The sequence below is a fragment of the Kutzneria chonburiensis genome (genome assembly GCF_028622115.1).
Lineage (GTDB): Bacteria > Actinomycetota > Actinomycetes > Mycobacteriales > Pseudonocardiaceae > Kutzneria > Kutzneria chonburiensis.
In genome coordinates, this window is the sequence record NZ_CP097263.1 from 7,685,403 (window position 1) to 7,741,531 (window position 56,129).

At 69.7% G+C, this 56,129-nt stretch carries 52 protein-coding genes, 1 tRNA gene and 2 pseudogenes (2 of these 55 cut by a window edge); 33 read left to right on the forward strand and 22 right to left on the reverse strand.

Going from position 1 to position 56,129, the window contains the following annotated elements:
• From M3Q35_RS35540 to M3Q35_RS35550, 3 genes are all read right to left on the reverse strand, one after another.
• Positions 1-1,112, reverse strand: partial view of an MFS transporter gene (locus tag M3Q35_RS35540; RefSeq protein WP_273936910.1) — the 5' portion only. Its footprint begins 139 nt before the window's first position; the window shows 1,112 of its 1,251 coding nt (coding positions 1-1,112); its start codon is at positions 1,110-1,112; the stop codon falls past the left edge of the window.
• Positions 1,113-1,545: 433 nt separating this feature from the next.
• A complete protein-coding gene (locus tag M3Q35_RS35545) occupies positions 1,546-2,220 on the reverse strand; it encodes a Crp/Fnr family transcriptional regulator (RefSeq protein ID WP_273936911.1) in 675 nt (224 codons plus the stop codon).
• Between the two features lie 55 nt (positions 2,221-2,275).
• Positions 2,276-2,536 carry a hypothetical protein gene (locus tag M3Q35_RS35550; RefSeq protein ID WP_043730536.1) on the reverse strand — a complete coding sequence of 87 codons (261 nt, stop codon included), beginning with the start codon at positions 2,534-2,536 and terminating at the stop codon, positions 2,276-2,278.
• Positions 2,537-2,685: 149 nt separating this feature from the next.
• On the opposite strand from M3Q35_RS35550, the gene nth reads away from it, so the two are divergent.
• Genes nth through M3Q35_RS35570 form a run of 4 tightly spaced genes read left to right on the forward strand, consistent with a single transcriptional unit; the run spans position 2,686 to position 5,868 of the window.
• On the forward strand, positions 2,686-3,402 hold the full coding sequence (gene nth, locus M3Q35_RS35555) for an endonuclease III (RefSeq protein ID WP_273944592.1): 717 nt from the start codon (positions 2,686-2,688) through the stop codon (positions 3,400-3,402).
• A complete protein-coding gene (locus M3Q35_RS35560) occupies positions 3,399-4,010 on the forward strand; it encodes a TlpA family protein disulfide reductase (protein WP_273936912.1) in 612 nt (203 codons plus the stop codon). The genes nth and M3Q35_RS35560 overlap by 4 nt, the downstream gene beginning before the upstream one ends.
• Positions 4,007-4,693, forward strand: coding sequence for an NUDIX hydrolase (locus M3Q35_RS35565; RefSeq protein ID WP_273936913.1), 687 nt, complete (start codon positions 4,007-4,009; stop codon positions 4,691-4,693). The genes M3Q35_RS35560 and M3Q35_RS35565 overlap by 4 nt, the downstream gene beginning before the upstream one ends.
• Positions 4,690-5,868: a MarP family serine protease gene (locus tag M3Q35_RS35570; RefSeq protein ID WP_273936915.1), complete on the forward strand. Its 1,179-nt coding sequence runs from the start codon at positions 4,690-4,692 to the stop codon at positions 5,866-5,868. Before M3Q35_RS35565 ends, M3Q35_RS35570 begins: the two co-directional genes overlap by 4 nt.
• On the opposite strand, the gene M3Q35_RS35575 is transcribed toward M3Q35_RS35570, so the two are convergent.
• Complete coding sequence (locus M3Q35_RS35575; protein ID WP_337960507.1) at positions 5,845-6,573, reverse strand: alpha/beta fold hydrolase; 729 nt, start codon at positions 6,571-6,573, stop codon at positions 5,845-5,847. The two genes, M3Q35_RS35570 and M3Q35_RS35575, sit on opposite strands and share 24 nt — an antisense overlap.
• A gap of 80 nt (positions 6,574-6,653) precedes the next feature.
• Entirely contained in the window at positions 6,654-7,142 is a 489-nt protein-coding gene (locus tag M3Q35_RS35580) for a phage holin family protein (protein WP_273936917.1), read from the reverse strand.
• Between the two features lie 120 nt (positions 7,143-7,262).
• Between M3Q35_RS35580 and M3Q35_RS35585 the strand changes: the two genes are divergently transcribed.
• Both M3Q35_RS35585 and M3Q35_RS35590 read left to right on the forward strand, forming a co-directional pair.
• Positions 7,263-7,802: an RNA polymerase sigma factor gene (locus tag M3Q35_RS35585; RefSeq protein WP_273936918.1), complete on the forward strand. Its 540-nt coding sequence runs from the start codon at positions 7,263-7,265 to the stop codon at positions 7,800-7,802.
• Positions 7,795-8,841, forward strand: coding sequence for a CU044_5270 family protein (locus M3Q35_RS35590; RefSeq protein WP_273936919.1), 1,047 nt, complete (start codon positions 7,795-7,797; stop codon positions 8,839-8,841). The genes M3Q35_RS35585 and M3Q35_RS35590 overlap by 8 nt, the downstream gene beginning before the upstream one ends.
• A 39-nt stretch (positions 8,842-8,880) precedes the next feature.
• Here the strand turns inward: M3Q35_RS35590 and acs are convergent, their stop codons facing one another.
• A complete protein-coding gene (acs, locus tag M3Q35_RS35595) occupies positions 8,881-10,851 on the reverse strand; it encodes an acetate--CoA ligase (RefSeq protein WP_273936921.1) in 1,971 nt (656 codons plus the stop codon).
• A 115-nt stretch (positions 10,852-10,966) separates the two neighbouring features.
• On the opposite strand from acs, the gene M3Q35_RS35600 reads away from it, so the two are divergent.
• The 3 genes from M3Q35_RS35600 to M3Q35_RS35610 all read left to right on the forward strand — a co-directional run bounded on the left by M3Q35_RS35600 (position 10,967) and on the right by M3Q35_RS35610 (position 13,619).
• On the forward strand, positions 10,967-11,689 hold the full coding sequence (locus M3Q35_RS35600) for a Fic family protein (RefSeq protein WP_273936922.1): 723 nt from the start codon (positions 10,967-10,969) through the stop codon (positions 11,687-11,689).
• A 148-nt stretch (positions 11,690-11,837) separates the two neighbouring features.
• Positions 11,838-12,191, forward strand: a complete 354-nt coding sequence (locus M3Q35_RS35605; protein WP_273936923.1) for an effector-associated constant component EACC1 — start codon at positions 11,838-11,840, stop codon at positions 12,189-12,191.
• A 36-nt stretch (positions 12,192-12,227) separates the two neighbouring features.
• Positions 12,228-13,619 carry a caspase family protein gene (locus tag M3Q35_RS35610; RefSeq protein ID WP_273936924.1) on the forward strand — a complete coding sequence of 464 codons (1,392 nt, stop codon included), beginning with the start codon at positions 12,228-12,230 and terminating at the stop codon, positions 13,617-13,619.
• Here M3Q35_RS35610 and murQ read toward each other — a convergent pair.
• The 6 genes from murQ to M3Q35_RS35640 form a co-directional block, all read right to left on the reverse strand.
• Complete coding sequence (gene murQ, locus M3Q35_RS35615; protein WP_273936925.1) at positions 13,579-14,514, reverse strand: N-acetylmuramic acid 6-phosphate etherase; 936 nt, start codon at positions 14,512-14,514, stop codon at positions 13,579-13,581. The two genes, M3Q35_RS35610 and murQ, sit on opposite strands and share 41 nt — an antisense overlap.
• Positions 14,511-15,443, reverse strand: coding sequence for a MurR/RpiR family transcriptional regulator (locus tag M3Q35_RS35620; protein WP_273936926.1), 933 nt, complete (start codon positions 15,441-15,443; stop codon positions 14,511-14,513). The genes murQ and M3Q35_RS35620 overlap by 4 nt, the downstream gene beginning before the upstream one ends.
• Positions 15,444-15,500: 57 nt before the next feature.
• Entirely contained in the window at positions 15,501-17,180 is a 1,680-nt protein-coding gene (locus M3Q35_RS35625) for a serine hydrolase domain-containing protein (RefSeq protein ID WP_273936927.1), read from the reverse strand.
• A 7-nt stretch (positions 17,181-17,187) separates the two neighbouring features.
• The gene (locus M3Q35_RS35630; RefSeq protein ID WP_273936928.1) at positions 17,188-18,405 is read right to left on the reverse strand and encodes an exo-beta-N-acetylmuramidase NamZ family protein; all 1,218 of its coding nucleotides are present in this window, start codon (positions 18,403-18,405) and stop codon (positions 17,188-17,190) included.
• Positions 18,402-20,018 (reverse strand): glycoside hydrolase family 3 protein, encoded by a 1,617-nt coding sequence (locus tag M3Q35_RS35635; RefSeq protein ID WP_273936929.1) that lies wholly within the window; start codon positions 20,016-20,018, stop codon positions 18,402-18,404. Before M3Q35_RS35635 ends, M3Q35_RS35630 begins: the two co-directional genes overlap by 4 nt.
• A gap of 532 nt (positions 20,019-20,550) precedes the next feature.
• Positions 20,551-21,357, reverse strand: coding sequence for an HAD family hydrolase (locus M3Q35_RS35640; RefSeq protein WP_273936930.1), 807 nt, complete (start codon positions 21,355-21,357; stop codon positions 20,551-20,553).
• 390 nt (positions 21,358-21,747) lie between these two features.
• Here M3Q35_RS35640 and ssd point away from each other — a divergent pair, with 390 nt between their 5' ends.
• From ssd to M3Q35_RS35680, 8 genes are all read left to right on the forward strand, one after another.
• The gene (gene ssd / locus M3Q35_RS35645; RefSeq protein ID WP_273936931.1) at positions 21,748-22,824 is read left to right on the forward strand and encodes a septum site-determining protein Ssd; all 1,077 of its coding nucleotides are present in this window, start codon (positions 21,748-21,750) and stop codon (positions 22,822-22,824) included.
• The gene (locus tag M3Q35_RS35650; protein WP_273936932.1) at positions 22,814-23,959 is read left to right on the forward strand and encodes a TadA family conjugal transfer-associated ATPase; all 1,146 of its coding nucleotides are present in this window, start codon (positions 22,814-22,816) and stop codon (positions 23,957-23,959) included. Before ssd ends, M3Q35_RS35650 begins: the two co-directional genes overlap by 11 nt.
• Before the next feature lie 229 nt (positions 23,960-24,188).
• Positions 24,189-24,884 (forward strand): type II secretion system F family protein, encoded by a 696-nt coding sequence (locus tag M3Q35_RS35655; RefSeq protein WP_273936934.1) that lies wholly within the window; start codon positions 24,189-24,191, stop codon positions 24,882-24,884.
• On the forward strand, positions 24,881-25,612 hold the full coding sequence (locus M3Q35_RS48600) for a type II secretion system F family protein (RefSeq protein ID WP_337960508.1): 732 nt from the start codon (positions 24,881-24,883) through the stop codon (positions 25,610-25,612). Before M3Q35_RS35655 ends, M3Q35_RS48600 begins: the two co-directional genes overlap by 4 nt.
• Positions 25,613-25,631: 19 nt before the next feature.
• Positions 25,632-25,820: a DUF4244 domain-containing protein gene (locus tag M3Q35_RS35665; protein WP_273936935.1), complete on the forward strand. Its 189-nt coding sequence runs from the start codon at positions 25,632-25,634 to the stop codon at positions 25,818-25,820.
• Positions 25,798-26,148 (forward strand): TadE family type IV pilus minor pilin, encoded by a 351-nt coding sequence (locus tag M3Q35_RS35670; protein ID WP_273936936.1) that lies wholly within the window; start codon positions 25,798-25,800, stop codon positions 26,146-26,148. The genes M3Q35_RS35665 and M3Q35_RS35670 overlap by 23 nt, the downstream gene beginning before the upstream one ends.
• Entirely contained in the window at positions 26,145-26,573 is a 429-nt protein-coding gene (locus tag M3Q35_RS35675) for an Rv3654c family TadE-like protein (protein WP_273936937.1), read from the forward strand. Before M3Q35_RS35670 ends, M3Q35_RS35675 begins: the two co-directional genes overlap by 4 nt.
• A gap of 259 nt (positions 26,574-26,832) precedes the next feature.
• Positions 26,833-27,471, forward strand: coding sequence for a bifunctional DNA primase/polymerase (locus tag M3Q35_RS35680; protein ID WP_273936938.1), 639 nt, complete (start codon positions 26,833-26,835; stop codon positions 27,469-27,471).
• A gap of 651 nt (positions 27,472-28,122) precedes the next feature.
• Here M3Q35_RS35680 and M3Q35_RS35685 read toward each other — a convergent pair.
• Positions 28,123-30,434: pseudogene (locus M3Q35_RS35685) on the reverse strand (DEAD/DEAH box helicase).
• Between the two features lie 352 nt (positions 30,435-30,786).
• Here M3Q35_RS35685 and M3Q35_RS35690 point away from each other — a divergent pair.
• From M3Q35_RS35690 to M3Q35_RS35710, 5 genes are all read left to right on the forward strand, one after another.
• Positions 30,787-33,009, forward strand: a complete 2,223-nt coding sequence (locus M3Q35_RS35690; RefSeq protein ID WP_420704782.1) for a sodium-translocating pyrophosphatase — start codon at positions 30,787-30,789, stop codon at positions 33,007-33,009.
• A 213-nt stretch (positions 33,010-33,222) separates the two neighbouring features.
• On the forward strand, positions 33,223-36,033 hold the full coding sequence (topA, locus tag M3Q35_RS35695) for a type I DNA topoisomerase (RefSeq protein ID WP_273936942.1): 2,811 nt from the start codon (positions 33,223-33,225) through the stop codon (positions 36,031-36,033).
• A gap of 117 nt (positions 36,034-36,150) precedes the next feature.
• Positions 36,151-36,579, forward strand: coding sequence for a hypothetical protein (locus M3Q35_RS35700; RefSeq protein ID WP_273936944.1), 429 nt, complete (start codon positions 36,151-36,153; stop codon positions 36,577-36,579).
• Positions 36,576-37,790: an MFS transporter gene (locus M3Q35_RS35705; protein ID WP_273936945.1), complete on the forward strand. Its 1,215-nt coding sequence runs from the start codon at positions 36,576-36,578 to the stop codon at positions 37,788-37,790. The genes M3Q35_RS35700 and M3Q35_RS35705 overlap by 4 nt, the downstream gene beginning before the upstream one ends.
• Entirely contained in the window at positions 37,787-38,983 is a 1,197-nt protein-coding gene (locus M3Q35_RS35710) for a DNA polymerase III subunit delta' (RefSeq protein ID WP_273936946.1), read from the forward strand. The genes M3Q35_RS35705 and M3Q35_RS35710 overlap by 4 nt, the downstream gene beginning before the upstream one ends.
• On the opposite strand, the gene M3Q35_RS35715 is transcribed toward M3Q35_RS35710, so the two are convergent.
• Positions 38,961-39,746: a class I SAM-dependent methyltransferase gene (locus M3Q35_RS35715; protein ID WP_273936947.1), complete on the reverse strand. Its 786-nt coding sequence runs from the start codon at positions 39,744-39,746 to the stop codon at positions 38,961-38,963. The two genes, M3Q35_RS35710 and M3Q35_RS35715, sit on opposite strands and share 23 nt — an antisense overlap.
• A gap of 54 nt (positions 39,747-39,800) precedes the next feature.
• Between M3Q35_RS35715 and M3Q35_RS35720 the strand changes: the two genes are divergently transcribed.
• Positions 39,801-40,211, forward strand: coding sequence for a MarR family winged helix-turn-helix transcriptional regulator (locus M3Q35_RS35720; RefSeq protein ID WP_273936948.1), 411 nt, complete (start codon positions 39,801-39,803; stop codon positions 40,209-40,211).
• A 54-nt stretch (positions 40,212-40,265) separates the two neighbouring features.
• Here M3Q35_RS35720 and M3Q35_RS35725 read toward each other — a convergent pair whose 3' ends face one another.
• The 4 genes from M3Q35_RS35725 to kduI are packed head-to-tail and all read right to left on the reverse strand — an operon-like array spanning position 40,266 to position 43,653.
• Entirely contained in the window at positions 40,266-41,351 is a 1,086-nt protein-coding gene (locus M3Q35_RS35725; RefSeq protein WP_273936950.1) for a DNA glycosylase AlkZ-like family protein, read from the reverse strand.
• A 9-nt stretch (positions 41,352-41,360) separates the two neighbouring features.
• Positions 41,361-42,083 (reverse strand): IclR family transcriptional regulator, encoded by a 723-nt coding sequence (locus tag M3Q35_RS35730; RefSeq protein WP_273936952.1) that lies wholly within the window; start codon positions 42,081-42,083, stop codon positions 41,361-41,363.
• Positions 42,080-42,826, reverse strand: coding sequence for an SDR family oxidoreductase (locus M3Q35_RS35735; RefSeq protein ID WP_273936953.1), 747 nt, complete (start codon positions 42,824-42,826; stop codon positions 42,080-42,082). The genes M3Q35_RS35730 and M3Q35_RS35735 overlap by 4 nt, the downstream gene beginning before the upstream one ends.
• Positions 42,826-43,653: a 5-dehydro-4-deoxy-D-glucuronate isomerase gene (gene kduI, locus M3Q35_RS35740; RefSeq protein ID WP_273936954.1), complete on the reverse strand. Its 828-nt coding sequence runs from the start codon at positions 43,651-43,653 to the stop codon at positions 42,826-42,828. Before kduI ends, M3Q35_RS35735 begins: the two co-directional genes overlap by 1 nt.
• Positions 43,654-43,842: 189 nt before the next feature.
• On the opposite strand from kduI, the gene M3Q35_RS35745 reads away from it, so the two are divergent.
• The 3 genes from M3Q35_RS35745 to M3Q35_RS35755 are packed head-to-tail and all read left to right on the forward strand — an operon-like array spanning position 43,843 to position 46,674.
• On the forward strand, positions 43,843-45,471 hold the full coding sequence (locus tag M3Q35_RS35745) for an L-lactate permease (protein ID WP_273936955.1): 1,629 nt from the start codon (positions 43,843-43,845) through the stop codon (positions 45,469-45,471).
• Positions 45,471-45,890: a hypothetical protein gene (locus tag M3Q35_RS35750; RefSeq protein ID WP_273936957.1), complete on the forward strand. Its 420-nt coding sequence runs from the start codon at positions 45,471-45,473 to the stop codon at positions 45,888-45,890. Before M3Q35_RS35745 ends, M3Q35_RS35750 begins: the two co-directional genes overlap by 1 nt.
• Positions 45,838-46,674 carry a glycoside hydrolase family 88 protein gene (locus M3Q35_RS35755; protein WP_273936959.1) on the forward strand — a complete coding sequence of 279 codons (837 nt, stop codon included), beginning with the start codon at positions 45,838-45,840 and terminating at the stop codon, positions 46,672-46,674. Before M3Q35_RS35750 ends, M3Q35_RS35755 begins: the two co-directional genes overlap by 53 nt.
• Before the next feature lies 1 nt (position 46,675).
• On the opposite strand, the gene M3Q35_RS35760 is transcribed toward M3Q35_RS35755, so the two are convergent.
• Positions 46,676-48,271 (reverse strand): hypothetical protein, encoded by a 1,596-nt coding sequence (locus M3Q35_RS35760; RefSeq protein ID WP_273936960.1) that lies wholly within the window; start codon positions 48,269-48,271, stop codon positions 46,676-46,678.
• A gap of 197 nt (positions 48,272-48,468) precedes the next feature.
• Here M3Q35_RS35760 and M3Q35_RS35765 point away from each other — a divergent pair.
• Positions 48,469-48,542, forward strand: a tRNA-Thr gene (locus tag M3Q35_RS35765).
• 893 nt (positions 48,543-49,435) lie between these two features.
• On the opposite strand, the gene M3Q35_RS35770 is transcribed toward M3Q35_RS35765, so the two are convergent.
• Positions 49,436-50,374, reverse strand: coding sequence for a hypothetical protein (locus M3Q35_RS35770; RefSeq protein WP_273936961.1), 939 nt, complete (start codon positions 50,372-50,374; stop codon positions 49,436-49,438).
• 530 nt (positions 50,375-50,904) lie between these two features.
• On the opposite strand from M3Q35_RS35770, the gene M3Q35_RS35775 reads away from it, so the two are divergent.
• From M3Q35_RS35775 to M3Q35_RS35790, 4 genes are all read left to right on the forward strand, one after another.
• A complete protein-coding gene (locus tag M3Q35_RS35775; RefSeq protein WP_273936962.1) occupies positions 50,905-51,684 on the forward strand; it encodes an SAM-dependent methyltransferase in 780 nt (259 codons plus the stop codon).
• Between the two features lie 104 nt (positions 51,685-51,788).
• The gene (locus M3Q35_RS35780; protein WP_273936964.1) at positions 51,789-52,073 is read left to right on the forward strand and encodes a hypothetical protein; all 285 of its coding nucleotides are present in this window, start codon (positions 51,789-51,791) and stop codon (positions 52,071-52,073) included.
• 16 nt (positions 52,074-52,089) lie between these two features.
• On the forward strand, positions 52,090-52,269 hold the full coding sequence (locus M3Q35_RS35785) for a hypothetical protein (protein ID WP_273936965.1): 180 nt from the start codon (positions 52,090-52,092) through the stop codon (positions 52,267-52,269).
• 191 nt (positions 52,270-52,460) lie between these two features.
• Complete coding sequence (locus M3Q35_RS35790; protein ID WP_273936966.1) at positions 52,461-53,270, forward strand: C1 family peptidase; 810 nt, start codon at positions 52,461-52,463, stop codon at positions 53,268-53,270.
• A 60-nt stretch (positions 53,271-53,330) separates the two neighbouring features.
• Here M3Q35_RS35790 and M3Q35_RS35795 read toward each other — a convergent pair whose 3' ends face one another.
• Together M3Q35_RS35795 and M3Q35_RS35800 are read right to left on the reverse strand one after the other, a co-directional pair.
• A complete protein-coding gene (locus M3Q35_RS35795) occupies positions 53,331-54,014 on the reverse strand; it encodes a VC0807 family protein (protein ID WP_273936967.1) in 684 nt (227 codons plus the stop codon).
• A gap of 69 nt (positions 54,015-54,083) precedes the next feature.
• Positions 54,084-54,539, reverse strand: a complete 456-nt coding sequence (locus M3Q35_RS35800) for a DUF4442 domain-containing protein (protein ID WP_273936968.1) — start codon at positions 54,537-54,539, stop codon at positions 54,084-54,086.
• 263 nt (positions 54,540-54,802) lie between these two features.
• On the opposite strand from M3Q35_RS35800, the pseudogene M3Q35_RS35805 reads away from it, so the two are divergent.
• Together M3Q35_RS35805 and M3Q35_RS35810 are read left to right on the forward strand one after the other, a co-directional pair.
• A pseudogene (locus M3Q35_RS35805) lies at positions 54,803-54,991 on the forward strand (MarR family winged helix-turn-helix transcriptional regulator); the annotation flags it as partial.
• 198 nt (positions 54,992-55,189) lie between these two features.
• A protein-coding gene (locus M3Q35_RS35810) for an MDR family MFS transporter (RefSeq protein WP_273944598.1) crosses the window boundary here: on the forward strand, positions 55,190-56,129 show its 5' portion. Its footprint extends 752 nt past the window's final position; only the first 940 of its 1,692 coding nucleotides appear in the window; its start codon is at positions 55,190-55,192; its stop codon lies beyond the right edge, outside the window.

Sequence of the window (56,129 nt, forward strand, 5' to 3'; positions counted from 1 at the left end):
TAGTTCTGCACCAGCTGGCCGCTGGTCGACTGGCCGATGGCCAGGCCGAGCGTCACCGAGGTGATCACCCAGCCGAACGCCTCCGTGGTCGTGCCGGCCGGGGCGACCAGCTCGATCGCCGCCGAGTGCGCGGTCGACTGCGGCGTGATCAGGATGCCCACCGCCAGCAGCGCCAGGGCCAGGCCGAACATCGTGGACGGCAGCACCAGCAGCAGCAACAGCAGGGCGAAGCCGGCCAGCAGCACCGGCAGCCGCAGGTGCATGGCCCGCGGCCAGGGCCGCACGCCGTAGAGCACGCCGAAGACCACCGAGCTCACCGACCACAGGCTCAGCAGCAGACCGCCGGCCGACGGCGCGCCCGCCTCGGTGGCGAACGCCGGCACCGCGACCTCGACGAAGCCGATGGTCACGCCGAAGCCCAGCGCCGCCAGGGCCACCGTGCGCATGCCGGGGCTGGCCAGCGCGCCGAGCAGGCTTTGCGGGCGCAGTTCGTCGCGGTTGGGCCGCCACGAGCGGACCGTCGGCGTCAATGCGAAGGCCAGACCGCCGACGACCATGGCCAGCGTGCCGGCGACCAGGCCGGTGCCGGCCCACGGCAGCGTGGTCATCACGCCGGCCAGGCCCGGGCCCAGGATGAAGAAGACCTCCATGCTGATGGCCTCGTAGGCGTACGCCGCCTGACGCACCGGGCCGGGCGGCACCAGGCGCACCCACAGCGAACGGGAGGCCGAGCCGACGGACATCTCGGTCAGGCCGATGCCGAAGGCCAGCAGGACCATCAGCCACTCGGCCTGGTGGGTCTCCACCGCCCAGACCTCGCCGCCGACGAAGGCCAGCGTGAGGCCGGCGATGACGCACATCGGCCGGGTCGGGCCGACCCGGTCCATGATCCGGCCCTGCACCACCGAGCCCACCGAGACACCGATCAGCGCCGCCGCCGAGGTCAGGCCGGCGATGGCGAACGAGTCGGTGGCGCGCTGCACGTACAGCAGCAGGGCCAGGCCGATCATCGCGACCGGCAGCCGGGCCAGTGCGGAGGCGAGCACCGGCAGCTTGGCGCCGGGCGTGGTCAGTGCGGTGCGGTAGTCGGAAAGGGACGCGGACTGGGACATGCGTACCAGTATGCCAGAGTCTGGTACCGCCGTACCAGAGTGGAGTCCTAAGTCACGATGTAGTCACGGCGTTGCGATGAGTGGGTGAACGCACGCAACGTAAAGACCCAATTTGGAGTCCTTGAGGGTGAATCCGGTTGTCCGTGGCAGGCAGTTCCATGTCACAGTGACCAGGCACAACCTCCTCAGGTGTCGGGTTCGGGGCCTGACATCAGAGGGGACGGGGTGCGCGGCCCGTCGGGGGATGGCCCGCGCAACACGAAAGGCCGGCTAGTGGCGTCGGGGGCCACCGCCGGCCTTTCGTCGTTCTCGGGGTTCGTCGCCGATCGGCGATCCTGAAATGTGGCCGTTGGGTACGGAAAGACTGCCTGGTCGGACGGCCGAAAGGCCCCCGTCCGAAGATCGGACAGGGGCCTTTCGGGCGTTTGAATCCCTAGCGGGCGCGTCGAGCCAGGCGCTCCGGGTCGAGGATCAAGACGCTCTTGCCTTCGAGCCGCAGCCAGCCGCGGTGCGCGAAGTCGGCCAGGGCCTTGTTCACGGTCTCGCGGGAGGCGCCGACGTACTGGGCGATCTCCTCCTGCGTCAGGTCGTGAGTGACCCTCAGCAGGCCGGCCTCCTGGCTGCCGAACTGGCGCGCGAACTGGAGTAGCGCCTTGGCCACCCGGCCGGGCACGTCGGTGAAGATCAGGTCGGCCAGCATGTTGTTCGTCCGGCGCAGCCTACGGGCCAGCACCCGCAGCAGCTGCTCGGCGATCTCGGGCCGCTTGCTGATCCATTCCCGCAGCTCAGGCCGACCCATCGAGAGCGCGCGAACCTCGGTCACGGTGGTCGCGGTCGACGTGCGCGGGCCCGGGTCGAAGATCGACAACTCGCCGAACATGTCGGACGGGCCCATGATGTTGAGCAGGTTCTCGCGGCCGTCCGGCGACTTGCGGCCGATCTTCACCTTGCCGCTGTGGATGATGTAGAGCCGGTCGCCGGGCTCGCCCTCCGCGAAGATCACGTGTCCCCGCGGGAAGTCGATCGGTTCCAGCGTGACGAGCAGAGCCTCTGCCGCCGACGGTTCCACACCCTGGAAGATGCCCGCGCGGGCCAGGGTCTCGTCCACCTCGTCCCTCCTTCGAGACGCGGCGGCCGGTGCCGCCGATCACTAGCGTGTCAGTCTAGGACCCGTTGCCCCTGGTCCGCCGGGGACGCAGCCTCGCGGCGCGTCCGCCCAGCCTACGCAGACGGAACAGCTCCAGCGCCCGGCCGATGCCGTGCCCGTACAGCGCCCTGACCTCGTCCGGCCGGGCCTGCTCCAGGAATTCCTCGACCTCGTTCTCCTGCACGGCAACATGGCGCAGGCGAGCTTCCACGCGCTCCATGAAGAGCGCGAAGAACATGATCAGAAGTGGTACGACGAGCACCAACCAGGCAGTCATGATGCCTTCATCCTCTCTCATGGCCGTTCGGTCGCGCGCATCGGGGGTCACCCCGGCGTGTCGGACCTGTCGGTCGGGGTCCGTACGCTGGGTAGGTGCCAGCGACCGCCGCCGCGAACAACCTCAGCCTCGTCCGCCGGGTGCGGCGGATGACCCGCGCGTTGGCGCAGGGGTACCCCGACGCGCACTGCGAACTCGACTTCGGCACGGCATTGGACCTCACGGTCGCCGTGATCCTGTCGGCCCAGTGCACCGACAAGCGGGTCAACGAGGTCACGCCTGCCCTGTTCCACAAATACCCGACCGCGGCCGACTACGCCGGGGCGAACCGGGTCGAGCTGGAGGAGATGATCAGGCCGACCGGTTTCTTCCGGAACAAGGCCACCTCGATCATGGGCCTCGGCGCCGCGCTGGTGGACAAGCACGGCGGCGAGGTGCCCGGCACCCTTGAGGAGCTGGTCCGGCTGCCGGGCATCGGCCGCAAGACGGCCAACGTGGTGCTCGGCGAGGCCTTCGACGTGCCCGGCATCACCGTCGACACCCACTTCGGCCGGCTGGTCCGGCGCTGGGGCTGGACCGAGGAGACCGACCCGGTCAAGGTCGAGCACGCCATCGGGGAGCTCGTCCCGCGCAAGGACTGGACGATGCTCTCGCACTGGACGATCTTCCACGGCCGCCGCGTCTGCCACGCCCGCAAGCCGGCCTGCGGGGCCTGCTTCCTGGCCCCGGACTGCCCGTCCTTCGGCGACGGCCCGACCGACCCGGCGGTGGCCGGGAAGCTGGTCAAGGGGGACGAGGCGCCGCACCTGGTGGCCTTCGCCGAGCAGGTCAGGGCCGGCAAGAAGAAGGCCGGCGCCGCGAAATGAGCGTTCGGTGGCGCTGGGTGCTGGTGGCGGTGGTGCTCGCGGTGGCCACCGCGGTCGCCGTGTGGCCGCGTGGCCAGGCGCCCACCCACGCCGTCGTCCCCACGCCCGACCTGGGCGCATTGCGGAAGACCGCCGCCCTGCCCGGCTGTCCGCAGTCACATGAACCGCGGCAATCCGGTAAGGGCCCCTTGGCCGGTTTGAAGGTCACCTGTATGTCCGACGGCTCGGAGATCACCCTCGGCGGCGGGCCGATGCTGGTCAACTTCTGGGAGCCGTGGTGCGAGCCGTGCAAGACCGAGCTGCCCGTGCTCCAGGAATATGCGGCTCGACCTGGGGCGATCCCGGTCCTGCTCGTCGAGATCCCGGCCAACAGCGACCAGGCCGGCGGCCTGGATCTGCTCGGCTCGCTCAAGGTCAAGCTGCCCTCGGTGTGGGATCCGAACGCGGTGGTGGCCAACGCACTGGGTCGGCCGAACGTCTTCCCTGTCAACCACGTAGTTGCAGCGGACGGCACCGCGAAGAGGATCACCGCGGTGCCCTTCTTCGAGTCGGCGGACCAGGTGGAACAGGTGGTACGGCAGTATGCGGACGGGAGAGTCACCGGATGAGTCCTGGCCCCCTGGTGGACCCGGCGGACGTGCCCGACTGGCTGGCCGGCCTGGTCGCCGCCACCGCCGACCTGGACGCGTCCGCGCTGACCAGGGTGCGCCCGCCGAACGGCCTGCCGACCCGGCCGGCCTCGGTGCTGATGCTGCTCGGTGACGGTGACGACGGTCCCGACGTGCTGCTGACCCGCCGCGCCGACACGCTCAACTCCCATCCCGGCCAGGTCGCCTTCCCCGGCGGCAGCGCCGACGACACCGACCGCGGCCCGGTCGACACCGCGCTGCGCGAGGCCGAGGAAGAGGCCGGTGTGCTGGCCGACGGCGTCCGTCCGGTCGCGCTGCTGCCCGACCTGTTCGTGCCGGTCTCCGGCTTCATGGTCACGCCCGTGCTGGCCCTCTGGGAGCGGCCGTCACCGGTCCGTGTGATCGACCCGGCCGAGACGGCCGCGGTGGCGCGGGTGCCGATCGCGCACCTGACCGACCCGGCCAACCGGTTCCGGGTGCGGCATCCCTCCGGATTCAGCGGACCGGCCTTCGCCGCACCGGGCATGCTGGTGTGGGGCTTCACCGCCGGCCTGCTCGACGGGCTGCTCCGGCTGGCCGGCTGGGAGCGCCCGTGGAACTCGGCCGACGTGCGTGATCTGGACGAGTCGCTGCGGGCGGCGAACGCGGAGGTGCAGGCGTGAACTGGGTCGACCTGGTTGTGGTCCTGCTGGCCGTGATCGCCGCGATCTCCGGGGCCCGGCACGGCCTGATCACCACTCTGCCGGCGACCGTCGGCGTGCTCGGCGGCACCGTGCTCGGCCTGATCGTGACGCCGATGATCATGGCCAACTTCAACAGCAACGTCACCCGGATCGCGGTCTGGATGGGCGCGCTGGTGCTGCTGGTCGCGCTGGGCGAGACCTTAGGCGTGTGGCTCGGCCGGTCCATCCGCCAGCACATCCGGCTCGGCCCGTTCACCGGCGTGGACCACACCCTGGGCGCGGTCGTGCAGTGCGCGGTGGTCTTCGTGGTGGCCTGGGTGTTCGCGCTGCCGCTGACCTCGGTGCCGGTGCCCGGCCTGGCCTCGGCCATCCGCGGCTCGGTGGTGCTGGGCACCGTCAACAACCTGATGCCGGCCGAGGCCGAGCAGCTGCCCAACGACGTGAGCAAGCTGCTCAGCTCGGGCCTGCTCACCGCGACCGGTCCGTTCACCCGGACCCCGATCACCGATGTCGACCCGCCCGACACGGCCCTGCAGAACAGCCAGGTCGTGAAGTCGGTGGAGTCCAGCGTGCTCAAGGTGCGCGGGCGGGCGCCGTCCTGCTCACGGGCCCTGGAGGGCAGCGGTTTCGTGATCGCGCCCGAGCGTGTGATGACCAACGCCCATGTGGTCGCCGGCACCGACGACGAGGTGGTGGAGGTCGGCCGCGGCCAGCTCACCGCGCACGTCGTCTACTACGACCCGGAGGCCGACGTCGCGGTGCTGTCCGTGCCCGGCCTGGACGCCCAGCCGCTTCAGTTCAGCCAGCAGGACTACACCTCGGGCCAGGACGCGATCGTGCTCGGCTACCCGCTGGACGGCCCGTACACCGCGCGGGCGGCCCGGGTCCGGCAGCGCATCCAGCTCAACGGGCCGGACATCTACGGCACCCAGAAGGTCACCCGTGACGTCTACACGATCCGGTCGATCGTGAAGAGCGGCAACTCCGGCGGCCCGCTGATCAACCCGAACGGCCAGGTCATCGGGGTCGTGTTCGGCGCGGCGGTGGACGACCCGGAGACCGGTTTCGCGTTGACCACGGCCGAGGTCAGCAAGGTGGTGCAGCAGGCGCGGTCGCTGTTCCGGCCGGTGTCAACCGGCTCCTGCGCCGAGTAGCAGCGCGGTGACGGCGTCGGGGCGCTCCCACTGCGGGAAGTGCCCGGCGCCGTCGATCACCTCGTACGGCGTGAAGCGGGTGGCCGGAGAGGTGCGGGCGTCGTGCTCGCCGCGCAGGCGCAGCACCGGCGCCTCCAGCGGGCGGCTGACGGCTTTCTTGAACTCGCGGCCGTCGCCTCGTAGCCGGGAGCGGAAGGCCCAGCGGAAGTACTCCATGCTGCTGTGCGGGACGCCCCGGATCAGCATCGCCTCACGGGCGCGGCGCAGCACCTCGGGATCGGCCGTCCACTGCGGACCGGTCCACGCGCGCAGCAGGCGCTCGACCACGGCGGCGTCGTCGGCTGCCAGCTTTCGCTCCGGCCAGAACGGCGGTTGGGCCTTGAGGAGGGTGCGCAGCGGGATCTCCAACGGGTGTGGCGCGGAGATCGTCGTGACGGATTCGACCAGCCGGGGATGCAGGGCCGCGGTCGTCCACGCCAGCACGCCGCCCCAGCCGTGCCCGACGAGATGGGCCCTGCGCGCGCCGAGGGCCTTGATCAGCCCGGCGACGTCGCCGGCCAGCGTCCAGCCGTCGTAGCCGCGCGGCGTCTTGTCCGACTTGCCGTAGCCCCTCAGGTCCACGGCTACGGCGTGGCGGCCGTGCGCGGCGAGCACCGGCAGCTGGTGCCGCCAGGTCCACCAGAACTCCGGGAACCCATGCAGCATCAGCGTGAGCGGACCGCTACCGGCCTCGGCGACGTGCAGCCGGATGCCGTTGGCCGAGATGGTCCGATGGCGCGGCGGTGTTACGAGTGCTCGCCGGGGTGGCTCAGCGCGGCGGCCGTGTCCTTGATCGTCTCGATGGTCCGCTGCGGCGCGCGCAGCTTGCGCACCTTGCGGTAGCCGAGGAAACCGAGCACACCGGCGCCGATGAGCATCACGCCCCACACGATGCCGAACGCGGCCGAGCGGTAGAGGCCCAAGTCGGCCAGCAGCTCGGCGATCGCGAAGAACAGGAAGAACAGGCTGAACATCAGGATCGTCAGCGCGGCGATGAAGAACACGCTGCCGCTGACGACCTTTTTGGCCTCGGCCTTGAGCTCCAGCTTGGCCAGCTCGATCTCGGCCCGCAGCAGCACCGAGACCTGGGTCATCACGGCCTTGATCAGACCGCCGACCGACTGCTCGCCGGCCACGTCGCGGGCCGTCTCCTCGGTCAGCGGGATCGAGGGCACCGGGGGCAGACCGGCGCCGTGGCCGTTCGGGGTGTGTCCTGGGCCTGTCACGGTGGTCATCGTGCCATGCACCCCCTGAGGTGCGCTGTGCGGTGCGCCCGGAACGCCGTCCGGCGCTGCGGGCAATCAGGTGGCATGTTGACTCAGACCGTGCCACCGGCGCTGACAGGAGGGCCGGGCGTGGACCGACTGGGGAGCGAATCGGACCTGGTCGCGCTGTACGACACCCACGCCCGGCTGCTGTTCCACTACCTGTCCCGCCGCGTTGGCCCCGAGGCCGCCGACGACCTGGTCGCCGAGACGTTCCTCGCCGCGTGGCAGCAGCGCGCCACCTTCGACCCGGCGCGCGCCGGGGCCAAGGCGTGGCTGTACGGCATCGCCACCAACCTGATGCGGCGTCACCTGCGCGGCGAGGAGCGGCGGCTGCGCGCGTGGGGCCGGGCGTGGTCCAACTGGATCGGGCACCGGCGTAGCGACGACGACCTCGGTGAGCGCGTCGCGACCGCGGCCGACGCCGAGGTGCTCGCCGGCCGCGCCGCCGAGGCCGTCGCCCAGCTGCGCAGCGAGGAGCGGGAGGTGCTGCTGCTGGTCGCGTGGGCCTCGTTGACGCCGACCGAGGTGGCCGAGGCGCTAGGCGTCGCTGTTGCCACCGTGCGCACCCGCCTGCACCGCGCCCGTACGAACGTTCGCAAGCACCTGGAGGACAGCCGTGATGTCTGAACTCGACGACGACCGCGTCGACGCAGCCGTCGGCGCTGTGCGTTCCGACGCCCCGCAGATGAGCGAGGCGTCCTTCCAGGCCACCCGCGCGCGGGTGCTTGCCGCGACCGCGGACAACGTGGTGCCGCTACGGCGACGCCGCGCCCTGCTCATCGGCGCGGCTGCGGCCGTGGCCACGGTGATCGGCATCGCCGTCATGCCCGGCTCGCCCGATTCCCCGGCGCCGTACGTATCGGCGGCCCCCGTGCTGAACAAGGCCGCCGACGTGACCATCGGCTCCGCGCCGGACCCGGTCGTCGGCGCCGGCCAGTACCTGCTCGTGCAGAGGGACCAGTGGACCGGCGGCCCGTACGAGTCGACCTGGCCGGCCGACTACGCGTACCTGGCTGAGGTGCGGACCGACATCTGGATCCCGGCCGACCGCAGCAAGTCGTGGAAGCGGGTGGTGACCGTCAGCCCCGATCCGAAGATGCTCTACGGGGACGAGGCGAAGGCCCGCGCCAACCTGGCCGAGTGGCGAAAGGCCTGGGACGGCACCACGGTGGCCGACGGCGGCGACTTCTACCACTACCCCGGTGGTCCGGAAGCCGCGGCGAACCTGGGCAGCCCGACGCCCAAGTACCTGGCCGGCCTGCCGGCCGATCCCAAGCAGCTCTACGACGCCCTCGAGCGTGAGCAGCGCCCCGACTTCGCCGGCACCGACGAGCGCCTGCTCGAAGCGGCCGGGGCCGGGCTGGCCAGCGGCCTGATGCCGACCGAGTTCCGGGCGCGGCTGTACCGGGCGCTGACGTACATCAAGGGGCTCGAGGTCGTCGACCAGGTGGCGAACCTGGACGGCAAGAAGGGCGTCGCGCTGGGGCTGCGGGCCGGATATCCCGGTGGCGACACCAAGAACGTCGAGACCCAGCTGATCATCGACCCGGCGACCGGGCAGTTCATCGGCGAGCGCGAAGTGGCGATGCAGGACTTCGACGGCGTGCACACCGGGACGGTGTTGTCGTACAGCTCCGTCACGTCGAAGGTGGTCGACCACAACTGACCCGAAGGCGGCCCGCACGGGCCGCCTTCGGGCCGGTGGTCAGTCCTCGCCCTTGCCCGAGTTCAGGCCCGACGAGATCAGGTCCATCACCGTCGAGTCGGCCAGCGTCGTCACGTCGCCGATCTGGCGGTTCTCCGCCACGTCGCGCAGCAGCCGGCGCATGATCTTGCCCGAGCGGGTCTTGGGCAGCTCGGCCACCACCATCACCTGGCGCGGCTTGGCGATCGGGCCGATCTCCTTGGCCACGTGCTCGCGCAGCTCCTTGACCAGCGCGGTGCCGTCCTCGTCCTCCTTGATGCCACGGAGGATCACGAACGCCACGATGCCCTGGCCGGTGGTCGGATCGGTCGCGCCGACCACCGCCGCCTCGGCCACCCGGTTGTGCGAGACGAGCGCCGACTCCACCTCGGTGGTGGAGATGTTGTGGCCCGACACCAGCATCACGTCGTCGACCCGGCCCAGCAGCCAGATCGCGCCGTCCTCGTCGTACTTCGCGCCGTCGCCGGCGAAGTAGTAGCCCTGGTCGGCGAAGCGGGCCCAGTAGGTCTCGCGGTAGCGCTGCTCGTCGCCCCAGACCCCGCGCAGCATCGACGGCCACGGCTTGTCCAGCACGAGGTAGCCGCCGCCACCCTTGCCGACCTCCTTGCCGGTGTCGTCGACGACCTTCGCGCCGATGCCCGGCAGCGGGCCCATCGCCGAGCCCGGCTTGGCCACCGTGACGCCGGGCAGCGGGGCGACCATGATCGCGCCGGTCTCGGTCTGCCACCACGTGTCCACCACCGGCGTCTTGCCGGCGCCGATGTGCTCCCGGTACCAGATCCAGGCCTCGGGGTTGATCGGCTCGCCGACGCTGCCGAGCACCCGCAGCGAGGACAGGTCGTAGCGGGCCGGGATGTCCTCGCCCCACTTCATGAAGGTGCGGATCAGCGTGGGCGCGGTGTAGTAGATCGACACCTTGTACTGCTGGATGACTTCCCAGTGCCGGCCCTCGTGCGGAGTGTTCGGCGTGCCCTCGTAGACGATCTGCGTGGCCCGGTTGGACAGTGGGCCGTACACGATGTAGCTGTGGCCGGTGACCCAGCCGATGTCGGCCGTGCACCAGTAGACGTCGGTGTCCGGCTTGAGGTCGAAGACGTTGTAGTGCGTGTAGGACGCCTGGGTGAGGTAGCCGCCCGAGGTGTGCAGGATGCCCTTCGGCCGGCCCGTCGTGCCCGAGGTGTACAGGATGAACAGCGGGTGCTCGGCGTCGAACGCCTCCGGCGTGTGGTTCTCGGACTGGGCGTCCACCACGTCGTGCCACCACAGGTCGCGGCCGTCGACCCAGTCGACCTGGCCGCCGGTGCGACGGACCACCAGCACGTTGCCGATGGTCGGCGTCTTCTCGACGGCCTCGTCCACCGCCGCCTTGAGCGACACCGGGTTGCCGCGGCGGTACTGGCCGTCGGTGGTGATCACCAGCTTGGCCGCGGCGTCCTCGATACGGGAGCGCAGCGCCTCGGCCGAGAAGCCGCCGAACACCACGCTGTGCACCAGGCCGAGGCGGGCGCAGGCCAGCATCGAGAAGATCGCCTCGGGCACCATCGGCATGTAGATGGCCACCCGGTCACCGGCCTCAAGGCCCAGCGACAGCAAGGCGTTGGCCGTCTTGGAGACCTCGCGCTTGAGGTCCGCGTAGGTGATCGTGCGGGTGTCGCCCGGCTCGCCGACCCAGTGGATCGCCACCTGGTCGCCGTGACCCGACTCGACGTGGCGGTCGACGCAGTTGTAGGCCACGTTCAGCTTGCCGCCGACGAACCACTTCGCGAACGGCGCGCCGGACCAGTCCAGGACCTGGTCCCACTTGGTCGCCCAGCTCAGGCGCTCGGCCTGCTTGGCCCAGAAGGCCTCGCGGTCGGCGTCCGCCTCCTGCTGCAGCGCGGCGGTCGCGTTGGCCTGGGCTGCGAACTCCTCGCTGGGCGGGAACGACCTGCTCTCGGTGAGCAGGTTGTCCAACGCGGACGGCTCTGTCATGGTGCGTGGCCTCCTGGAAATCGCCTGCGGTAGTGGTGCTGAACCTAGTGCTACGGGGACTCCCGTACCAGTGCCGTAAGGTCTAGACCATATCGGCCGGGTAGGGTCGCCGGCTGTGAACGACCCGCTGGCGCCACTGTTGGATCTGCCCGGTGTCGCCGCGGCCGTCGAGGCCGCTCGCGACGCCGTTGCCGAGGTCCACCGCCATCCCGCCAACCGTCGGGGCTGGCCCACCACCGCCGCCGAGGCTTCCGTCCGGGCGGCCCGGGCCTCCGCCGTTCTCGACGGCGGCGCCGCCGAGATTCCGTCGGACGGGTCCGTGTCCGACCCGTTGTTGGCCGGATCCCTCCGGGTCGCCGAGGCCATCGGCCCTCTGCTGTCGACGTGGCAGAAGGCCCCTCTCCAGGCGTTGGCCCGTCTGCACGTCCTGGCCGCCGCCGACCTCGTCGACTCTTCCGCTTTGGGACGGCCTTCTGCCGCCGGTCCCCGGCTGGAGATGCTCGCCTCGTTGATCGCCGGCGGCAGTTCCGTTCCCGCCCCCGTGCTGGTCGCCGTCGTCCACGGCGAGCTCTTGTCCCTTGCCCCCTTCGGCCCCGTCAGCGGCCTCATCGCCCGCGCCGCCGCGCGTCTGACGATGATCGGTACCGGCCTCGACACCAAGGGCCTCGCCGTGCCCGAGGTCGCCTACCTCCGCCGCTCGGCTGAGTACCGGTCGACGTTGGAGGGCTTTTCCGCCGGCACCCCCGACGGCGTCACCGCGTGGCTCCTGTTCAGCTGCTCCGCCTTGGAGGCCGGCGCCAGCGAAGCCCGCAGCATCGCCGACTCTGTGGGGCAGTGAATTCGTTACACCCTAATGTGTAGCTCGTTCGGGTGATTGTGCGTATTTTCTTGTCCATTTCGTTTTCCGGTGCGGTGTTCGGTCGGATGGGCGGCTGGCTAGACTTGTGACTTCCTCGGTCGTGCGAATTGATCACGGGAGTCGTGGCATGCCCACCGGAAGTGTCGCCATCACCGGCGATGAACAGGAATTGCGAAGCCTGGCCAGGTGGCTGCGTGACGAGGACGACCTGCGCGGCCGGGTGTCGCTGGCCGACCGCCCGATCGCCGCGGGGGAGATGGGCGGTGTGCTCGACTCCGTGGTCGTGGTGCTGACCAGCGCCACCGCCGGGCAGCTGGTCAAGTCGGTGTTCGGCTGGCTCGGCCAGCGCCGCCACGCGTCCGCCGTGGTCCTCAAGGCCCGTAACGCCCGCGGCGCCGAAATCGAATTGAAGTGTGGTTCTGCGGCGGACGCCTCCGTCGTACTCGGTGACCTGCGGGCCTTTCTCTCGGATGGTGAGTGATCGACCTTGCTTCCGCGGCGTGAACTGTCGCGTGCGGTGCTGATCGGCACGAGCGACTTCCAACAATTGCCACTGTTGCCGGCGGTCGGCAACAATCTTGTCGACCTTCGCTCCGCGCTGACCGATGACGAGGTCGGCATTCTGGGCTGGGGGCAGTGCGTCATGGTGGACAGCCCTGACTCGCCATCCAGCCTGATCAGTCGTCTGCGTACCGCCGCCGCGCAGGCGCAGGACCTGTTGCTCGTCTACTACGCCGGTCACGGCATCCGCGTCGGTGACGAGGAAGAGCTGTACCTGACCGTGCGGCAGAGCAACAACGACTCGCCGCTCGACACCTGCGTGCCGTTCGAGTGGGTGCGTCGGGCTGTTGTCGACAGTCCCGCACGGACCAAGCTGCTGATCCTCGACTGCTGCTTCTCCGGGATGGCGTTGGGCACCATGTCCGCTCCGGTCGTGGACACCAGGCAGATCGAGGTCACGGGCACGACGGTGATCACTTCGTCGCCGCGGAACTCCGTGTCGCACTCCCTGCCCGGCGAGCGGCACACCGCCTTCACCGGCGAGCTGATCACCTTGCTGCGCACCGGTTCCCCGCTGCCCGAGGAACCGCTCACGGTCGCCGAGCTGTTCCGATCGCTGCTCGCCGCAATGGCCCGCCGGAAGCTGCCGCACCCGAAGATGCGGTCCGGCGACACCAGTGGATCCCTGCAGCTGCGCCGGTTCTTGCCGCCGCCGCCACCTCCGGAGCCAGAGCCCGAGGCCGTCGTGTCTGAGCCGGTCGTGCCGGTCGCGCAACCAGGGCCGGAGCCGGTTGTCGTGTGGCCACAGCCGGAGCCGGTCCGGCGTTTCGAGGATCCCGACACGATCCGCTTCGCGCCGGTGAAACCACCCCTCAACCTCGCGCCGATCGGCGCGGTCGCCCAGGTCTATCTTCCGCTCGCCGCCGCGATCGTGTTGGTCTTCTGCTTCGACACCGCGGTGGGCTGTTTTGTCGGCTATGCCTGGGGCGTTCCGAGACCCGGCGCGACTGGCGCAACGGATCTCGGCATGGCGATCGGTGCCACCGTGATGTTCCTGCTCATCGGTGGGTTCGGTGTGCTCTGGCGGGTAAAGGGCGGGCGCTGGGTTGTGCTGGAGGATGTGTTGCCGCGGCCAGCGAAGTGGACGGCTCCGCTTCGGATCGCCGTGATTGTCGTACTGCTCCTGGTGTTCGCCATTACCAGCTGCGTAGGTCTGTTCCAGGGAGCGTCGCCGTCGAGCCAACCCTCGAGCTTCAGCGACCTGTCGCTGAGCGTGATGACGCCCCTGTGCATGATCACGGCCGCCGTGGCCTGCGCATACTCGCTGGCGCGGCGGATCCGTCGCGCCAGCCGAACTGCGCCGGTCATCAGCTCGCCGCAGCTCCCAATGCCACCAGCGCATTCCTGACGTGACCGCCGGTGGCAGTCAAAGCCTCGGCCGCCTGTACGGAGTCGATGCCGGCCAACAGGCGCACCAGCGCCACCTTCAAATCCCCGTCGGCCTCAAGCAGCGCAGCGGTGCACTCCGCCTCGTCCAGACCGGTGGCCTCGCGCAGGATCCGCAGGGTCCGGCCGCGCAGCTTGGCGTTGGTCGCCCGCATGCTGACCATGAGGTTGGAGTAGGTACGCCCAAGCTTGATCATCACGGCCGTGGAGAAGGCGTTGAGCACGAGCTTCTGGGCGGTGCCGGCCTTCATCCGCGTGGACCCGGCGATGACCTCGGGACCGGTGCTGACGGCGATGAGGACGTCGAGGGGCACGGACGGGACAGCGCCGGGGTTGGCGGACAGGAGCACGGTCCGCGCGCCGACCTCGTTGCCGGCGGCCAGCGCGCCGAGCACGAACGGGGTGCGGCCGGAAGCGGTGATCCCGAAGACGACGTCGGTGGGCCGAGCGGCGTCACGGATCTCGGCGGCGCCGGCGTCGAAGTCGTCCTCGGCGTTCTCGACGGCCACCCGCAGCGCGGTGGCGCCGCCGGCGTGGTGGGCGACGAACCAGTCGGCGGGGGTGTTGAACGTGGGCATGAGCTCGGCGGCGTCGAGCGTGGCCAACCGCCCGGACGTGCCGGCGCCGACGTAGTGCACGCGACCGCCGGACCGCAGGGTGGCGACGGCGTGGTCGACGGCCCGCGCGACCTGCGGCAGCACGTCGGCGACGGCGCCGGGCACCAGGCGGTCCTCGCTGTTGATCATCCGCAGCACGTCCACCGTGGGCAGTCTGTCAATCCCCTCGGTCGCGGGGTTGCGCTGCTCGGTGGGGGAATCGACTCGCACGATCGACTCACGTGGCTGCGGCAACGTCATTTACCTGTCTCCCGTGCCTTCCGGCGGCCGTCGGGACGCGGACCGAGTCGATGTCCGCCCACAGCCTCGTAGGTGGACTCCAACGCGTTACGCGCGCTGTCGAGGTGTTTCTGCGCGACGCCGATGAACAGGCAGTCGATGACGGTGAGCTGGGCGATCCGGCTGGCCATCGCACCGGAGCGGAAGGTGGTCTCCCGCGCGGCGGTGGTCAGCACGTGGTCAGCGACCTCTGAGATGGGCGACCGAGGGAAGTTTGTGAGAGCCACGGTGGTGGCGCCGCGCTCCCGCGCCACCCGAAGCGCTTCGACGGTGTCGGCGGTCGCGCCGGTGTGCGAGATGCCGAAGGCGACGTCGCCCTCGGACAGCACGGCGGCGGAGGTCAGCATGATGTGGGTGTCGCTCCACGCGAAGCTGACACGCCCTATGCGGTGCAGCTTCTGCTGGAGGTCGGCGGCGACGAAAGCGCTTGCGCCGACCCCGTACACGTCGACCCGTCCGGCACTGGCGACGGCGTCCACGACGGCGCTCAAGGTCGGGATCTCCAGCTGGTCGGCCGTCTCTTCGACGGCACGCGCATCGGCAAACGCGACCTTGCCGACCACCTGCGACAGGTCGTCGGTGGGCGCGATGTCGCTGCCCAGGTCGCGGTCGATGCGGGCGGCGGTCCGCGCGGTGTCGGCGGCAAGGGCGATGCGCAACTCGGGGTAGCCCCCGACGCCGATCGCCTTGCAGAACCGGGTCACCGTGGTCTCGCTCGTGCCGGCCGCCTCGGCGACCTCTGTGATGCTGCGGTGCGCGACGACCTGGGGGTTGTCGAGCACGACCTTGGCCACGCGCTGCTCGGCGCGGGCCAGACCGGGCAGCAGCGAACGGATCCGGACCAGCGGGCTCGCCTCGCTGATCTCACTGGCTGACTTGGCGGGTGCCACGTGGGAAACTTACTAACAGTAACTGTTTCGGTCAACATAATGGCCCCTGACCTGCGGTTACGTCAGCTGCCAACCGACCGGTGTGAACGTGGTGCGGCCGCAGCTCAGCTCGATGTCGGCCACGTTCACGCCCCTTCCTTCGTATGAGGGGTCGGTTGTGTAACGCCACCGCAGCATCAGATCGTTCGACGGATTCGACACCTGTGCCCGAACCTGCTGCCAGGACCGGCTGGACTGTCCCGACAGTGACATCTGGGGGGACATCTGGGGGCCGCTGCGACCACGCACCGTGAGCGGCACGGCGGTCCAGGTGGTGCCGCCGTCCGTGCTGGCCTCCAACGTCAGCAGATCCGTCGTCTCGGTGTTGACGAAAGCCTCGAACGACACCCGCACCGACCCGTGCAGCGTCCCGGTGGTCAACGTGCTGGTCGACCCGCCGCCCTGCCCGGAGAACCACGACCGGCCGCCGTCCGGCGCCTGTACGGACATGGCCTGCGCCAATGCCTGCGCCGCCGCACGACGGGCGCCGTTGGTGCTGGGCGTGTTGCGGGTCGGGTGCACACGGTTGGTCAGCAGGATGGCGAACGAGCGCGACCGCGGGTCGATCACCAGCGACGTGCCGGTGAACCCGGTGTGCCCCATGGTGTCCGGGCCGGACAGGCCGCCCATGTACCAGATCTGGTCCAGCTCGAAGCCCAGCCCGTGCGAGTCGTCGGGGAACTTCTGGTTGAAGTTGACCTGCATCAGGTGCACGCCGTGCTCGCTGAGGATCCGGTGCCCGCGGTACACGCCGCCGTTGAGGATGGCCTGGGCCAATACGGCCAGGTCATCGGCCGTGGAGAAGACGCCGGCGTGCCCGGCGACACCGCCCATCGCCCACGCGTTCTCGTCGTGCACGGACCCGCGCACCATGCCTCGCGGCGGGGAGACCTCGTACTCCGTCGCGGCGATCCGGCTCAGCTTGGACGCCGGCGGGTTGTAGCCGGTGTCGACCATGTGCAGCGGCTCGGTGATGCCCGTACGCACGAGCTCGTCCAGCTTCTTGCCGGTGACCTGCTGCAACACCAGCTGCATGGTCAGCATGTTCAGGTCGGAGTACACGTACTGGGTGCCCGGCGCGGCCGATGGCGTCGTGTCCAGGATCGCCTTCTCCCGCGACGGGATGTCCGGATAGCCGGCCCACAGCGACGGAATCGGGTCGGGGATCAGTCCGGAGGTGTGGGTCAGCAGCTGCTCGATGGTGATGTCGGCCTTGCCGTTGGTGGCGAACTCGGGCAGGTAGTGCGCGACTGGCGTGTCCAGCGCGATCCGGCCGGCCTCCAGCTGCTGCACGGCCACGATCGACGTGAACAGCTTGGACAGTGACGCGAGGTCGTAGATGGTGTCGGTTCGGGCCGGCACCTGCTGATCCGGCGGCAGCTGAGTGGTCGCGTCCTGGAACTTCACGGCCTCGCCGGTCGCCGTGCGGTCGACGACAACACCGTTGTGCGCCAACAACGCCGTGGCGCCGGGATAGATCGACGGGACCCACGCGGCGAGCTGCCTGTTGAACGCGTCGATCGGGGCCGCGTTGAGCCCGGCCTGGGCCGGCGAACCGGCGCGCAGGACCGTGCCGGCCGGCGCGAAGCCCGGGTAGGGCCGGTCGAAGCGGGCCGAGTTCGGCCCGGCATCCGCGCTCGCGGTCACGGCGAACGCCAGCACGAGCACGGCCGGCAGGGCGAGGGCACGAATCCGCATGGCCACCTCATCTGTACAGCAGATACCGGATGCGATCTCGGCGGAAGGCGGCGAGCTCGGCCGCCCATGCGCCCACGACGTCGTCGACACCGGCGCCCGCGTCCACCATGCTGCGCAGACGCGCCGAGCCGCTGAGGTTGTCGACCCAGTTGTCCGGCCGCCAACCGAACACTTTCGGGTACAACTCGCGGGCCGTCACGATCATCGAGACGGCGGTGCGGATGGCGTCGACGCGCGGCCGGTCGGTCAGGTGCGCCTGCACGCCGCCACACGTCTGGTTGACGAACTTGCTGAACGTCGGCACGAAGTAGGCCTCGCGGAACTCGATCCCGGGCAGCCCCAGCGAGTTCAGTCGCTCAGCCCAATGCCAGTCGATGCCGGGGGCGCCGATCGTCTCGAACGGCCGGCACGTGCCGCGGCCCTCGGACAGCAGCGTGCCCTCGAACAGACAGGTGCCGGGATAGAGCAGTGCCGTGTCGGCGGTCGGCATGTTCGGGCTCGGCGGCACCCACTGCCCGCTGAACAGGTCGTTTCGCCGCCATCCCGTGCATTTGACGATCTCCAGGCGGCTCAGCCGGGTCGTCAGGAACTCGGCGTCGAACAGCCGGGCCAGCTCGCCGACGGTCATGCCGGGCTGCTGCACGATCGGCTTCAACCCGACGAGGGTGGCGAACTTCGGGTCCAGCTGCGGCCCGTACGCCTGGCCGCCGATGGGATTCGGCCGGTCCAGCACCATGAACGACGCCCCGGTCGCGGCGGCCGCCTCCATGGCGATGAACATCGTCCAGGTATAGGTGTAGAACCGCGCGCCGACGTTGGCGATGTCGAACACCACGGTGTCCACGCCGGCCTTGCGGTACATGGCCGCCAGCTTGTCGACGGTGACGTTGTACGCGTCGTAGACCGGAATCCCGGTCCGCGGATCCGTGTAGTCACCCTCGGATCCGCCGGCCTGGGCGGTGCCGCGGAAGCCGTGCTCCGGCCCGAAAACGGCGACCGGGCGGACCTGGTTGGCCACCATGTCGTCGACCAGATGCGTGAGATCGGCCAGCACGCCGGTCGGGTTCGTGAGCACGCCGACCTTGCGGCCGCGCAATCGCTTGTAGCCCTCGGCGGCGAGAATGTCCGCGCCGTTGAGGCGTTTTTGTTCCGGCAGTGCCGGCACGGCCGGTACGGCCGCGGTCAGCGCCGACGCGGCGAGGAAACCCCGGCGGGACAGGCTCACCAGGTCAGTCCCGTGCCGAAGGAGTACGAGTTCGGGATGTCCACGGGCAGCTTGCCCTGCGGCGCGACCGCGCCGGCGATCACCCGGGCCAGCGATCGCATCGACACCGCGGTGTACGAGTAGGTGTCGATCCATGTGTGGGCCTCGGGAATCGCGCCCGGGTCGTACGGATTGCCGACGCCGACGGCGATCACCGGCTTGCCGGTCGCGACCAGATCGCGAACCCGTTGCTGCTGCGCCGGATCCGCCGCGGCGCCGTTGGTCGTCACCACGATCGCGTCATAGTCGGTGGCGGTCTTGCTGGCCGGAATCCCTTGGGCGGTCAGGGCATCGGCCAGCGTCTGGGTCGTCGTCACGCCCCACCCCGTGACCAGCACGGACTTCGCCTTCAGCGGCAGCGTGCCGCCATTGCTCAGCACGGTGACCGTCGAGTCGGTGATGCGCTGCGCGGTGGCCAGACTCGTTGTCGTGCCGACCTTCTTGGCCACGGCGTTGACGTCGGTGAACGGGTTGAACAGCACGCCCCGTCGCAACTTCACGGCCAGGATGCGGGCCACGCTCTGGTCGATCCGCCGCTCCGACAGCTGCCCCGTCCGCACGGCGTTGATCACCGCATTGACGGCGGTGCCGACGTTCTGCGGCATCAGCAGCATGTCCGCGCCGGCCTGCAACGCCTTCACCGGGATCTCGGCGTCGGTGTACTTCTGCCGGACGCCGGCCATCTGCAGCGAGTCGGTGATCACCATGCCGCGGTATCCGAGCTCGTCGCGCAGCATGCCGGTGAGCACGGTCGGCGACAGCGTCGACGGATCGCCGGACGGGTCGATCTTCGGAAACACGATGTGCGCACTCATGATCACGTCCGTGCCGGCCTTGATGGCGGCCCGGAACGGCGGCGCGTCGATCTGCTCCCAGGTGGCCTTGTCGTGGTCGATGACCGGCAGCCCGGTGTGGCTGTCGGTGGCCGCGTCGCCGTGCCCGGGGAAGTGCTTTGCCGTCGTGGCCACACTCTGCTGATAGCCCTTGACCTGCGCGGACACCATGTTCGAGACCAGGGTCGGGTCCGAGCCGAAGGACCGCACGCCGATCACCGGGTTGGCCGGGTTCACGTTCACGTCGGAATCCGGCGCGTTGTTCATGTTGATGCCCATGGCCCGCAGCTCACGGCCCGTGATGGTGGCTGCCTGCTCGGCGTTGGCGGTGCTTCGGCTGGCGCCCAAGGCCATGCTGCCGGGGAAGGTGGTCGCCGGCGCACCGATCCTCGTGACCAGGCCTTCTTCCTGGTCGGTGGAGATCAGCAGCGGGATGTGCGCGCCGGAGGAGATGGCCGCCTTCTGTAGGCCGTTGGACAGCCCGGCGATCTGGGTCGGGTTCTGCACGTTGTCCGACCACGCGAAGTAGATGACGCCGCCCAGGTGGTACTTCTGCACCAGCTGGGCCGGCGTGTCGACGCCGAACTCCGTCTGGTTGCGGGCATCCACCGTGTCCGCGGTCGGGCCGTAGCCGTAGGTCATGAACAGCTGGCCGACCTTCTCGGCCAGGGTCATGCCGTGCAGCGCGGCGCTGACCTGGTCGGGTTGGGCGTCGGCGGCGCCCGGGGCTGCGGTGGCCATCGCGGCCAAGCCTGCCAGTAAGGCGACGAGTGTCCTGCGCACGGCGTCCTCCCGTGACCTTCTCACCGACTATGCAGATCAATCGGCAAGTTACTGACGTCACGGTCGGCCGGTCAACGATCCTCGCTGGATCGGCCCAGTCTTTCCCCGGACACAGCGACTCCCCAGCCTCGATGAGGCTGGGGAGTCGCTCGTCTTCAGCGCGAACTGATCGGGTTACCAAGCGTGCAACTAGTGTCGTATAGGTGGGGTGCTCGGCGTCCGGCGTCCCGGTACGCAGCCCCCAGACGACATGCCTCCCGCGGCGTGCTGTGCGTGGGTGCCCGAGGTTCGCGCACGGAGATCTTTCGGGGTGGACGGGGCTTCTCCTCCGCTCCGTCCCTGGCCGACTCGATGTCCGCATCTCCTTTGTAGTGGGTGACGGCGGCCACAGCAAGGGCACGGTCGGGTGCACCGGTCAAGTGGCTTTGCGTGACCGATCAGGACGACCGCACAGATCATGACCTGCGCCGATGCCCTCTTCGGGTGGAGTTCAGGCCCGACGGCGGCGGCGAATGCCGTACCAGGCCACGCCGGCGGCCGCGACCGCGCCCAAGCTCACCGCGGTGACCGCCACGGCGGTGCCGGACGGCGTCGGGATGCGGGCCCGCAGCGACACCGGATCGGAGAAGGTCAGCACCGGCCAGCCCTGCTGGGCGGCGACCTTGCGCAGCCCCCGGTCCGGATTCACCGCCGTCGGGTGGCCGACCACGGCCAGCATCGGCTCGTCGGTCGCGGAGTCGGAGTAGGCGTGGCACCGGGCCAGGTCGTAGCCGTTGGTCGCGGCCAACTGCTTGATCGCGACGGCCTTGTTGTCGGCGTAGCAGTAGAAGTCGACCTCGCCGGTGTAGCGGCCGTCGGCGACCACCATGCGGGTGGCCAGGCTCTGCGTGGCGCCGAGCATGTCCGCGATCGGCGCGACGATCTCCTGGCCGGAGGCTGAGACCACCACCACGTCGTGACCTGCGGCACGGTGGTCGGCGATCAGCTGGGTGGCTTCCTTGTAGACCAGCGGGTCCACGATGTCGTGCAATGTCTCCTCGACGATGGCCCGCACCTGGCCGACATCCCAGCCCGCGCACAGCGCCGTGATGTGCTGGCGCATCCGCTCGATCTGGTCCGCGTCCGCACCCGACTGCATGAACACGAACTGCGCATACGCGCTCTTGAGCACGGCTCGGCGGTTGATCAGACCCTCCTGGAAGAAGGGCCGGCTGAAGGCCAGCAGGCTCGACTTCGCGATGACGGTCTTGTCCAGGTCGAAAAAGGCCGCCACACGAGCGCCGGTGCTGGGATCCACGGCGCCAGCATAGGTGTCGTCACGAAAATATGGCGTGTCTGTTGCGGGGATGGGAGGCGCGAGAGGCCTTCGGGGGGATACAGTAGAGAGGTCCGGCCACAGATCCGGACGTGTTCAGTCCAACCCCCGGGACTGAACCTAGGCGGCCCCCGTCCCTCCCCCTGACGGGGGTCGTCCCATATCTACGGTCAGGTGCCCGGGTATCGCCCGGCTCCAGTATGGCCACCGGGTCTGACAACCTTCGGCGTCAGAGATCAACATCGGCCGAGTTGTCCACAACCCCCGAGTTGTCCACATGTGGATCTCCGACCGCCCCGCGGCCACCGCCGCCCGGGCGAGTCTGGTCCCGCGGCGCACGTCCGTTCGCCGCCGGACGAGGACGGGGAGAACGTGGACCGAGCACGGCCGCTGGCCCTGGTCGACAACGACGACCTGCTCGACGACCTGCTCAAAGTCGCCGCGGCCGCCGGCTGCGACGTGGAACGCGTGGCCGACGTGGCCGCCATGCGGGCCGGCTGGGCGCACGCGCCGATGGTGTTGCTGGACGAACAGGCCGCGCAGAGCTGCGGCGAGGCCGGCCTGCCCCGCAGACCAGGCGTGGTGGTGTTGGCCGCCGGTCCACCTCCGCCACGGCTGTTCGAGCACGCCGTCGCCGTCGGTGCGGAACGCGTGGTCGGCCTGCCGGACGGGGAAGACTGGCTGGCCGGGGCAATCGCCGATGCCGTCGAAGGTCCGGCCAAGGACACCGGGCGCATCATGGCCGTGATCGGCGGTCGCGGCGGTGCCGGTGCTTCCGTGTTCGCCGCCGCGGTCGGTTATGCGGCGTTGCGGCGAGGTCGCCGCGTTCTGCTCGTCGACTGCGATCCGATGGCCGGCGGGCTCGATCTCGTGCTCGGAGCCGAGCGGATGGACGGATTGCGCTGGCCCGAACTCAAGCTCAGCGCCGGACGTGTCGCCGCATCCTCGCTGCACACCGCGTTGCCCGGCAGCCAGCGAGGCCAGTCCCGCCTGACCATCCTGTCCTGCGACCGCGGCAACGTCGATCTCGATCCGCAGGCCGTGGCCACCGTGGTCAGCTCGGCCAAGCGCAGCGGCGAACTGGTCGTTTGCGACCTGCCGCGACATCGGACCGAACCGTCCGGCGTCGTCCTGGACCGGGCCGACCTGATCGTCGTGGTCATGCCGGCCGAGTTGCGGGCCTGTGCGGCGGCGCGTCGCCTGGTCGAGCGGTTCATCGAGGAAGGGCGGGAGGCCCAGCTCGTGGTGCGCGGGCCGGCGCCCGGCGGACTGCGGGCCGACGAGGTCGCCAGCACCGTCGGCCTGAACCTGCTGACCGGCATGCCGGCCGAACCGGGTCTGGCCATGTCGCTCGAGGCGGGCCGGCCGCCGGCTCGACCGCGTGGACCGCTGGCCGACGCCGCCGATCTGGCCGTCGAGGTCCTGTGCGGGGTGCCCGATGCGGCGTGACCTTGTCGACCGCGTGCGAGAACGCCTCGCCACCATCGGCCGCGGCGTCACCGACGCCGAGATGGCCGACGCCTTCCGGGCCGAAACCGGCGGTGTGGCCAGCGATCTGGACACCCTCGGCGCCGTTCGCGAGCTACGACAGGAGTTCTCCGGCACCGGGCCGCTCGCGCCGCTGTTGAGCGATCCCGGCGTGAGCGACGTGCTCGTCACCGGGCCGGACCGGGTGTGGATCGACGGGCCCGACGGCGTTCGCCTCACCCCGATCACCTTTCGCGACGACGACGCCGTGCGACAGCTGGCTCAGCGCTTGGCCCTCGTCGCCGGCCGACGGCTCGACGACGCCCAGCCCTTCGTCGATGCCTGGCTACCCGAGGGCATTCGCTTGCACGCCATGCTGCCGCCCATCGCCGCCGACGGCACCAGCCTGTCGCTGCGTGTCCTACGCCCCGCCGGCCACGACCTCGCCGCCCTACGCGAGCTGGGCACGTTCGACGAGGCCACCGAGGAGCTTCTGGTCCGCATCGTCCGAGCCCGCCTCGCCTTCTTGATCACCGGCGCCACCGGCTCCGGCAAGACAACCCTGCTCGCCGCTCTACTCGGCCGGGTGCCCGCGTGCGAGCGTGTCATCTGCATCGAGGACGCCGGCGAGCTCCACCCCGACCATCCCCAGGTCATTCGTCTGGTCTCCCGGCCACCCAACGTCGAGGGCGCCGGCGAGGTCACCTCCCGTGAACTGGTACGCCAGGCCCTCCGCATGCGCCCCGATCGCATCATCGTCGGCGAGGTACGCGGCGCCGAAGTCTGCGAGCTTCTCGCCGCCCTCAATACCGGCCACGACGGCGGCGCTTGCACCCTCCACGCCAATTCCCCTTCCGAGGTCCCCGCCCGCATGGAGGCCCTCGCCTCCCTCGGCGGTATCTCCCGCCCCGCCCTCCACAGCCAGCTGGCCGCCGCCATCCACGTCGTCCTCCACCTCAAGCGTTCCCCTGGCGGCGTCCGCCGCCTCGTCGAGATCGGCGTCCTCACCCGTGAGGCCGCCGAGGTCGTAGTCCTCCCAGCTTGGCGGTCCGGCCACCCCACCGAGGCTTGGCCCCTACTCGCCACCCTCCTCACCGACCGGGGTTTCCCATGCTGAGCATCGCTTTCCCGCCTACGCCACCCCTTCCGCCCACTCCGCCAGCACCCCCTCACGCACTCCCGCGCTCGGTCGGCCGGCCGCGTCCATTCGTGGCAGGGAGGGGCTCGTGCTGAGCCTCTCCGTCGCACTGCTTGCTGCCGCCGTTCTGGTCTGGCCGGTAAGGCATGCGCCACGTCGGTTGCGGGCGCTCCTGCCGGCCGCACGACCGGCCCGGCGTCGATGGCGCATGCCGCGGCCGACCACTGGAGTGCTGGCTGTGGTCGGCGCGGCGTTGGGGTGGTGCCTACTCGGCCCGGGCGGTGCGGTGGCCAACGCGGTGCTGTGCACGACGTGTTGGCGTCGGTGGCATTCGCGTCGCGGTCTTCGACAGCGGACCCAAGCCGCGGAGGGCATGGTCGGCGCGCTCGGGGCCATGGTTGCCGAGCTGCGCGTTGGTGCTCATCCCGCGACAGCGGCCGAGCGCGCTGCCATCGATGCCGACCCCTTGGCGGCCAAGGCAATGAGCACAGTTGCCAACACAGCACGGCTGGGCGGTGACGTCGATCGGGCGTTGGTTCGCAGCGCTACGGCCGAGCCGTCGCTGGCCGTCGTGCTCAGCCAGGTTGGCCGTGCGTGGCGGCTCGCCACCAGACATGGGCTGCCGCTGGCCGAGGTGCTCGATTCCGTGCGCCGGGATCTCGATCAACGATTGCAGTTCGGCCGGCAGGTCCACGCCCGGATGGCCGGCCCGAGAGTCAGCGCGGCGGTGCTGGCGGCGTTGCCCGAGCTCGGCGTACTGCTCGGCGAGGCCGTCGATGCCCGGCCGTTGCACGTGCTCGCCGATACGGTCGTCGGACAGGTGCTGCTCGTCGTCGGTGCCCTGCTCATCTGCGCCGGCGTGGTGTGGAGTGCCAAGCTGACCGACCACGTGGTGATGCCATGACCACGCCCATGCTCGGGTACGCGGCGTCGGCTCTCCTTCTTTCTCTTGCGCTGCTGGTGCTGCCCGGACCGATCACGGCTCGCGTTCGGCTGGCCATGGTGTTCGGCCCGCCGACGACGGTCAGGCGGCACGGCCCTCGAATACCGCCGGCGTGGCTGCCGGCCTTGACCGGGCTTGCCGGCGGGGTGCTGGCAGCGATGGTGTTCGGCTGGATGCCCGCGCTGGTGGTGTCGGCGGCGATCTTCCTCTGGTGCCGCAGGACGATGCGGCGCGGACCGCCGCCGCCGGATCCATTACGTCTGGCGGCCACGTGGGATCTGCTCGCCGCGTGCCTGCGTGCCGGGCTGCCCGTGCCGACGGCAATCCGGGCGGTGGCCGCTGACGCGCCACCGGAGTGCGCCGAGGTGTTGTGCCGGACGGCCGAACTGCTGGCGTTGGGTTCAGACCCGGTGCAGGCCTGGGCCCCGGCGCTGGCTGAGCCGACCACGGCGGCGTTGGCGAGGAGTGCTCGCCGGAGTGCGCACTCCGGTACCGCGCTCGCCGAGGTCGCGGACGGGCTGGCCCGGCGCATCCGGGCGGCGTCGGCCGACACGGCCGAGGCCCGGGCCCAGCGTGCAGGGGTGTTGATCGCCGGACCGCTCGCACTGTGTTTCCTGCCGGCCTTCCTCTGCCTGGGCGTCGTGCCCGTGGTGGTGGGACTGGCCGATCGAGTGCTCATCAGCTGGTGACCATGGACAAGGAGTAGGAATGAGAGGCCTGGTGTGCCGGATCCGTGCACTGCTCGCTTCCGACGACGGCGCGGTGAGCGTCGAGTTGGTGCTGCTCATGCTCACCCTCGCGGCCCTTGCGGGCACGCTGTATCTGATCGTGACCAGCGACGCCGTGCGTGTCGCCATCGAGGGGCTGATCGACCGTGCCCTCTCGGTTCCGCTCTGAGCGCGGTTCGGTCACCGTCGAGGCCGCCATCGCCCTCTGCGCCTTTGTCGTGATGCTCACGGTGGGGATCTCGGCGATCGGCGCCGTGGTCGCCGGCCTCCGGGCCATCGACGCTGCCGCCGAGATCGCCCGGCTGGTCGCCCGAGGCGATCGGGCCCGTGGCGAACAGGCCCTACGGCAACTCGGCCCGAACGGCGCCGAATTGTCGATCAAGGTCGACGGCGACGAGGTCAGCGTGACGGTCACGGCCGAGCCTGTGCCGTTGCTGTTGGGCATACGGCCGTCGGGAACGGCCTGCGCAGTGCTCGAACCGGAGGTGAGTGGATGAGGAACACCCAGGCCCGCGCTCGGGATGCGCCGGCCGGGTGCGGCCGCGGTCCGTGGAGTGATCGGATACGAGGCGAGCGGGGCTCGGCGACGGTGTTGGTGGCCGGGATGGTCGTGGTGCTGATGATGCTCGTGGTGCTCGGTCTCCAGATCGGTGGCGCGGTGCTGACCCGGCACCGGGTCGCCGCTGCGGCCGACCTCGCGGCGCTCGCCGCGGCCGGCCAACTGGCCGCCGGCAGCGACCACGCCTGCGAGCGGGCCCGGCAGGTCGCCGAGCGGATGTCAGTCACGACGACCGCTTGTCGCGTCGTCGAACGGGAGGCGTACGTGTCGGTGACCGCTCGGCCGCCGGGATGGGCGGCGTTGTCCGGCACGGCCAACGCCCATGCCCGTGCAGGTCCGGCTGAAGTGCCCGACGGTCGTTGACCGGCAATGACACGACGAGCGGTCGCTCAGCGGCGGTGAGTGGTGTCACACCCGGTCGGCCGCGTGTCGTCACTCTTCGCCGCCGCTCCTCGTCGCGGGATGGGCTGCCGTCCACCGTTCAGCCCATCGCTGTTCGACACCTCACTCGCAGTCCGTCAGCTACCAGTCGTCGACACGGGGTTACGGAGTCCGCGCCCGGTGCCGTTGAGTGTGTTGTGGGCGCCGACACGGTGCCTGACAGTCAAGGAGGCGACAGAAGATGGATTGGTCGGATAGCTGGCGCGGCGCGTTCCGCATCGAGCTGCGTGCTGAGGCGATGGGCCTCGCGTGGCGCGGATGGCCGGTGTTGCCGGGTACCTATCCGACGGGCTCGCAGTGGGCGGGCAGGGACGGCGTCGAGCAGACCGGCCCGGTGCCGGTGCACCGTGACTGGGTCGACCGCATCGGCACCAAGCCGGAGCAGGTCGCCGCATGGTGGACCGGTCGTCGGTACAGCCTGCTGGTCGCCACCGGTCATGTGGTGGACGCCATCGAGGTGGACGCCGAGCTGGGCCGTCGCGTGGCCGGTGTGCTGCGCACGACCGGCGTGCCGGTGCCGATCGCCGCTACCCCTGCCGGCAAGTGGATGTTCCTGGTGAACTCGGGCCAGGAGCTGTCGGCCGAACTCGCCGGACGCGGCGATGTCGTGCTGCACGGCCTCGACAGCTGGATTCCCTTGCCGCCCACGCCCTTCCAGCACGGTGTCGTGCACTGGAGGGTGAAGCCCGAGGTCTGTGGTTGGTCGCTGCCGGATTCCCAGGTCGTGCAGGAGGCCCTCGTCGAGGCCACCCGACCGGATCACCACGTCGAGCTGCTGGGCACCTCCGCCCCGCGCCTCGTGGCGGCCGACTCCTTCTGATCGCCCTGCCGGCTGCGTCGGGACCCGTGACGTCCTCCCGCGACTACCCCGAGCGCGGGGCCCGACGCAGCCATCGCACCAACCCTGCCCGACCGTCCGCTCGCCGTTCCCGTTCCAGGGCGAGGCGGACACGGGACAGGTGCACAGCCGAACACCAGCACCGAAAGATCGCCTCCCGGTAGCGACCGGGACCGGGGCCACACCCGCCGGCCCCCGAGGGCGACCGCCGCGCCGGACACCTCCGCCTCCCTGGTGTCCGCGAGCGCGACACGGTCGGCACACCACCCTCGACGGTCGCTCACACAACGCGGTCGCAGGCGATGTGCGGTGTTCGGTAGTAACGAATGCGCCGGGCGCGCGCCAGCTCCAGACTGGCGCCCCCGGCGCGTTCGCTCGCTCCGCGGACGTGTGTCCGCGGAAAGCGCGGACCGGGTCGCTCGCGGTGCTGTGTGGGGGCCCGGCCCCCACGCCCCCACGCCGGGGCTTCGCCCCGGACGCCTCACCAATGGGAGAGCGATGCTCGCGCGAGCGCTCGCCTCGTTGGTTCGGAGTGCTGTGTGGGGGCCCGGCCCCCACGCCCCCACGCCGGGGCTTCGCCCCGGACCCCAAGGCGTGTCGACAGTCAGGCGGTGAGAGCGCTCTCACTCGGGGCTACTTGGGGGTGATGGCGTTCAGGACGGCGGTGAGGACGGCGACCGCGCCTTCCTTGTCCAAGGGCTCGTTTCCGTTGCCGCACTTGGGGGACTGGACGCAGGAGGGGCAGCCCATCAGGCACTCGCAAGAGGCGATGGCCTCACGGGTGGCGGTGAGCCACGGGATAAGTGACGCGTGGCCGCGGTCGGCGAAGCCGGCGCCGCCGGGGTGGCCGTCGTGCACGAAGACGGTGGCCTCGCCGGTGTCGGCGTGCATGGCGGTGGAGACACCGCCGATGTCCCAACGGTCGCAAGTGGCGAACAGGGGGAGCAGGCCGATGGCGGCGTGCTCGGCGGCGTGGAGGGCGCCGGGGACGCGGGGAGGGAAATGCCGGCGGCCTCCAACAAATCCTGGCTGACGGTGTACCAGACGGCGCGGGTGCGCAGGGTCTGCTCGGGGAGGTCGAGGGGGATCTGGTCGATGACCCGACCGGAAGGGAGTTTGCGCAGGTAGCCGACCACCTGCGAAGTGACGTCAACCTCGCCGAGGCACAGGTCTACGCCGTCGAAGCGGTCCCGCTGCGCGGTGCGGACGACGGAGATGTCGACGACGTTGCGGGGCTGGGTGGTCCACTCGGGGTCCTCGGCATGGACGAGGGCGAGGCCGTCCTCCAAGGACAGGGCGTCGACGACGTACGAGATGCCCTGGTGCAGGTAGAGGGCGCCGGGATGGACCTGCCAGGTGGCGGAGCCGGGGTCGACGGTGCCGAGCATCCGACCGGAATCGCCCTCGACGACGGCGATCTGCTCGCCGCCGGAGCCGCGGATGTCGACGCCGGCGTGGGGACGGTCGCGAGAGGTCCAGTACCAACCGGTGGGGCGCCGCCGGAGGAGACCGTCCTGCACGAGGTCGTCGACGATCTGCCGGGCGACGGGGCCGCCGAGCGTGATGAGGCAGTCGGGGGTGAGGGGGAGCTCGGAAGCGGCGCAGGCGAGCTGCGGGGCGAGGACGTAAGGGTTGACGGGGTCGAGCACGGTGGCCTCGACGGGTTTGTCGAGCACGGCGGCGGGATGGTGCACGAGATAGGTGTCGAGCGGATCGTCGCGGGCGACGAAGACCACGAGGGAGCCGTCGCCGGTGCGGCCGGCGCGGCCGGCCTGCTGCCAGAACGAGGCGAGGGTGCCGGGATAGCCGGCGACGACGACGGCGTCGAGACCGGCGATGTCGACGCCGAGTTCGAGGGCGTTGGTGGTGGCGACGCCGAGAAGGCGGCCGTCGGCCAAGGAGCGTTCCAAAGCCCGACGCTCCTCGGGCAGGAAGCCGGCGCGGTAGGCGGCGACGCGGCCGGGAAGGTCGTCGTCGGCGTCGGCGAGGATCCGGCGAGCGGCCAGGGCGGTGAGCTCGGCGCCGCGGCGGGAGCGGACGAAGGCGAGCGTGCGGGCCTGCTCGATGACGAGGTCGGCGAGGATCCGCGCGGCCTCGGTGCCGGCGGCCCGCCGGATGGGGGCGCCGTTCTCGCCGGCGAGCTCCTCGAGCAGCGGCGGCTCCCACAGTGCGACGGTTCGCTCACCACGTGGTGAGGAGTCCTCGTCGATGGCCTCGAACGACAGCCCGCAGAGCCGCTCGGCCGAGCCGGCGGGGTCGGCGACGGTGGCCGACGCCAGCACGAAGACGGGGGAGGCGCCGTACTTGGCGGCGACGCGACGGAGTCGGCGCATCAGCAGCGCGACATGGGAGCCGAAGACGCCCCGGTAGGAGTGGCACTCGTCGACGACGACGTAGGTCAGCCGGCGGAAGAACGTGGACCAGCGGGCGTGGTTGGGCAGCACGCCCCGGTGCAGCATGTCGGGGTTGGTGAAGATCCAGCGGGAGTGCGCCCGGACCCAGTCCCGCTCGACCATGGGGGTGTCGCCGTCGAACGACGCCGGGCGCACGTCGTCGGCCCCCAACGACCGCACCGACCGGAGCTGATCGGCGCCCAGCGCCTTGGTCGGAGCCAGGTACAACGCGGTCGCCCGAGGATCTTCAGCCAGACGGCTCAACACCGGCAGCTGGTACCCGAGCGACTTCCCGGACGCCGTTCCTGTGGCGAGCACCACATGTTTTCCCGACCAGGCCAGTTCGGCGGCGCGCGCCTGATGGGTCCACGGCCGCTCGACGCCGCCCGCGCGCAGCGCGCTGACCAGCCCATGATCGGCCCATTCCGGCCAGTCGGCGTGCCGGCCGACCCGCTCGGGCTGGTCGGTGACGTGCGTCAGCGGCGACTCGCCCGCCGGCACTCCGGCCAGCACGCGCCGCAGCAGCTCGCGACCACGCTCGGTTCCGCCCACAGCCCCGAGCTTCGCACACAGGTGCGACACCACTCGACCGGCGGATCGGTTGTTCACGGTCGGTGTCGACCGCTCCATCGCCACAGGCGGCGCAGACGGTCGCTGTATCGATTCACGACGCCCTCCGAAGATAACGGACTGTGAACGGAACGGGACTGGCCGTCTGACCGAGTTGACGGACCAATAGACTCCGCCGGCATCGCACCCAAGTGTGAGGGTGCACACGCTGCGTCGGAGCCGACGCACGACACCGGCTCCTGGCGCTGACGGCTGTAACACGCATGACGTCACCAGGAGGACGGATGTCCCAGAAACTCGCGGACGGCCTCACGCTGTCCGGGGGGACTACACCATCGTCGGTGTGGTCGCTGTGGTCGCCATCATCGCCCTGGCCATCGCGTTCGTGCTGCGCAAGGAGGTGCTGGCCGCGGGCCAGGGCACCCCGAAGATGCAGGACATCGCGAAGGCCGTTCAGGAGGGCGCCGCGGCCTATCTCAACCGGCAGTTCCGCACCTTGGCCATATTCGTGGTCATCGTGTTCGTGCTGCTGTTCTTCCTTCCCGCGGACAGCATCGGCGAACGAATCGGCCGCTCTGTCTTCTTCATCATCGGCGCCGTCTTCTCGGCCGCGATCGGCTACCTCGGCATGTGGCTGTCGACCCGCGCGAACCTGCGCGTGGCGGCGGCCGCAAACGAGCCGGACGGCGGCCGCGAGAAGGCGATGCGGGTAGCTTTCCGCACCGGCGGTGTGGTCGGCATGAGCACGGTCGGCCTCGGCCTGCTCGGCGCCTCGATCGTGGTGCTGGCCTACGCCGGCGAAGCGCCCAAGGTGCTCGAGGGCTTCGGCTTCGGCGCCGCCCTGCTCGCCATGTTCATGCGTGTCGGCGGCGGCATCTTCACCAAGGCCGCGGACGTGGGCGCCGACCTGGTCGGCAAGGTCGAGCAGAACATCCCCGAGGACGACCCGCGCAACGCCGCCACCATCGCCGACAACGTCGGCGACAACGTGGGTGACTGCGCCGGCATGGCGGCCGACCTGTTCGAGTCCTACTCGGTCATGCTGGTCGCCGCGCTCATCCTCGGCTCGCTCGCCTTCGGCACGCAGGGCCTGCTGTTCCCGCTGATCGTGCCGGCCATCGGCGTGCTCACCGCGGTGATCGGCGTCTACATCACCCGGGCCCGTCCGGGCGAGAACGGCCTGTCGGCGATCAACCGCTCGTTCTACATCTCCGCGGTGATCTCCGCGGTGCTGTGCACGATCGCCGCCTTCGCCTACCTGCCGAGCACCTTCGCCAAGCTCACCGGCGGCATCACCGACGGCGGCAACCCGGCCCTGATCGCGGCGGTCGCCGTGATCATCGGCATCGTGCTCGCGGCCATCATCCTGTGGCTGACCGGCTACTTCACCGGCACCGAGCACAAGCCGGTCAAGACGGTCGGCGAGACCTCGCTGACCGGCGCGGCCACGGTGATCCTGTCCGGCATCTCGGTCGGCTTCGAGTCCGCCGTCTACACCGCGATCGTCATCGGCGCGGCGGTCTACGGCGCGTTCCTGCTGTCCGGCTCGGTCGCGGTGGCGCTGTTCGCGGTGGCGCTGGCCGGCACCGGCCTGCTCACCACGGTCGGCGTCATCGTCGCCATGGACACATTCGGTCCGGTCTCCGACAACGCGCAGGGCATCGCCGAGATGTCCGGCGAGGTCAGCGAGGACGGCGCGAAGATCCTGACCGAGCTCGACGCGGTCGGCAACACCACCAAGGCGATCACCAAGGGCATCGCGATCGCGACCGCCGTGCTCGCGGCGACGGCCCTGTTCGGCTCGTACGTCAACGGCGCCGGTCTCGACGTGCTGGCCTCGAACGTCAACGCGGCGTTCGCGGTGTTCACGCCGAGCACGCTGGTCGGCCTGATGATCGGCGCGGCCGTCGTGTTCATGTTCTCCGGACTCGCCGTCAACGCGGTGACCCGGGCGGCCGGCGCGATCGTGTTCGAGGTGCGCCGCCAGTTCAAGGACAACCCGGGCATCATGGACGGCACCGTCCGCCCGGAGTACGGCAAGGTCGTGGACATCTGCACCCGCGACTCGCTGCGTGAGCTGGCCACCCCGGGCCTGCTGGCCATCCTGGCCCCGATCGCGGTCGGCTTCGGCCTCGGCGTGGGCCCGCTGGCCGGCTACCTGGCCGGCGCGATCGCCACCGGCACGCTGATGGCGGTGTTCCTGGCCAACTCCGGTGGGGCCTGGGACAACGCCAAGAAGCTGGTCGAGGACGGCAACCACGGCGGCAAGGGCTCCGACGCGCACGCCGCGACGGTCATCGGCGACACCGTCGGCGACCCGTTCAAGGACACCGCGGGCCCGGCCATCAACCCCCTGATGAAGGTCATGAACCTGGTGTCGGTGCTGATCGCGCCGGCCATCGTGGGGCTGAGCGCCGCGGGCCAGCCGCCGGCGATCCGCATCTCCATCGCGGTCGTCGCGGTCGTCGTCATCGTCGCCGCGGTCGTGGTGTCGAAGCGTCGCAGCACGACCATCGCCGACGCGCCGGCGGAGACCGTCGCCAACGGCGTGGGCTGATTTACGAAACCGGCACGGCCCGTTTCGGAGGGTATCCTCCGGAACGGGCCGTTTCGGCAGGGTTTGTCCTCCAACAAGGTGTCGGGGTACTACTCCTGATGGGTGCCGGCGCTGTGTTATGTCACTCTGTCCGTCACGGCGCACGATGACATCGGGGTTCGACGGTGCATAGTGGCGGGCTGGGGACACAGGTAGACAAGAGAGCGGGACGGCGTGGCTGGATCGACAAAGGCGAACAAGAACGGTGCCGGGGGCAACGGGTCCGGGCACCGTCGGTTGGTGATCGTCGAGTCGCCCGCCAAGGCCCGGAAAATCGCCTCCTACCTGGGCAACAACTTCGTGGTGGAGTCCTCGAAGGGGCACATCCGCGACCTGCCGCGCAAGGCGGCGGAGATCCCGGCCAAGTACAAGGGCGAGCCCTGGGCCAACCTGGCCGTCGACATCGAGCACGGCTTCGAGCCGGTCTACATCGTCACGCCGGACAAGAAGGCGACGGTCACCGAGCTCAAGGAGCTGCTCAAGGACGTCGACGAGCTCTATCTCGCGACAGACGGTGACCGCGAGGGCGAGGCCATCGCGTGGCACCTGCTGGAGACGCTCAAGCCCAAGGTGCCGGTCCGCCGGATGGTCTTCCACGAGATCACCGAGCCGGCCATCCTCGCCGCCGCGGCCAACCCCCGTGACCTGGACACCGACCTGGTCGAGGCCTACGAGACCCGGCGCATCCTGGACCGCCTCTACGGCTACGAGGTCTCCCCCGTGCTGTGGAAGAAGGTCATGCCGAAGCTCTCGGCCGGCCGCGTGCAGTCGGTGGCGACCCGCATCGTGGTGCAGCGGGAGCGCGAGCGGATCAGCTTCGTCAACGCCTCGTACTGGGACATCGGCGCGCAGCTGGACGCCGGCCCGGACGCCGACCCCCGCCAGTTCGCCGCCCGCATGGTGCAGGTGGACGGCGTGCGGCTGGCCACCGGCCGCGACTTCGGACCGGACGGCCGCCTCAAGGGCTCCGGCGAGGTCCGGGTGCTGGCCGAGGCCGAGGCCAGGGCGCTGGCCGCCGGCCTGGACAAGGCCACGCTCAAGGTCACCTCGGTCGAGGAGAAGCCGTACACGCGGCGACCCTATGCGCCGTTCATGACGTCCACGTTGCAGCAGGAAGCCAGCCGCAAGCTGCGCTTCTCCGCGGACCGCACGATGAGCACCGCGCAGCGGCTGTACGAGAACGGCTACATCACCTACATGCGTACCGACTCGACCACGCTGTCGGAGTCGGCGGTGGCGGCCGCGCGGGCCCAGGCCACCCAGCTCTACGGGGCCCAGTACGTCTCGGACAAGCCGCGCCAGTACACCCGCAAGGTCAAGAACGCGCAGGAGGCCCACGAGGCCATCCGCCCCGCCGGCGAGGTGTTCCGCACCCCCGGCGAGGTGGCCAAGGAGCTGGCCGCCGACGAGTTCCGGCTCTACGAGCTGATCTGGCAGCGCACGATCGCGTCGCAGATGAACGACGCCCGGGGCACCACGATGAGCGTGCGGATCGCCGGCACCGCCGCCTCCGGCGAGGAGTGCACGTTCGCCGCCTCCGGCCGCACGATCACCTTCGCCGGCTTCCTCAAGGCCTACGTGGAGTCGATCGACTCCGAGGCCGGCGGCGAGGCCGACGACGCCGAGCGCCGGCTGCCGCAGCTGGTCAAGGACCAGGCGATCACCGCGGTCGAGCTGAGCCCGGACGGGCACACCACCAGCCCGCCGCCGCGCTACACCGACGCCAGCCTGATCAAGACGATGGAAGAGCTGGGGATCGGCCGGCCGTCCACGTACGCGACGATCATCAAGACCATCCAGGACCGCGGCTACGTGTGGAAGCGCGGCTCGGCGCTGATCCCGTCCTGGGTCGCGTTCGCCGTGATCGGCCTGCTCGAGCAGCACTTCGAGCGACTGGTGGACTACGACTTCACCGCCGCCATGGAGGACGAGCTGGAGCGGATCGCCGCCGGCGACCAGCACCGCACCAACTGGCTCAACGGCTTCTACTTCGGCGGCGAGATCGGCCCGGACGGCTCGGTCGGCCGCGGTGGCGGCCTGAAGAAGCTGATCGACGCCAGCGTCGAGGGCATCGACCCGCGCCAGGTCAACTCCATCCCGATGTTCACCGACGAGAACGGCCACACCGTGGTCGTCCGCGTCGGCCGGTTCGGGCCGTACCTGGAGCGCGAGGTCGACGGTGAGTCGCAGCGGGCGAATCTGCCCGACGGCATGCCGCCGGACGAGCTGACCCAGGAGGTGGCGGAGAAGCTGTTCGCCACCCCGATGGAGGGCCGCTCGCTGGGCAACGACCCGGTGACCGGGCACGAGATCGTGGCCAAGGACGGCCGCTTCGGCCCGTACGTGACCGAGATCCTGCCGGAGCAGCCCGAGCCCGCGAACGGCAAGAAGGCCACCGCGCCCAAGCCGCGGACCGGCTCGCTGTTCAAGGACATGGCGCTGGACACGGTGACCCTCGAGGACGCGCTCAAGCTGCTGTCGCTGCCGCGCATGGTCGGCAAGGACCCGGAGACCGGCGCGGAGATCACCGCGCAGAACGGCCGCTACGGCCCGTACCTGAAGAAGGGCACGGACTCGCGGTCGCTGGCCACCGAGGACCAGCTGTTCACGGTCACGCTGGACGAGGCCCTGAAGATCTACGCCGAGCCCAAGAAGCGCGGCCGCCAGTCGGCCGCGTCGGCGCCGCCGCTCAAGGAGATGGGCAACGACCCGGTCTCCGGCAAGCCGATGGTGGTCAAGGACGGCCGGTTCGGCCCGTACGTGACCGACGGCGAGTTCAACGCGTCGCTGCGCAAGAGCGACAGCGTCGAGGAGCTGACCGACGAGCGGGCGGCCGAGCTGCTGGCGGAGAAGCGGGCCAAGGGCCCGGCGCCGAAGCGGACGACCACCCGCAAGCCGGCGGCGGAGAAGAAGCCGGCGGCCGAGAAGAAGACCGTGGCCAAGAAGCCCGCCGCCAAGAAGGCCCCGGCCAAAACCAAGAGCTGACCCCACCCAGCACCGGCTGAACTGTCACATGCGGTCCGGATGTGCCTCTTGGAGGCAAGTATGACGCGCATGTGACAGTGGCGGCCGGTGCTGGGGTGGGCGGTTTACGCTGGGGGTATGGCAGGCGAGTTCGGGCCCGACGGCACGCAGGCGTTGCCGCCGCTGCCGGTGTATCCGGATGCGCTGACCGGGCTGTCAGCCCAGTCGTTTGCCGATGTTCCCGACACCGTGGTGCCGCCGCCGGTGCCGCCGGTGGTCGTGGACCAGGACAAGGTGCGCGAGGCGGCCCGCCGTGAGCTGGCTCGCGATCGGACCCGCCGGGCCGCGCCGCCGAGGCAGCCGGCGCCGCTGCCGCCGGCCCCCGGTCTTCAGCACACGCGGACAGCCCCGACCATCGGGCTCCAGGCCGCCGGTGGCCTGCCGCCCGCGCCGGCAGCGCAGCAGGCGCAACGCCGGAACAGCGCGGCCGGCTGCGTGGGCTGCTTGGTGGTGCTGTTCTTCATCGCGCTCATTGCCGTCGTGGTGGTCGCGGGCATGCAGCGATGAGACATATCGCCGAGGTGATGGGCATCCCGGCGTTCCGCCGGCTCTGGACGTCCGCGTACCTGTGCTGCGTGGGCGACTGGCTGTCGCTGCTCGGCCTGTCCTCGCTGCTGGCGACCCTCACTGGATCGAGTGAATTCGCGCTGAGCGGCGTGGTCGCCACCCAGCTGCTGCCGGGGCTGCTGCTGGCCCCGCTGGCCGGGCACCTGGCCGACCGGTTCGACCGGCGCAAGGTCATGATCGCCACGGACCTGGCCCGCTGCGGGCTGTTCCTGTCCATCGCCGTCGTGGGTACGACGTGGTGGCTGCTGGCGGCGAACTTCCTGGTCGGCGTCTGCTCGATGCTGTGGATCCCGGCCAAGGACTCGGCCCTGCCGACCCTGCTGCACCGACCGGACCAGGTGCAGACGGCCAGCCAGCTGACCCTCGTCACGACCTACGGCCTGGCCTTGCTGACCGGCGCCGGCCTGTACTCGGTGATCACCGCCATCGCCCCGCATTCCGACGTGCACGTCATCGTGGTGATCAACGGCCTGCTGTACCTGAGCTCCGCGCTGGTGATCGCGACCCGGCTGCCCGAGGCGTCCGGCCGCTGGACCGCGCCGCCGACCGGCGAGCCGGGGATGGCCCGCGACGGCCTGCGCTACGTGCGAGGCAGCCGGCTGGTGCGGGGCCTGGTGATCGGCATCGTCGGTGCGCTGACCGCGGGCGGCACGGTGATCGCCATCGCCCGTCCGTATGCCACCGAGCTGCGCGGCGGCGAGGCCGCTTTTGGCACGCTGGTGATCGCCATGTTCATCGGTCTGGTGATCGGCGTGGTGGCTACGCCCAAGCTGCGACTGCCGTTCGGCGTGGCCATCGTGGCCGCCGGTGCGCTGCTGCTGGCCGTGGCGGTCGCCCCGCACCTGTGGTTCGCGCTGGCCGCCGTCGGCGCGGTGGGGGCCTGCGCGGGCGTGGCCTTCGTGACCGGGCTGACGATGATCGGTGCGCAGGTGCCGGACGAGGTGCGCGGCCGGGTCAACGCGTTCGTGCAGGCGCTGGTCAAGGTGGTTCTGTTCGCCGCGACGACGATGGCCCCGGTGCTGGTGGACCTGGTCGGCGTGCGCACATCGCTGGTGGTGGCGGCCGTGATCGCGGCGTTGGCTGGGGCCTTCGCGCAGCGGCAGCTGGCCGCGCGGCATCATGTCAGGGTGACCGAGCAGGTGCAGGCATGACGGTGTGGGCCGACGTCGTCGGCCAGGAGCACGCGGTCGAGGTGCTCAGCACCGCCGCCGAGGCCGCGGCCGACCTGGTCGCCGGCCGCCCGACCACGCCCGGCGCGATGACCCACGCCTGGCTGTTCACCGGCCCGCCGGGTTCCGGCCGGTCCACGGCGGCCCGTGCCTTCGCCGCCGCGTTGCAGTGCGAGGCCCCGGGTGGCCCGCGCGGCTGCGGCGAGTGTCAGGCCTGTCGCACGACCATGCACGGCACGCACGCCGACGTGCGGCTGGTGGTGCCGGAGGGGCTGTCCATCTCGGTGGCCGAGATGCGGGCCCTGGTCCAGGTCTCGGCCAAGCGGCCGACCACCGGGCGCTGGCAGGTCGTGATCATCGAGGACGCCGACCGGTTGACCGAGGGCGCGGCCAACGCGCTGCTCAAGGCGGTGGAGGAGCCGCCGGACCGGACCGTGTTCCTGCTCTGCGCCCCGTCCGACCACCCGGACGACATCTCCGTGACGATCCGGTCGCGCTGCCGGGCCATCGGGCTGCGCACGCCGGCCACCGCGGCCATCGCCGAGGTGCTGGAGCACCGTGACGGCATCGAGCCGGCGACCGCGCAGTGGGCGGCCTCGGTCTGCGGCGGCCACATCGGCCGGGCGCGCCGGCTGGCCACGGATCCGGAGGCCCGGCAGCGGCGCGAGTCGGTGCTGGCGATTCCGTTGGGGCTGCGGCGTTTCGGCGACATCTTCAGCAGCGCCGACGCGCTCGTGAAGGCGGCCGAGGCCGATGCCGTCGCCGCGAACGAGGACCGCAACGCCGCCGAGACCGAGGCGTTGAAGACCGCGATGGGCGCCGGCGGCACCGGCAAGGGCACCGCGTCGGCCACCCGCGGCGCCGCGGGTGCGTTGAAGGAGCTGGAGAAGCGGCAGAAGTCGCGGGCCACGCGGACCCAGCGCGACTCGCTGGACCTGGCCCTGGTCGACCTGATGGGCTTCTACCGGGACGTGCTGGTCACGCGGTCGCGGGCGGACGTGCCGCTGATGCATCCCGACCGGGCCAACGACATCACCAACGCCGCCTCGATGTGGACGTCGGAGTCCACGCTGCGGCGGCTGGAGGCGGTGCTGGCCTGTCGGGATGCGTTGCAGCAGAACGTGAAGCCGCGCTTCGCCATCGAAGCCATGATCACGTCGATGCACCGCGGATAGCGGTCACGAAGCCGCTGCTGGTCTCCTTGCGGATCGGTCGGCCGTAGGCCGCGGCGACCGGACCGAGGTCATGTTCCGTTGCGCGCCAACCGTGTTCGGCCAGCCATTGGCTCGCCGGCCGGTCGAGGCCGCCCTTCCACAGTGCCGAATACCGTTGCATGGACGGGGAATTCACTGCCTGATCCTGGTGGGCCCGGTCACCGCGCTCGAAGGCGATCCGGCTTCCCGGCGCGGACAGTTCCGTGACGGTCGACAGCAGTTGGTCGGCGTCCGTCGGCGTCAGGTAGATCAGCAGGCCCTCGGCCAACCAGGCTGTCGGCAGTGTCGGATCGAAACCGCTGTCCGGCAAGGCTGTCGCCCAGTCGTCACGGAGGTCGGCCGGCACAACCGTTCGGGCGCAACGAGGTTCGGCGTCGCCCAGCACGGCGTCCTTGAACGCCAACACCTTCGGCAGATCGACCTCGTACAGGCCGGTGTCGGCCGGCCAGTCCAGCCGGTAGGCGCGGCTGTCCAGACCGGCGGCCAGCAGCACGACCTGGCGACAGCCCGATTCGCGCAGGTAGTCGTCGTAGAAGCGGGTGCGGATGATCGCGTGGAACGCGAAGGCCAGCGAAAGCGGTGTTCGTTCGCCGCCCGGCACCTGGTCCGGCGCCGCCGCGCAGAACTTCGCCGCCCACGGGTCGTCGAACAGCCGATCTGCGCGTTCGCTCTCAGCCGCCCGCACCCGGGCCACGCCCAGCGCCGTCTTGCTCACCTCGTCCATGCCGGCAGATTACATCGGTACCGATGAATCGCCAACGATGTAATCTGTCGAGCCATGGACGGCGTTCGGCTGCACCGCCTGGGCAAGCACCTCATCGACCTGGCCCGCCAGGTCACCACCGACGCCGGCGACACCGCGCTCACGCCCGGCGAGGTCGCCGTGATCGAGGACGTGTTCAAGCACCCGGGCAGCGTCGTCACCGAGATCCAGGCCCGTACCGGTTTCGCCCAGAGCCACGTGTCGGCATCGGTGTCACGGCTACGGGAACAGGGCCTGATCGTCGCCGCGCCCGACCCTGCCGACCGCCGCCGCACCCGGCTCAGCGTCACCGACATCGCCCACCGGGCGATCATGCGGCGGGCCGGGCGGCCGGCCGACGAGACGATCGCCCAGGTGGTGGGTGAGGAGAAAGCGGAGAGGGTGCTGAAGTTGCTGGGGGAGCTGGCGGACCTACTGAAGATGTGAACGGACCATTCCCAAACTCCGAGTTGAGGAATGGTCCGTTCCGAACGCCTGGGGCTACGGCAGCTCCAACTCCAGCCACTTGGCCAGATCCCTGATCTCCTTGCGCACCGCCGCCGTCATCGCCTTGGTGAACGGCTCGTCCTCGTGCACGGCGTTGATCCGCAGCACCCCGGCCTTCCGGTCGGCGGCGGCGTCGACCTTGCCGATGAGCTCGTCCCCGTACAGGATCGGCAGCGCCCAATAGCCCCAGCGCCGCTTGGCCGCCGGCTTGTACATCTCGAGCTGGTAGTCGAACTGGAACAGCTCGTCCATCCGCTTGCGGTCGTAGACCAGCCGATCCAGCGGCGACAACAGCGCCGTCCGCCCGGCGAAGCGCTGCCCCAGCTGCTCGGGATCGACCCGCCACTGCCCCTTCACGCCCTCGACGACCGCCGGCTCGCCGACCTCGCCCACGTCGATCGGCTCGACCGGGCAGCCCGGCCCCTTGGCCCGGGCAATCCCCAACGACCTCAGCCGCCGCTCGTTGCGGATCCGCACGGCCTCGTCCAACGGCACGGCCGGCACATCGGGATAGATCCGCTCGGCCAGGTCCCACAGCCGGCCCTTGTCGGTGCCCGACACGGCGACGTCGCCGTTGAGCACCATGAACTCCAGCATCTGCGTGACGTTGCGGTTGTTGGTCCAGCCGCTGGACTTCCACGGCTGCACACAGGTGTCCTCGAACGCCCGTGCCGGCAGCGGACCCTCGACATCGAGCCGGCTGAGGATGTTCTGCCGGCAGATCTCGTTGGTGTGCAACCACTTGTGCTGCTGCTGACGGTAGCTGGGGCCCTCGCCCGGCCACGCGTCCATCTCGGCCCGGTACAGGGCGATGTCCTCGGCCGGGCGGATCATCAGCCGCAGGTCCACCAGCGACCGCTTGGCCAGCGCCTCGGCCAGCTCCGACGGCCGGTATGCGGAGCCGAGCCGGCTCCACGCCACCAGGTCGGCGCTGGGCGCGACCGCGTTGGTCGGGTCGTTCTGCAGCAGCGTCAGCCCGCGCACGACCTCGTGCAGGTCGGTCGGCCGGTCCCGGCCGAGCAGCTGGGCCCGCACGGCGATGCGCCGGGCGTCGGTCCGGGACAGCTGGTGCACGGCCATCCGTTGAGGCTAATGCGTGTAGCCCAAGGCCCGCGAGACTTCGCGCGCGGCGTCGACCACGCGCGGTCCCAGTGCGATCAGCTCCGGCAGCGTGTGTTCCAACGCCAGCGTCGACACGCTCAGCCCGCCGACCACGGTCCCGTTGTGATTGCGCACGGCCGCGCCGACGCAGCGCACCCCAGGCTCGTTCTCCTGCTCGTCCAAGGCGAATCCACAGCTCCGGACCCGGTCCAGCTGGGCCCGCAACCGCTGCGGATCGGTGATCGTGCCGGGCGTGCGAGCCACCAGCTCCAGGCCGTTCATGTCCCTTGTGGACAAAACCGCTTTGCCGATGGCCGTGCAGTGCAACAGCAACCGGCCGCCGATGCGGGAGGCCATCCGATACGGCTTGCCGCCCTCCACCTTGTCCACGTACACCAGCTCGTCGCCGAGCAGCATGGCGAAGTGCACGGCGCACCCGGTGCTGGCCTGCAACCGCTCCAGCACCGGGCGCGCCCGCTCGACGGAATCCACCGGCTGCAACACGTTCCCGGCCAGCACCAACACCTTGGGGCCGATGCGGTAGTCGCCGTCGGCGGTGGCCACCGCGAAACCGGTGTCCACCAGCGTGCGCAGCACCCGGTGCACGGTCGACTTCGGGAAGCCGGTGACCCGGGTCAGCTCGCTGATCCGGCCGTGCTGGGCCAATGCCGCCAGCACCGCGAGGGCCTTCTCGACCGCGCCCTCGGTCAACGCGACATCCACCCGCCGTCGACGACCAGCACGTGACCGGTGACGTAGTCCGAGGCCGGGGCGGCCAGGAACACCGCCGCGCCGACCAGGTCCTCCGGCGTGCCCCACCGGCCGGCCGGGATGCGGCCGCGGATCGCCGGCTCACGGTCCGGGTCGGCCCGCAGCGCCTCGGTGTTGTTGGTCGCGATGTAGCCGGGCGCGATGGCGTTGACCTGCACGCCGTACGGGGCCCACTCGTTGGCCAGCGCCTTGGTCAGGCCGGTCACCGCGTGCTTGCTGGTGGTGTAGCCGCTGACGTTGATGCCGCCCTGGAAGCTCAGCAGCGACGCGACCGTGATGATCTTGCCGGAGCCGCGGGCGGTCATCTGCCGGCCGACGGCCTGGCTCAGCGCGAACACCGAGTCCAGGTTCACCGCCTGCATCCGCCGCCAGTCCGCCAGCGACACGTCGGTCGCCGGCTGCCGGTGGATGATGCCGGCGTTGTTGACCAGCACGTCCACCTCGCGCCGGGCCAGCAGCCCGGCCAGCGCCGGCTCGACCGCGTCGGGATCGGCGAGGTCGACGATCAACGTCTCGACACTGGCGCCTGCCGCCTGCGCCTCGGCCGTGACCTCGGCGAAGTCCGGGCTGTGCCCGAGCACCACGAGATCGGCCCCGGCCTGGGCGAGGCCGACCGCGATCGCCTTGCCGATGCCGGTGCGGGCCCCGGTGACCAGGGCGGTCTTGCCCTTGAGCGAGAACATCAGCGCAGCTCCGTCACGGCGACCTGGTCCATGTCGGTGAACGCCTGGTTCTCGCCGGCCATGGCCCACACGAAGGCGTACGAGTGCGTGCCGGCGCCGCTGTGGATGGACCAGCTCGGCGACACCACGGCCTGCTCGTTGGCCACGATGAGGTTGCGGGTCTCCTGCGGCTCACCGCACAGGTGCACGATGCGGTCGTTCTCCGGCAGGTCGAAGTACAGGTAGCACTCGGTGCGGCGGTCGTGGGTGTGCGGCGGCATGGTGTTCCAGACGCTGCCGTCGGCCAGTTTGGTCACGCCGACCACGATCTGGCTGGAGCGGATGCCGTCCGCGTGGATGTACTTGCGCAGCTCGCGCACGTTGGCCGTGGACTGCTCGCCGAGGTTGGCGACATCCACCTCGTCGAAGCGGGCCACCGCGGTCGGGTAGCTGGCGTGCGAGGTGGCCGAGAACAGGTAGAAGTGCGTCTCCGAGTCGCCGGCGTGGAACTGCACGTCCACCGCGCCACGGCCGATGTACAGGCAGTCGCGGTGGCCGAGTTCGTGCTTGTCGCCGTCGACCACGACGTGGCCGGACCCGCTGACCACGACCACGGCCATCTCGCGGCGCTCCAGGAACGACGTCGAGCGCAGCTGGTCAGGATTGGGCAGCGACAGCGGCTGGCCGGGCACCGGCGCCGCGCCGCCGAGCACGACCCGGTCCGCGTGGGTGAGGACCGTGCGCACCTCTCCGGTCCGGAACAGGTCCTCCACCAGGTAGTTCTCCCGCAGCTGGGCGGTGTCGAAACCGCGCAGCTGGGCGGGGTTGGTGTGGTGCCTGACCTCCATGTGGTGCTCCTGCTGGGCTAGCGGGGGCAGCGGCGGTTGACCCCTGGCGGATGTTGCAAGCAGATGACACGATGTCGCCACTTATGGAACTACGTTCCGTCCTACGGAACAAGTGCCCCCGTGGCCACCGCCGCCGGTTACGGGGTCCGGTTTCCAGTCGGGCTCCAACCTGGAAAAAGGCGGTGAGAAGTGTTCAGACAGACCCTCGACCCGGCCGGCTCGCTCACGCTGTCCGCGTTGTTGGCGCTGATCCCCTTGCTAGCGGTGCTGGTGCTGCTCGGCGGCCTGCGCTGGAAGGCGCACTGGGCCGGCATCGCGGCGCTGGCGATCTCCATCGTGATCGCCGTCGCCGGCTTCGGCATGCCGATCGGCCAGACGCTGGACGCCGGGCTCTTCGGCATGGCCAACAGCGTGCTGCTGGTCCTGTGGATCACGTTCAACGCGATCTGGGTCTACAACCTGACCGTGCACAGCGGGCACTTCGAGGTGCTGCGCCGCGCGTTCAGCTCGGTCAGCGACGACTCGCGGGTGCAGGCCATCGTGATCGCCTTCTCGTTCGGCGCACTGCTCGAGGCGCTGGCCGGCGGCGGCAGCCCGGTGGCCATCTGCTCGGTGATGCTGATCGCGCTCGGCGTGAACCCGCTCAAGGCGGCCGCGCTGACCCTGGTCGCCGACACCGCGCCGGTCGCGTTCGGCGGACTCGGCAACCCGATCACGGCCCTCGGGCCGATCAGCGGGCTGCCGGTCGACCAGTTCGGCGCGATGGCCGGGCGGCAGGTGTGCTTCCTGGCCGCGATCGTGCCGTTCGTGCTGCTGTACATCGCCGACGGCCGCAAGGGCGTCCGTGAGTGCTGGCCGGCCGCGCTGGTCGCCGGCGTGAGCTTCGGCCTCACCCAGTTCCTGGTGTCCAGCTACCTCTCGTACCAGCTGTGCGACATCCTGGCCGCGGTCGTCTCGGCCGGCGCCCTGTTGCTGCTGGTCCGGGTGTGGCAGCCGGCCACCGCGACCGTGTCCACCGGCCGGGGAGGCGGCGGTGGCGGCGGTGTCGCGACGGTGACCGGTGGTGGGGACGTCCGGGACAGCCGGGCCGACGTGATCAAGGCCTTCGCCCCGTACGCGATCATCGTGGTGGTCTTCTCACTGGCCCAGATAGCGCCGATCAAGAAGGCGCTCAACGCCATCGTGTGGAAGTTCAGTTGGCCAGGACTGTCCATCCAGAACGCCGCCGGCAAGAAGGTGGACACCAGCTACACGTTGAACTTCTTCGGCGCCACCGGCACTCTGCTGCTCGTCTCCGGCCTGCTGTCGCTGATCGTGCTCAAGGTCGGCATCGGCACCGCCGTGAAGATCTACGGGAGGACCGTGAAGCAGTTCGGCTGGGCCATTCTGGCCATTCTGGCCGTGTTCGCCCTGTCCTACGTGATGAACCTGTCCGGCCAGATCGGCACGCTCGGCTCGTGGCTGGCCGGCACCGGCGCGTTCTTCGCGTTCCTCTCGCCCGTCGTCGGCTGGTTCGGCGTCACCATCACCGGCACCGACGTCGGCTCCAACACCCTGCTCGGCGGCTCCCAGTTCGCCGCCGCGCACCAGTTGGGCGCATCGCCGATCCTGTTCGGCGCGGCCAACAGCTCCGGCGGCGTGATGGCCAAGATGATCTCGCCGCAGAACCTCGCCATCGGCACCGCGGCCGTCGGTCTGGTCGGCAAGGAAGGTGAGCTGTTCCGCCGCGTGTTCGGCTGGAGCATCGGCCTGCTGCTCGTCCTGTGCGTGCTCGTGTACCTGCAATCCACCCCTGTGCTCGGATGGATGGTGCCCTGATGACCATGTCACGTCGGACCCTGATCGCCGGCGCCGCTGTCGCCGCTGGAGGAGCTTTGGTCGCCAACCCCACCGCGTCCGCCGCCGACGCCTCGTACGGCGGCAACCTGCGTTCCACAATGGACTACGCGATCGCCAAGCTGCGTGCGGTCGCGCCAACCGTGACGGCCTTCCCGACCGGCACCAAGTTCGAGAAGTACACCACCGCCGCGGACGGCAGCTGGGTCGGCGGCTTCTGGCCGGGGCAGCTGTGGATGGCCTACCTGTACTCGGGCGACGAGTTCTTCCGGCAGCAGGCCGAGTCCTGGGCGCTGAAGCTGGCCCCGAGAGAGACCAAGAACACCGACCACGACCTGGGCTTCCTTTTTGCCGTCGTGGGTAACCGCTTTCCGGCTGACCGGCGACACCTCGTGGCGTGACGGCGCACTGGTCGCGGCCGGCGAACTGATCAAGCGGTTCAACGAGAAGGGCCAGTTCATCCGGGCCTGGGGCGCGCTGGGCACGCCCGACAACGCCGGCCGCATCATCATCGACACGATGATGAACCTGGACCTGCTGTGCTGGGCCACCAAGGTCACCGGCGACAGCAAGTACCAGGACATCGCCGTCGCGCACGCGTTGACCGCGCAGAAGTACCAGGTGCGGCCGGACAACACCACCTGCCACGTGTTCGACTTCAACCCCGACACCGGCGCGGCCATCGGGCAGAACACCGTGCAGGGCTACAGCGCCACGTCCTGCTGGTCCCGCGGGCAGTCGTGGGCCGTGCACGGCTTCGCGCGGATGTACCTGCGCACCGGGAACAAGTCGTTCCTCGACACGTCGCGTCGGCTCGCCGACTGGACCATCCAGCACATCACCGACGACTACGTGCCGGTGTGGGACTACCGGTCTCCGTTGGCGCCCAACGACATCAAGGACTCGTCGGCCGCCGCCGTCAACGCGGCCGGCATGCTCGACCTGGCCAGGCTGACCGGCAACCCGCGCTACGAGGCCGCCGCGCTGCGGTTCCTCGACGCGCTCGGCCGGTCGTGCCTGACCACCAAGTCGGCGCGGGCCGACGCCGTGCTGGCGCGCGGCACCCGTAACCGGCCGGCCGAGGACGGCATCGAGATCGGGCTGCCCTACGCCGACTACTACCTGATGGAGGCCATCCTGCGGGTGCTGCGGCCCGACCGGGCCAAGCTCGCGCTCGACCTCTGAGTCAGCTGTTGTTGCGGCGCTGCCGGCGATACGGCAGCGCCGCAACGACAACCACCCCGGTCAGCAGCAGCGCTGTACCCGTCCAGAACAGCGGGATCGTCGCGTAGGCCGCGTTCGTGTAGGCCAGCGGCGGCGAACCCTGCGGGTTCGGGTTCGACGTCGGCGAGCCCGGCGTCGTCGAGCCGCACACCACGCCGCCGGTCGGCGCCACCGCGCGGGCCACCTGCTCGCCCAGCGTCACCTGGGCCAGCGCCGACGGCAGGTTCGGCAGGCCCAGGGCGTCCGTCGGCAGCACCTGGAGATCCAGCAGCCGGGCCGTCGCGCCCAGCTGGAAGCCGTCGAACGGCTGGCCCTTGATCGCCTGCGTCTTCTGGTCCAGCTCCGCGATCTGCAACCGCAGCACGCCGATGTCGATCTTCTTCAGGTCGTTGGGCAGCGCCCCACCGGTCGGCAGCATGCCGCCGATGATCGGCAGCTTGCCCAGCTGGTCCGCGCCCGGAAGCGGCACCCCGATCGGCACGTCCAGCTTCGGATTCGCGGCGTCCAGCGTGCCCAGCGTCTTGCCGCCCTGCACCACCTGGAGCACCGGGGCCGTGTAGTTCACCGACGACGTCTTCGGGTCGCCCGTCGAGGTCACCTGCAACGTCGGCTGGCTGACCACGTTGATGTCCAGCTCCATCGGCGTGCCGGCGAGGATCTTCACCCCGGCGACCTGCATCGTCGACGTCGACTGCACGGCCTTGTTCGGCGAGCCCGGGATGTCCACCAGCTTCACCACCGAGCGGGAGCTCAGCGTGTTCGGCAGGCTCACCAGCGAGCCTTTGCCGTCGGTGGTCTGCTTTCCCGACAGCAGGCCGCCCAGTTGGCTCAGCGGGGCCGTCATCGTCTTCAGGGAGTTCACGACCTGGTTCGCCGTGCCCTGGTCCAGCTTGCCGCTCGGGTTGATCAGGCCCGTCAGGTCCGTCACGTTCGGCAGGTTCGGGATCGCGTTCAGCAGCGACAGATCCGCCAGCGACGTCTGCGCGTCCGCGATCGTGTCCACACAGGGGCCCGTCGTCTCACTCCAGCGTGCGTGCACGCTGCCGTTCAGCAGGCCCACCTTCAGCAGCGAGTCCAGCGGCGTCGACGGCGGGTTCAGGCCACCCGTCGTCGCCTGCGGGTTGTCCGGCAGCGCCGTCTGCGACAAGGCTCCCGGCGTCTGCGGCGCGTTGCCGCCCACCGCAAACCCCAGCGGCGACGCCTGCGCGATCGCCCGCTCGTACGACAGGTACGCCTCCGAGTTCGCCTGCGCACTCGACAGGCCGAAGCCCGCCTCCGCCGCCGGCTGCTTCGGCAGCTCGTCTTGCAGGCCTTGCAGGATCGACGTTGTCGGCGTCGAGTTCGGCAGCAGCCTCACCACCGCCAGGCCGCCCCCCGCGTCCCCCACCGCGTGCCCCAGCGGCTGCGGCCCATTGGCCGCCGACGCCGGCGGTTGCCCCGGACTCACCGGCCCCGGCACCGGCGTCGTCGTCGGCACCCCGAACGCCGGTCCCGCCCCCAGCGCCACCATCACCACAGCAGCCGGCAACGCCAGGACCAGCGGCGGTCGACCTCGCATCAGCCACGTCCTCCTCAGCGGCCGGCCGCCTGAGACCGGCATCACGTAGGGGCTAACGACATACGTAACCGCAGGTAACGCCCCCGTCGTTAGCACTTCCGGGCGACCCGCGCCCGATGAGACCCCCGTCACCCCCGCCCCGGCGGTATCCCCTGCACAAGCACCCTCCCCCGCCCGCTATAGTGGTCACGCACCACGCCGCCTTAGCTCAGTCGGCCAGAGCAGCTCACTCGTAATGAGCAGGTCGTCGGTTCGATTCCGACAGGCGGCTCGTCCTCGGGGCCTCCATGTTCGCGGAACGCGCGAACATGGAGGCCTCGCGTGTTTTCTGGGGCTCTCGCCCCAGACCCCAAGCCAGGGCGGGCTTCGCCCCCTGGACCCCCTTCGGGCTCGGCTTCGCCATCGCCTCCCCTCGGGCTCGGCTTCGCCATCGCCCTTGGGCGTGGGGTGAGTTGGGTGGGTCTGTTGGCTGTGGCGTGAGCTCGTGGGTGCTCAGTCTTTGCTGGAAGCAATTCGGCGGGCGGTTGCCGAATTGGGTTGCCGTGGCGTCAAGCTCGGGGGATCGCTCATTGTGAGCCCGGTTATCACCGAGGGTGTGTGATTGGCGTGAGAAGTTGATGATTCGCAAAGGGAAAACGTGACTGTGTAGGTAACGAAATCTGCCTATATAGCGACTTTTGTCGCAGCGGAGGCGGCTTGGGCTGGCCGGTGCCTGATAACGTGCCGCAAAAACCGCAGTCGAGGGTGAGGCGAGGCCGTGAGCAGGCGATGTTGTAACCGTCCGTGGCAGTGGCCTGCCTTGTCGAGCGCGGTCGGCGAAGTCGACACCTGGTCGCGGACGGTGTCCAAACGTGTGTGTAGAGTAAGCATGCGGCCTGGCCGAGATGGCATGCAGCGGATGGCAAATTGCATCTAGTTGCGGCGTCAGCCGTCCCCTTGATGGGTGACGGTAAATCAGGCTTGTCGAATCTCAACCAAAGATGAAACACTTTTCGACTACGGCGAGGTAGCACTGTGACTGAGTGTCTGGCGACGGTCTGGTCTGGCGATGAGGGTGGCCCGGGTTCTGGCAAGACCGGGGTAGCTCGCGCTGAGCTTCACCTGTAATCCTGTCCGGACCGTCTGGCCGCAGTCGGAACCGGTGCTGCGGCCAGGCGCGACGGCTCAGATTAGATCGAGTCGCATCCCGATGCGATGATCGGCTGGAACGTCACTCGCGGTGAGAGTAAATTGAGTCTGCCCGTTCTCGTTGACGCTTGTCTGTAAGTCGCAGTCTAGATCGTCGTCGAGGCCGATGCTGTCGAAGCGGGCTTGGTGGCCTTGTGGAAGAACAACTGTGTAGCGCAAGAACTTGAGTGGCGCGGAGAATATGCGGACAAAGTCTTCGGCGGCGTGACGGCGAATCAGGGGAACGCACTTCAACGGCCAATACAGCCTGAAGTTGAAGCTGGCCTCATTTCCTTGCTCCAATGGACTGGCCAGATGGACGGTTATCGCAATCTTGGCGGACTGATACCATGTGTGCGTGACCGCACGCGGACGTACTCCGCCTTTGCGACCATTTGTGGATGTTGTGACGCTGAATCGGACTTTACCCTGGAAGCGTTCTGGCCAGGTGTGCGCGGCGCCGGCCCACAGGCTGAAAAACTCGACGAAGTCGCTCTCCGCGACAATGGTGCATTCGATCTCCTCGACCGTGTTGCCTCGTGCGTCAATCTGGATGACGTGATCCCAAGTCCGCGGTTGGCAAGAATGGTGATACCGCTCTTCGAGTGCGAAGCAGTAGTCTCGAATCAGTCGCTCGGCAGTCGTGGCACGGCTCAGTAAGTGAAGCTTGCTCGCGGTCAAGAAGGCGAATAATGCCACGGTGCATGCCGTGGTTGCGACGATAGCGCCTGTTCGAATTGCGGGCTCCCCTAGTGTTGCGCTTAATAATCCGGCGAAGGCGAGAACTGCTAGTACGGCTTCGGTTGTGGCTGCCATGCTGGCGTTTGAGATGTAGTCTCGCAGATTGTCGAGGGTGATCGACAGTAATGTCGTTTTCGGCGAATGCCCAGGACTGGCAACCTTCCTTGGGTGGGTGCCGATGTTCGTCGACTTCACGTCGCCACCCCTCTCGGAGCCTGCCCGCATGCAATCCTTTGGGCTGCCAGTAGCGCGTCCCGGCCGTTGCGGCCGGGTAGAGTAACTGAAGCAGTCGGTGAGGACTTGCGTCAATGCGCATCCTGCATAGGGTGGTTGACGGGCCCGGCTTGAGACGCGGTGTGTCGAACGGCAAATCGAGTACCTCGAAGGCGGGCTCCGGGCGTGCTAGCGTGCTGGGTGACGGGTTTTGTCTCGGACTGGTGACGTGCCGAGTGTGGATCAATAACGTGCATGGGCCAATAGGGTTAGGGTTGACGGCCATTGGGTGCTCTGCGTTGCGTGGATGAAATTGAACCACGCAATTGCAACGTAGGCGGCCGGCTGTGCACGTGCGGGGATGTTAAGGCGTGCTAACTCTCCGGTGTTGAGGGTTTAGCAGGTGGATATTTCGCGGACGAGCTTGTTCTGCGAAACGGTGTCGGACGCGCGGCGAGATAGCGGGGCGGGCAGACGTTGCCCGTGGCGGAAATAGTGACCAGGATGGCCGAATGACGGAGCGGTGGGCGGACGGGGCGGATGTTCGGCGGGCGAATGTGGCGCGGGTGTACGACTTCCTGCTGGGTGGGTCGCACAACTTCGAGGCGGACCGGGAGATGGCTCGCCACATGATCGCTACGGCGGGAGACGCGGCGAAGGTGGCGAGGGCGAACCGGGCGTTTCTGCGGAGGGCGATGGGGGAGCTGGGGAAGGCCGGTGTGCGGCAGTACCTGGACATCGGGGCGGGCATACCGACGGTGGGGAACACGCACGAAGCGGCGATGCCGGGTGCGAAGGTGGTGTACGTGGACCACGACCCGGTGGCGGTGGCCCACGCGCAGGTGCTGCTGGCCGACGACCCGAACACGATGGCGGTGGAAGGGGATCTGAGGGAGCCGGACCTGCTGCTGCGAATGGCGGAGGCGACGGGACTGCTGGACCTCGGCGAGCCGGTGGGGATTCTGATGCTGGCGGTGCTGCCGTTCGTGAAGGACGAAGAGCGGCCGGAGGAAGCGGTGGCGCACCTGAGGGACGCGGTGGTGCCGGGGAGCTACCTGGTGCTGTCGCACGGGGCGAGCGACGCGGTGCCGCCGGAAGAAGTGCAAGCGCTGTACGAGAAGCGGGCCACGTCGACGATCACGCTGCGGAGCAAGGGGCAGGTGGAAGGGTTCCTGGACGGCTGGGAGGTGCAGGAGCCGGGAGTGGTGTGGCTGCCGGCCTGGCGTCCGGACGACGAGCCGACGGACCCGGCGGCGTCGATGATGTACGGCGCGATGGGGCGTAAGGCCTAGCGGCAATCGATTGCACAGGCCGCGCAACAGCGTAACCGCTGCCGTCATTTGAGGGTCACTCGTTAGTGTCGTGACGTTCAGTATTTGTGGAATATCGCGCGCACGTGCATCTGCGCGTCGAACTTGAGTCACTCGATAGTGTGAACCGAAGCGTTTCGACGATCATGGAAGGTGAAATCGGCGTGCCGCTCGTCGCCCCTGGGCGACCGGTCGTCGATGATCGGGCTCCGGTGCTTCGGGTGATCGTGTCAGCCGGCGGTGACGGGAGCATGATTCCGGCACCGAAAAAAGCCGCGGTCCTGTGGCAGCAGGAACCGCGGCGCAGCCCTTCCCATGTCGTCGCCCGAGAGAGGACCGACTTTGAGTGTAGAACCGCCACCGCAGCGTGACGGGTCACACGACCGAGTGCAGATCATCGTGCACGCGTTCCCGGATCGCACCCGGTCGGCGAACCGGCCGCCGAGCTGCCCACAGCAGCCGGCGACCGCGGGTCGCGGCCGCGGCGGGGCACACCGTCGCGCCAGCTCGGGCCTGCTGCCCACGCTGGTCCGCCGGGTTTTCGCGGGCTGGCTGCCGTCGGCGTGACGGCGCGCAATTGACGATGTGAAAAAAGGGGCGTCCACCGGAGATCACATTCCGCTGGACGCCCCTTGGTGTGTTCGGGTGATTCCGCCCGGGGGTCACGCCAATGGCGGAGTTCCGTATCAGACGGCCAAACCGATGCTCCTGTCAGCGGTACCCGCCGGCTTTCGGCGGGCCTAGGAGGGGACATCGCCATGACCAGTCCGACACCGAGGAGCGTGGCCCGCTACGGATGGGTTCCTGACCTTCCCGACGCCAGGGACCACATGTATGCCGCGCCCCGCGCCGCCGTCGCCAATCTGCCGGCCAGCGTCGACCTCAAGACCGGCCTGCCCGAGTGCTACGACCAGGGCCAGATCGGCAGCTGCACGGCCAACGCGATCGCCGGCGCCTTCGAGTTCTCGCTGCGCAAGCAGGGCCTCGCCGATTTCATGCCGTCACGCCTGTTCATCTACTACAACGAGCGGGCGATGGAGGGCCACGTCGGCACGGACTCCGGCGCCCAGATCCGTGACGGCGTGAAGAGCGTGGCCAAGCTGGGTGTCTGCCCGGAGACGGAATGGCCCTACGAGGCCATCCCGGCCGACGCGAACGGCAACTTCCCGGCCGGCTCGCGGGAGGCGACCCGGCCGTCCAACGCCTGCTACCAGGATGCGCTGAAGAGCCGGGCGACGACCTACCAGCGGGTGACGACGACGCTGGACCAGCTGCGCGGCTGCCTGGCCGCGGGCTACCCGTTCGTCTTCGGCTTCAGCGTGTACGAGAGCTTCGAGAGCCAGCAGGTCGCGAACACCGGCGTGGTGCCGATGCCCGGCCCGTCGGAGGAGCTGCTCGGCGGCCACGCGGTGCTCGCCGTCGGCTACGACGACGCCAGCAAGCGCTTCCTGGTGCGCAACTCGTGGGGCACGGGCTGGGGCCAGCAGGGCCACTTCACCATGCCGTACGCGTACCTGACCGAGCGCAGCCTGTCCTCGGACTTCTGGACGATCCGCGTCGTGACGTGATCGACAGCGCGGCGAACGGCCCGACCGTGGACACGGTCGGGCCGTTTTCCTTGCTGGCACTCACTTCTCGCCGGCGGCGGTGTTGACCATGGCAGCCACCGGGACCAGCCAGCGGCGCTGCACGATCGAGCAGCCGACGATGGTGACGTACAGCGGGATGTTGGTGGCCCACACCGCGGTGTCGAACGGCTGCGTGAACACGATCAGCAGCCGCGCCGCCACCTCGACGACAAAACCGATGGCCCACACCATGTTCGCCCGCACCAGCAGCGCACGGAAGGCGGGCGAGCTGACCATGAACTCGTCCCAGGCGGCCGACTTCCGCACGCTGTTCGCGATGAACGGCTTGAACGCGGCGGTCATCACCGGCTGCTGGCGCAGCGCCATCACGGCGATGTAGATGCCGAGTGTCGCGGTGCCGAGGCCTTCCTTGGCCAGCATGAAGGTCGGCGAACCGGTCAGCAGCGTGATCGGGATGCTGATGACGGTCACGATCAGCACCGCCAGCGCGAACTGGTCGGGCTTGCCGGACCGCACCGTGGTCCAGATCGTGCGCGCCGCCGGCACCAGGCCGCTGACGATCAGCGCGGTGATCACGTCAACGCCGAAGGCGTTCTTCAGCAGGTAGTACGTGCCCAGCGGCAGGCCGATGTCCATGACCAGCGACAGCAGACTGCCCAGCGGGCCCTGCACCTTGGTCGGCTCGGTGGTCTGACCGGCTGCGATCTGCTGTGTCGTCGTCATGGCAGTAACGCTAGGAAAGCCGGCCTTTCCGCACGGGTGCCGAACAATCGAGCTGTGCCATGACAGTTGTCACGACCGGTTGGGCCGCAGGGTCCACAGCACGGTGAGCTCGGTGGTGATCACGCCGTCGGCGTTGGTGATGGTGACCCGCACCGGGAACTCCGGGCGCTGCCCGGCGTCCAGCTCGGCGATGACCTCGGCGGCGTCACGGCCGAGCACGGCCTCGGCTCGCAGCGGGCCGAGCGCGACCTTGCGATAGCCGATCTCGGCGCTGACCACGAGCGGGGTGGCCCGGCCGAGCTGCTCGGCGAACGCGGTCAACAGCAGCGCCCCGGACGCGGTCTCGCCGACGCCGAAAATCATGGCCGCGTGCAGGCCGCCGACGTGGTTGTGTTGGCGGGAGTCGTCGGCGATGGTCGCGACGACCTTGTCCGGCCCGATGTGCTCGAACTCGACGCCGTTGCTGCCGACCCACGGCACGGCCTGCTTCATGCCCTCGCCGATGAGTGCGTAGTCAGTGCTCATGAGCCGATGCTACTCGACGGTAACTTAACGGGCGCCCCATGACCGAGCTCACAGAGTATTTCAGTTGCTAAGACACTGGCGCGAAATGCATGCTTGTACTCGGCAACTACTTGGATGACACAAGCAACAGGGGGAGCCCCGTGGTTCCGCTGGGTGAGGTCGAGGTGCGGGACGACCTGGAGGTGGCCGACGGCATCGGGATGTCGATCGCACGGCTGCACCGGTTGCTGGCCTGCGTGTCGTCCTCCGGCAGCAAGGCCGGTATGGACCGGCCGACGTTCATGCTGCTCGCAACCCTGGCGGAGCACGGTCCGCGCAGGTCGGGGGCGCTGGCCGAGCTGGTGCACAGCGATCCGTCGACGGTCAGCCGCCAAGTGGCGCAGCTGGTCAAGACGGGCCTGGTCGAGCGCCAGGTGGACAAGCAGGACGGACGGGCGACCGTCCTGGCCGCGACCGAGCAGGGCCTGGCCCTGCTCGCGGACATGCGCGGTCGGCGCAATGCGCAGATCGCACAAATGATCATGCACTGGCCCGATGACGACCGGGCTCGCTTCAACGAGCTGTTCGAGCGGTTCATCACCGACTACGAGCGTCATCTGCCGGTGTTCATCGCCGCGTTCGCCGACAAGGCGGGCGTGGGAGGAGAAGTAATGGCACAGACCGCTTCGCCGGCCACCGCCGGTGTCGGCGGTGGGGGGTTCACCCAGCGTCAGATCATGACCGTGATCTCGGGCCTGATGCTGGGCATGCTGTTGGCCGCGCTCGACCAGACGATCGTCTCGTCGGCCATGCGCACCATCGCCGACCAGCTGCACGGCCAGACGCTGCAGGCGTGGGCCACCACCGCGTATCTGATCACTTCAACCATCGCGACGCCGCTGTACGGCAAGCTGTCCGACATCTACGGGCGCAAGCCGATGTACCTGGCCGCGATCACCATCTTCCTGGTCGGCTCCGTGCTGTCCGGCATCTCCACGTCGATGTACGAGCTGGCCGCGTTCCGCGCGCTGCAGGGCGTCGGCGCCGGCGGCCTGATGTCGCTGGCCTTCGCCATCGTCGGCGACATGATCCCGGCCCGTGAGCGGGGCAAGTACCAGGGCTACTTCCTGGCCGTGTTCGGCCTGTCCAGCGTGGCCGGCCCGGTGGTCGGCGGCTTCTTCGCCGGCCTGCCGACGCTGCTGGGCGTGGACGGCTGGCGCTGGGTGTTCCTGGTCAACATCCCGATCGGCGTGATCGCGCTGATCGTGGTCAGCCGGGTGCTCAACCTGCCGCACAACCGGGTCGAGCAGAAGGTCGACTACTGGGGCGCGCTCACGCTGTGCCTCGGCGTGGTGCCGCTGCTGATCGTGGCCGAGCAGGGCCAGGAGTGGGGTTGGGGCTCGGCCGGTTCGCTGGCCATGTTCGCCATCGGCGCCATCGGCATCGTCTCGTTCATCTTCGTCGAGCTGCGGATGGGCGACGCGGCGCTGCTGCCGATGCGGCTGTTCCGCAACAGCGTGTTCAGCCTGGCCAACGTGCTCAACTTCATCGTCGGCATGGGCATGTTCGGCGGCCTGGCCGCGCTGCCGCTGTACCTCCAGATCGTCAAGG

Excerpts from the sequence above, each read along its gene's own strand:
- M3Q35_RS35550 (WP_043730536.1), bottom strand. The coding sequence starts at position 2,536 with ATGACTGCCTGGTTGGTGCTCGTCGTACCACTTCTGATCATGTTCTTC.
- nth (WP_273944592.1), top strand. The coding sequence starts at position 2,686 with ATGACCCGCGCGTTGGCGCAGGGGTACCCCGACGCGCACTGCGAACTC.
- M3Q35_RS35560 (WP_273936912.1), top strand. The coding sequence starts at position 3,399 with ATGAGCGTTCGGTGGCGCTGGGTGCTGGTGGCGGTGGTGCTCGCGGTG.
- M3Q35_RS35565 (WP_273936913.1), top strand. The coding sequence starts at position 4,007 with ATGAGTCCTGGCCCCCTGGTGGACCCGGCGGACGTGCCCGACTGGCTG.
- M3Q35_RS35575 (WP_337960507.1), bottom strand. The coding sequence starts at position 6,573 with ATGCTGCATGGGTTCCCGGAGTTCTGGTGGACCTGGCGGCACCAGCTG.
- M3Q35_RS35580 (WP_273936917.1), bottom strand. The coding sequence starts at position 7,142 with ATGACCACCGTGACAGGCCCAGGACACACCCCGAACGGCCACGGCGCC.
- M3Q35_RS35590 (WP_273936919.1), top strand. The coding sequence starts at position 7,795 with ATGTCTGAACTCGACGACGACCGCGTCGACGCAGCCGTCGGCGCTGTG.
- acs (WP_273936921.1), bottom strand. The coding sequence starts at position 10,851 with ATGACAGAGCCGTCCGCGTTGGACAACCTGCTCACCGAGAGCAGGTCG.
- M3Q35_RS35605 (WP_273936923.1), top strand. The coding sequence starts at position 11,838 with ATGCCCACCGGAAGTGTCGCCATCACCGGCGATGAACAGGAATTGCGA.
- murQ (WP_273936925.1), bottom strand. The coding sequence starts at position 14,514 with ATGACGTTGCCGCAGCCACGTGAGTCGATCGTGCGAGTCGATTCCCCC.
- M3Q35_RS35625 (WP_273936927.1), bottom strand. The coding sequence starts at position 17,180 with ATGCGGATTCGTGCCCTCGCCCTGCCGGCCGTGCTCGTGCTGGCGTTC.
- M3Q35_RS35635 (WP_273936929.1), bottom strand. The coding sequence starts at position 20,018 with ATGGCCACCGCAGCCCCGGGCGCCGCCGACGCCCAACCCGACCAGGTC.
- M3Q35_RS35650 (WP_273936932.1), top strand. The coding sequence starts at position 22,814 with ATGCGGCGTGACCTTGTCGACCGCGTGCGAGAACGCCTCGCCACCATC.
- M3Q35_RS35655 (WP_273936934.1), top strand. The coding sequence starts at position 24,189 with ATGCCGCGGCCGACCACTGGAGTGCTGGCTGTGGTCGGCGCGGCGTTG.
- M3Q35_RS48600 (WP_337960508.1), top strand. The coding sequence starts at position 24,881 with ATGACCACGCCCATGCTCGGGTACGCGGCGTCGGCTCTCCTTCTTTCT.
- M3Q35_RS35665 (WP_273936935.1), top strand. The coding sequence starts at position 25,632 with ATGAGAGGCCTGGTGTGCCGGATCCGTGCACTGCTCGCTTCCGACGAC.
- M3Q35_RS35675 (WP_273936937.1), top strand. The coding sequence starts at position 26,145 with ATGAGGAACACCCAGGCCCGCGCTCGGGATGCGCCGGCCGGGTGCGGC.
- M3Q35_RS35680 (WP_273936938.1), top strand. The coding sequence starts at position 26,833 with ATGGATTGGTCGGATAGCTGGCGCGGCGCGTTCCGCATCGAGCTGCGT.
- M3Q35_RS35700 (WP_273936944.1), top strand. The coding sequence starts at position 36,151 with ATGGCAGGCGAGTTCGGGCCCGACGGCACGCAGGCGTTGCCGCCGCTG.
- M3Q35_RS35705 (WP_273936945.1), top strand. The coding sequence starts at position 36,576 with ATGAGACATATCGCCGAGGTGATGGGCATCCCGGCGTTCCGCCGGCTC.
- M3Q35_RS35710 (WP_273936946.1), top strand. The coding sequence starts at position 37,787 with ATGACGGTGTGGGCCGACGTCGTCGGCCAGGAGCACGCGGTCGAGGTG.
- M3Q35_RS35715 (WP_273936947.1), bottom strand. The coding sequence starts at position 39,746 with ATGGACGAGGTGAGCAAGACGGCGCTGGGCGTGGCCCGGGTGCGGGCG.
- M3Q35_RS35720 (WP_273936948.1), top strand. The coding sequence starts at position 39,801 with ATGGACGGCGTTCGGCTGCACCGCCTGGGCAAGCACCTCATCGACCTG.
- M3Q35_RS35725 (WP_273936950.1), bottom strand. The coding sequence starts at position 41,351 with ATGGCCGTGCACCAGCTGTCCCGGACCGACGCCCGGCGCATCGCCGTG.
- M3Q35_RS35735 (WP_273936953.1), bottom strand. The coding sequence starts at position 42,826 with ATGTTCTCGCTCAAGGGCAAGACCGCCCTGGTCACCGGGGCCCGCACC.
- kduI (WP_273936954.1), bottom strand. The coding sequence starts at position 43,653 with ATGGAGGTCAGGCACCACACCAACCCCGCCCAGCTGCGCGGTTTCGAC.
- M3Q35_RS35750 (WP_273936957.1), top strand. The coding sequence starts at position 45,471 with ATGACCATGTCACGTCGGACCCTGATCGCCGGCGCCGCTGTCGCCGCT.
- M3Q35_RS35760 (WP_273936960.1), bottom strand. The coding sequence starts at position 48,271 with ATGCGAGGTCGACCGCCGCTGGTCCTGGCGTTGCCGGCTGCTGTGGTG.
- M3Q35_RS35775 (WP_273936962.1), top strand. The coding sequence starts at position 50,905 with ATGACGGAGCGGTGGGCGGACGGGGCGGATGTTCGGCGGGCGAATGTG.
- M3Q35_RS35790 (WP_273936966.1), top strand. The coding sequence starts at position 52,461 with ATGACCAGTCCGACACCGAGGAGCGTGGCCCGCTACGGATGGGTTCCT.
- M3Q35_RS35795 (WP_273936967.1), bottom strand. The coding sequence starts at position 54,014 with ATGACGACGACACAGCAGATCGCAGCCGGTCAGACCACCGAGCCGACC.
- M3Q35_RS35800 (WP_273936968.1), bottom strand. The coding sequence starts at position 54,539 with ATGAGCACTGACTACGCACTCATCGGCGAGGGCATGAAGCAGGCCGTG.